The 41862-nt window shown below is 62.6% G+C and carries 36 protein-coding genes and 3 pseudogenes (1 of these 39 cut by a window edge); 22 read left to right on the forward strand and 17 right to left on the reverse strand.

What is annotated here, in order from left to right; all coding sequences use genetic code 11:
* On the forward strand, window positions 1-503 hold the 3' portion of the coding sequence (locus NKI39_RS09735) for a carbohydrate ABC transporter permease (protein ID WP_352613810.1). It extends 346 nt beyond the left edge of the window; 503 of the gene's 849 nt are visible here — the last part of the coding sequence; the start codon falls outside the window, past its left edge; it ends in the stop codon at window positions 501-503.
* 4 nt (window positions 504-507) lie between these two features.
* Window positions 508-1575: an ABC transporter ATP-binding protein gene (locus NKI39_RS09740; RefSeq protein WP_352831592.1), complete on the forward strand. Its 1068-nt coding sequence runs from the start codon at window positions 508-510 to the stop codon at window positions 1573-1575.
* 68 nt (window positions 1576-1643) lie between these two features.
* Here NKI39_RS09740 and rpmG read toward each other — a convergent pair whose 3' ends face one another.
* The 9 genes and pseudogenes from rpmG to NKI39_RS09785 form a co-directional block, all read right to left on the reverse strand.
* Complete coding sequence (gene rpmG, locus NKI39_RS09745; RefSeq protein ID WP_006201775.1) at window positions 1644-1811, reverse strand: 50S ribosomal protein L33; 168 nt, start codon at window positions 1809-1811, stop codon at window positions 1644-1646.
* 318 nt (window positions 1812-2129) lie between these two features.
* Entirely contained in the window at window positions 2130-2498 is a 369-nt protein-coding gene (locus tag NKI39_RS09750; RefSeq protein WP_352471772.1) for a YybH family protein, read from the reverse strand.
* A gap of 51 nt (window positions 2499-2549) precedes the next feature.
* Window positions 2550-3011: a YqfO family protein gene (locus NKI39_RS09755; protein WP_352471771.1), complete on the reverse strand. Its 462-nt coding sequence runs from the start codon at window positions 3009-3011 to the stop codon at window positions 2550-2552.
* Window positions 3012-3121: 110 nt separating this feature from the next.
* Entirely contained in the window at window positions 3122-4297 is a 1176-nt protein-coding gene (locus tag NKI39_RS09760) for an MFS transporter (protein WP_352770286.1), read from the reverse strand.
* A gap of 16 nt (window positions 4298-4313) precedes the next feature.
* Window positions 4314-5049 (reverse strand): annotated as a pseudogene (locus NKI39_RS09765) (NUDIX hydrolase).
* 72 nt (window positions 5050-5121) lie between these two features.
* Window positions 5122-5574, reverse strand: a complete 453-nt coding sequence (locus NKI39_RS09770; RefSeq protein ID WP_023679976.1) for a DUF983 domain-containing protein — start codon at window positions 5572-5574, stop codon at window positions 5122-5124.
* A complete protein-coding gene (rnr, locus tag NKI39_RS09775) occupies window positions 5574-7880 on the reverse strand; it encodes a ribonuclease R (protein WP_502898554.1) in 2307 nt (768 codons plus the stop codon). Before rnr ends, NKI39_RS09770 begins: the two co-directional genes overlap by 1 nt.
* Window positions 7881-7886: 6 nt before the next feature.
* Entirely contained in the window at window positions 7887-10502 is a 2616-nt protein-coding gene (gene topA / locus NKI39_RS09780) for a type I DNA topoisomerase (RefSeq protein WP_352831594.1), read from the reverse strand.
* Window positions 10503-10949: 447 nt separating this feature from the next.
* Window positions 10950-11327 (reverse strand): COG4315 family predicted lipoprotein, encoded by a 378-nt coding sequence (locus tag NKI39_RS09785; RefSeq protein ID WP_352831596.1) that lies wholly within the window; start codon window positions 11325-11327, stop codon window positions 10950-10952.
* 188 nt (window positions 11328-11515) lie between these two features.
* On the opposite strand from NKI39_RS09785, the gene NKI39_RS09790 reads away from it, so the two are divergent.
* The gene (locus tag NKI39_RS09790; protein ID WP_352471765.1) at window positions 11516-12262 is read left to right on the forward strand and encodes a cytochrome c biogenesis CcdA family protein; all 747 of its coding nucleotides are present in this window, start codon (window positions 11516-11518) and stop codon (window positions 12260-12262) included.
* 24 nt (window positions 12263-12286) lie between these two features.
* Here NKI39_RS09790 and NKI39_RS09795 read toward each other — a convergent pair whose 3' ends face one another.
* Window positions 12287-13180: an SDR family oxidoreductase gene (locus NKI39_RS09795; protein WP_352831597.1), complete on the reverse strand. Its 894-nt coding sequence runs from the start codon at window positions 13178-13180 to the stop codon at window positions 12287-12289.
* 129 nt (window positions 13181-13309) lie between these two features.
* Here NKI39_RS09795 and NKI39_RS09800 point away from each other — a divergent pair, with 129 nt between their 5' ends.
* Entirely contained in the window at window positions 13310-14257 is a 948-nt protein-coding gene (locus NKI39_RS09800; protein WP_352831599.1) for an AraC family transcriptional regulator, read from the forward strand.
* A gap of 130 nt (window positions 14258-14387) precedes the next feature.
* Window positions 14388-15749 carry a bifunctional UDP-N-acetylglucosamine diphosphorylase/glucosamine-1-phosphate N-acetyltransferase GlmU gene (glmU, locus tag NKI39_RS09805; RefSeq protein WP_352831601.1) on the forward strand — a complete coding sequence of 454 codons (1362 nt, stop codon included), beginning with the start codon at window positions 14388-14390 and terminating at the stop codon, window positions 15747-15749.
* A gap of 1 nt (window position 15750) precedes the next feature.
* Here the strand turns inward: glmU and NKI39_RS09810 are convergent, their stop codons facing one another.
* On the reverse strand, window positions 15751-16104 hold the full coding sequence (locus NKI39_RS09810; protein ID WP_352502466.1) for an ADP-ribosylation/crystallin J1: 354 nt from the start codon (window positions 16102-16104) through the stop codon (window positions 15751-15753).
* 227 nt (window positions 16105-16331) lie between these two features.
* Between NKI39_RS09810 and glmS the strand changes: the two genes are divergently transcribed.
* The 4 genes and pseudogenes from glmS to NKI39_RS09830 all read left to right on the forward strand — a co-directional run bounded on the left by glmS (window position 16332) and on the right by NKI39_RS09830 (window position 19627).
* Window positions 16332-18155 (forward strand): glutamine--fructose-6-phosphate transaminase (isomerizing), encoded by a 1824-nt coding sequence (glmS, locus tag NKI39_RS09815; protein ID WP_352831602.1) that lies wholly within the window; start codon window positions 16332-16334, stop codon window positions 18153-18155.
* Window positions 18156-18187: 32 nt separating this feature from the next.
* Window positions 18188-18456: pseudogene (locus NKI39_RS09820) on the forward strand (type II toxin-antitoxin system RelE/ParE family toxin).
* Window positions 18457-18493: 37 nt separating this feature from the next.
* Complete coding sequence (locus NKI39_RS09825; RefSeq protein WP_031212869.1) at window positions 18494-18793, forward strand: HigA family addiction module antitoxin; 300 nt, start codon at window positions 18494-18496, stop codon at window positions 18791-18793.
* Window positions 18794-18874: 81 nt separating this feature from the next.
* The gene (locus NKI39_RS09830; RefSeq protein WP_352471756.1) at window positions 18875-19627 is read left to right on the forward strand and encodes a DUF502 domain-containing protein; all 753 of its coding nucleotides are present in this window, start codon (window positions 18875-18877) and stop codon (window positions 19625-19627) included.
* Here NKI39_RS09830 and recG read toward each other — a convergent pair.
* Window positions 19579-21687, reverse strand: coding sequence for an ATP-dependent DNA helicase RecG (recG, locus tag NKI39_RS09835; RefSeq protein WP_352502469.1), 2109 nt, complete (start codon window positions 21685-21687; stop codon window positions 19579-19581). The genes NKI39_RS09830 and recG overlap by 49 nt on opposite strands.
* A gap of 91 nt (window positions 21688-21778) precedes the next feature.
* On the opposite strand from recG, the gene NKI39_RS09840 reads away from it, so the two are divergent.
* The 6 genes from NKI39_RS09840 (at window position 21779) to NKI39_RS09865 (ending at window position 28764) form a co-directional block, all read left to right on the forward strand.
* Window positions 21779-22066: an FAD assembly factor SdhE gene (locus NKI39_RS09840; RefSeq protein ID WP_352471754.1), complete on the forward strand. Its 288-nt coding sequence runs from the start codon at window positions 21779-21781 to the stop codon at window positions 22064-22066.
* Between the two features lie 13 nt (window positions 22067-22079).
* Entirely contained in the window at window positions 22080-25577 is a 3498-nt protein-coding gene (gene mfd / locus NKI39_RS09845) for a transcription-repair coupling factor (protein WP_352502470.1), read from the forward strand.
* A 179-nt stretch (window positions 25578-25756) separates the two neighbouring features.
* Window positions 25757-27130: a class II 3-deoxy-7-phosphoheptulonate synthase gene (locus NKI39_RS09850; protein ID WP_352471752.1), complete on the forward strand. Its 1374-nt coding sequence runs from the start codon at window positions 25757-25759 to the stop codon at window positions 27128-27130.
* Between the two features lie 149 nt (window positions 27131-27279).
* Complete coding sequence (locus tag NKI39_RS09855) at window positions 27280-27699, forward strand: GFA family protein (protein ID WP_352502471.1); 420 nt, start codon at window positions 27280-27282, stop codon at window positions 27697-27699.
* A gap of 77 nt (window positions 27700-27776) precedes the next feature.
* Window positions 27777-28136 (forward strand): diacylglycerol kinase, encoded by a 360-nt coding sequence (locus NKI39_RS09860; RefSeq protein WP_352471749.1) that lies wholly within the window; start codon window positions 27777-27779, stop codon window positions 28134-28136.
* A 40-nt stretch (window positions 28137-28176) separates the two neighbouring features.
* Window positions 28177-28764: a hemerythrin domain-containing protein gene (locus NKI39_RS09865; protein ID WP_352502472.1), complete on the forward strand. Its 588-nt coding sequence runs from the start codon at window positions 28177-28179 to the stop codon at window positions 28762-28764.
* 3 nt (window positions 28765-28767) lie between these two features.
* Here NKI39_RS09865 and NKI39_RS09870 read toward each other — a convergent pair whose 3' ends face one another.
* Together NKI39_RS09870 and NKI39_RS09875 are read right to left on the reverse strand one after the other, a co-directional pair.
* On the reverse strand, window positions 28768-29355 hold the full coding sequence (locus NKI39_RS09870) for a DedA family protein (protein WP_352502473.1): 588 nt from the start codon (window positions 29353-29355) through the stop codon (window positions 28768-28770).
* On the reverse strand, window positions 29352-29915 hold the full coding sequence (locus NKI39_RS09875; RefSeq protein WP_023680015.1) for a DUF1003 domain-containing protein: 564 nt from the start codon (window positions 29913-29915) through the stop codon (window positions 29352-29354). The genes NKI39_RS09870 and NKI39_RS09875 overlap by 4 nt, the downstream gene beginning before the upstream one ends.
* 83 nt (window positions 29916-29998) lie before the next feature.
* Between NKI39_RS09875 and NKI39_RS09880 the strand changes: the two genes are divergently transcribed.
* The 5 genes from NKI39_RS09880 to gltX all read left to right on the forward strand — a co-directional run bounded on the left by NKI39_RS09880 (window position 29999) and on the right by gltX (window position 36594).
* Window positions 29999-30712: a DNA-3-methyladenine glycosylase I gene (locus NKI39_RS09880; RefSeq protein ID WP_352502474.1), complete on the forward strand. Its 714-nt coding sequence runs from the start codon at window positions 29999-30001 to the stop codon at window positions 30710-30712.
* 65 nt (window positions 30713-30777) lie between these two features.
* The gene (locus NKI39_RS09885; RefSeq protein ID WP_352502475.1) at window positions 30778-32460 is read left to right on the forward strand and encodes an NAD+ synthase; all 1683 of its coding nucleotides are present in this window, start codon (window positions 30778-30780) and stop codon (window positions 32458-32460) included.
* A 26-nt stretch (window positions 32461-32486) separates the two neighbouring features.
* Window positions 32487-32900 (forward strand): GNAT family N-acetyltransferase, encoded by a 414-nt coding sequence (locus tag NKI39_RS09890; protein ID WP_352831606.1) that lies wholly within the window; start codon window positions 32487-32489, stop codon window positions 32898-32900.
* 382 nt (window positions 32901-33282) lie between these two features.
* Window positions 33283-35088: an ABC transporter ATP-binding protein gene (locus NKI39_RS09895; protein ID WP_352613797.1), complete on the forward strand. Its 1806-nt coding sequence runs from the start codon at window positions 33283-33285 to the stop codon at window positions 35086-35088.
* Between the two features lie 132 nt (window positions 35089-35220).
* The gene (gltX, locus tag NKI39_RS09900) at window positions 35221-36594 is read left to right on the forward strand and encodes a glutamate--tRNA ligase (protein WP_352471740.1); all 1374 of its coding nucleotides are present in this window, start codon (window positions 35221-35223) and stop codon (window positions 36592-36594) included.
* On the opposite strand, the gene NKI39_RS09905 is transcribed toward gltX, so the two are convergent.
* Both NKI39_RS09905 and NKI39_RS09910 read right to left on the reverse strand, forming a co-directional pair.
* The gene (locus tag NKI39_RS09905; protein ID WP_352831607.1) at window positions 36512-37696 is read right to left on the reverse strand and encodes a DUF2865 domain-containing protein; all 1185 of its coding nucleotides are present in this window, start codon (window positions 37694-37696) and stop codon (window positions 36512-36514) included. The genes gltX and NKI39_RS09905 overlap by 83 nt on opposite strands.
* A 25-nt stretch (window positions 37697-37721) precedes the next feature.
* Window positions 37722-37961, reverse strand: a complete 240-nt coding sequence (locus tag NKI39_RS09910; RefSeq protein WP_352831609.1) for a hypothetical protein — start codon at window positions 37959-37961, stop codon at window positions 37722-37724.
* On the opposite strand from NKI39_RS09910, the gene NKI39_RS09915 reads away from it, so the two are divergent.
* Window positions 37960-38580, forward strand: a complete 621-nt coding sequence (locus NKI39_RS09915) for a DUF1287 domain-containing protein (RefSeq protein ID WP_352831610.1) — start codon at window positions 37960-37962, stop codon at window positions 38578-38580. The two genes, NKI39_RS09910 and NKI39_RS09915, sit on opposite strands and share 2 nt — an antisense overlap.
* Before the next feature lie 12 nt (window positions 38581-38592).
* Here NKI39_RS09915 and NKI39_RS09920 read toward each other — a convergent pair whose 3' ends face one another.
* Window positions 38593-40917 carry an NADP-dependent malic enzyme gene (locus NKI39_RS09920; protein ID WP_352831612.1) on the reverse strand — a complete coding sequence of 775 codons (2325 nt, stop codon included), beginning with the start codon at window positions 40915-40917 and terminating at the stop codon, window positions 38593-38595.
* Between the two features lie 274 nt (window positions 40918-41191).
* Between NKI39_RS09920 and NKI39_RS09925 the strand changes: the two are divergent.
* Window positions 41192-41716, forward strand: a pseudogene (locus NKI39_RS09925) (GrpB family protein).
* Window positions 41717-41862 lie beyond the last annotated feature (146 nt).

The following is a 41862-nucleotide window of genomic DNA, read 5'->3' on the forward strand; positions in this document are numbered from 1 at the left end:
TTTTGCTCACCCAGACTTTTCCGCTGGTGATGGTCATTCCGCCGATCTACCGCATCATGGGACAGATCGGCCTCATCAACAGCCTGACCGGCCTCGTCATCATCTACACCGCGTTCAATACGGCCTTTGCGACCTTCCTGATGCAATCTTTCTTCGACGGCATCCCGAGAGACCTGGAAGAGGCAGCGATGATCGACGGCTGCACGCGCCTGCAGGCGATGCGCAAGGTGATCGTGCCGCTGACGCTGCCCGGCATGGGCGCGACGCTCGGCTTCGTCTTTACCGCCGCCTGGAGCGAGTTGCTGTTTGCGCTGATGCTGATTTCCAGCGACGACCAGAAGACCTTCGCGGTCGGCCTGCTCACCTATATCGGCAAATTCGCGGTCGACTGGGGACAGATGATGGCGGCTTCCATCCTGGCGCTGATCCCGGTCTGCGTCTTCTTTGCCTTCCTGCAACGCTACCTCGTCACCGGCCTTACCGCCGGCGCTGTCAAGGGATAGATCGATGGCCTCCGTTACACTTGACAAAGTCCGCAAAGACTATGGAGCGGTGCGCGTTCTGCACGCAGTCGATCTCGAAATCGCCGTCGGCGAGTTCGTCGTTCTGGTCGGCCCGTCCGGCTGCGGGAAGTCGACACTGCTGCGTATGATCGCCGGGCTGGAGGAGGTCTCCGACGGCGAAATCCATATTGGTGAGCGCCTGGTCAACGATATGGCGCCAAAGGACCGCGACATTGCCATGGTATTCCAGTCCTACGCGCTCTATCCGCACATGGACGTGTCGAAGAACATGGGCTTCAGCCTGATGCTGAGAAAGGCCGGGAAGCCGGCGATCGATGCAAGGGTGGACAGTGCCGCCAAGCGGCTCGGGCTCGATGCGCTTCTGCAGCGCCTGCCTCGGCAATTGTCCGGCGGCCAGCGTCAGCGCGTCGCCATGGGCCGTGCCATCGTACGCGACCCGAAGGTCTTTCTCTTCGACGAGCCGCTTTCGAACCTCGATGCCAAGCTGCGCGTTCACATGCGTGCCGAGATCAAGGCGCTGCACCAGCAATTGAAGACCACTTCGGTCTATGTCACCCACGACCAGACCGAAGCGATGACAATGGCCGACCGCATCGTCGTCATGCATGACGGCCTCGTCCAGCAGGTCGGTGTGCCGCTCGATCTGTACGACCGGCCGGTCAACATGTTCGTCGCCGGGTTCATCGGCTCGCCCGGCATGAATTTTCTGTCTGCCGTGGTTGAAAAGGGCGCCAAGCCGGATGCCATCCTGGCCGACGGCCAGAAGCTGAGGCTGCCGGACGGCCTGCCGCTCAGGGATGGCGATGCGATCACCGTCGGCTTGCGGCCCGAGCATATCCGGCTCGCCGACAATGGCGCGCTGAAGGGCGAGGTGGGTGTCGTGGAGCCGCTCGGCCTGTCCACCCAGTTCTATGCCAGGCTTGCCGGCCAGCAGGTCTGCGTGTTTGCCATGGGCCGGGCCAGCGTGAAGCCGGGTGAGGCCGTGCGCCTGTCGGCTGATCCGGCATCGCTCCATCTGTTCGATCCGGCAAGCGGCGATCGCATCGGCTAGCCCTGTATCCCCGAAATGAAAAACGCCGCCCGGAAGGCGGCGTTTCGGTACTGCGAGAGAAAACCCGATTACTTGATCTTGGTTTCCTTGAATTCGACGTGCTTCTTGGCGACCGGGTCGTATTTGCGGAACGACAGCTTGTCCGTCTTGGTGCGGCTGTTTTTGCTGGTCACGTAGAAGAAACCGGTGTCGGCGGTCGACAGAAGCTTGATTTTGATGTTTGCGGCTTTGGCCATGATGTTCGTCCGTTGAATGTTCGTGGAGTTTTGGCCGCTGGAGCACGGGAAACACCCGGACGCGGGAAACTTGCCGCGACACATAAAGAACGCGCCCGGAAAGTCAACCCTTGTCCAGGTTCTGTGTCGTAAGCAGATGAGTTGTCCGGATTAGGTAGCACATGAGTTGTCCGGGTTTATGCCAGCCGATGGAGGCTGGGGACGAAGCGGACATTGAGTGCTACCAAAACCCGACAAGTTGATTGGGTGCCGACAGCCGCGGGAGGCTCCTGTGTGCCTCCGGCCGTCCTCTGGGTGGCGTCTCAGTTTGAATGCTGGCTATGAATATCGAGCGATGGACGGCTGATCGATCACCCAAAGCCAGTTCCCGTCACCTTGCCGGCGAGCGATTTCCGCAGTAACGGTGCCGTCGGCAAGGCGCGTGGAAGTGAGCGCCAAATCCCTGTTGATGATAGCCGGACGCTGATCTCCGAGATCAAACTTTCGTCCCGCTGCCACCAACTTGGCGTAAAATCGGCGGATGGCATCTCTGCCGCAGGCCAACTGTCCGTTGCCGGTATCGAGGATGGCACCGGGTTCGTAAAGAGCAGCCATTCCTTCCGCGTCTCCCGCTTGCTCGCGAGAAACCAATAGCCGCGCCAGGTCCTGGGGATCGCTTGCCGGTTTGCGGTTTGCTTCATCATTCATCGGCAGGCTTCCTGACAGCCAGATTCAAACCGAGATACGACCAGGTTCCGGTCACTCCGCCGCGACGGTTTCCGGTTGTAACGCCTTCTTCCAGTCTCCCGTCGTGTTCCACCAGCGGTTCGGGTTGGTGCGGTCGTCGAGACCCTTGGAGCGGCTGGCAAGCAGTGGCTGAATGCGGATCACCGGTTCCTGATAGCTGTGAACCTGATAAATCGCCTCGACGACGCGTGCGGCGAGCTTCTGGTCATCAGGCAGTTCGAACGACACCTCGACAGTCCCCGACCGCCTGCGCAATTCCGTCTCGGCGCCGGCGGCGGCACCTTCAAGCGGCCGGTAACGTTCGATGCCGTCCGCCGACTGAAAGGCATTGCTGTCATATTTGCCCATTTCGAGCGGCGCGATCGCGACCACCGCCTCCATGATGCGGTCGACATCGGCTGCCGGTGCCTGAAAGGTCACCAGCAGCAGCAATTCCATCCGCAGCGATTTCGTTTCAAAGCCACTATCGATCATCCGAGGTCTCCCTGCTTATGCACTTTGGGGGAGCATATACTCGAGCCCTCCTGACATGGTTGTGTCAGGAGTTGGTCAGCAGTGGGAGCGATGTCGGCAGCTGGGCCGAGTCAGAGGATTTTGTGGAGCAGCCTGGTGCCGACCAGCACGATATAGCAGGCGAAGAACAGGCCGAGCGCCCAACCGAAGCCCGACGGCCCGAAAGCGTCCATGCCGATGCCGATCGCCTGCGGGCCAAGCACCATGCCGACGCCGTAGCAGAGCACGAAGGCGGCGTTGGCGGAGGCCAATTCGTGGCCGGAAAGCTGCGAGCCGAGATGCGCCAGGCCGATTGTGTACATGGCAGCGACCACACCGCCCCAGACGAACAGAAGCGCTGCCATCAAATGCCAGTTCTGCGCGAAGTACGGCATGAAGACCGTACCGGCAAGCCCGACGGTGGCACAGGCCATCAGCAGATAGCGACGGTCGCTTACGCGGTCGCTGATCATGCCGATCGGGATCTGCAACAGCACGTTGCCAAGCCCGATCATGGTGAGCAAAAGGGCGGCGTCCGCCTCTGAGTAGCCGATGCGGCTACCGTAGACCGGGAACAGTGCAAAGCCGCCGGTCTCGACCGCGCCGAACACCAGCACGGCCGCGGTCGCCGTCGGCACCAGCCAGATGTAACGCAGGAAATTGCTGGTTTCGCCGTCCGAGACGATCGTCGGGCTCTCGTTGCGTGCCGCCAGGACCGGTATGGCAGCGAGCGTAACCAAGGCGATGGTAACGCCGAAGGGCAGGAAGCCGCTGCTGCCGAGATGGGCGAACAGCCAAGGCCCGGCGGCAAAGCCGAGAGACAGCACGGTGGCATAGATGCCGAGGACCAGTCCGCGCCGGTGTGGCGGCGCCGAGGTGCTGATCCAGAATTCCGACAGGATGAACAGCACCGTTAGCGCGATATGCAGCAGCACGCGCAGCGGAAACCACATCCAGAAAGCTGGCGCGAAATGGAAACCGACAAAGGCCAGCGCCCCGGCGGCGATCATGGCAAGCATCGTCCAGGCGACCCCGAACCGCATGGCAAGCGGGGTGGCGAGCGGCGCGCCGGCGATAGAGGCGAGGCCGGCGACCGCGGTGTTGAGACCGATCATCGACGCGGAATGGCCACGCGTTTCCAGGATCACGCTGAGCAGCGGCATGCCAAGGCCGATGGCAATGCCGACGACGCTGATCGACGAGATCGCCGCGACCATCGGCAGCCAGTGTACGCGTTCCTTGCCCTGCGGCTGGGTATCGACTGTCATGGAATGCCTGGCTGCTCTAGAGAATTTCGCGGACGAAGCGATTGTGGACAAGCCGGTAGAACGGCACGGGACTGCCGGGGCTCAGCAGCGGATCCCAGGCGAGCCGCGTTTCCAGTTCCTCCAGGACCGTGCGCGTGATGTCTGGAATATCGGCTTGCCTGGCCCTTGGCCAGCGGCAGCCAAACGACGTCCTCCAACTCGTTGGTCGGACCGCCACCCGGCAGTTCAACGGCGACATCGTCGCGCCATGCGGCGAGAAAGCGCGTATCGAAGCGGCGCACCCGGTTGGGCGGGGTGATGGCGCGTGCGACGAAGCGCAGCGCTTGCAGTGATGGGATGACGCCGTGTTCGACAAAGCCCTGCCAGTCGCGCCTGGCGGTTGCGAACGCGCCTTTTTGACCGATCAGCAGGCCGGCCTCCTCATAGGTTTCGCGGATTGCCGACAGGGCAATCGCGCGGGCGCGAGCCGGGCTGGTGCGACCGATACCAGCGGTCAATCTCGCTTCTTCCTCGGGATGAAGTGCGGTGGCTATTGAGATGCGGCTGTCGGCCGGATCTGTGCGGCCGCCAGGAAACACGAATTTTCCCGGCATGAAGGCATGACCGGCGTGGCGCCGGCCCATCAGCACCAGGAATTCGTCGCCTTTGCGGTCGAGCAGGATCAGCGTCGCGGCGTCGCGTGGGCGTATAGGCTTGGCCTCGAGCGCGATCCGCTCAACCTTGTCGACTTCCGCCTTGGTCATAACGTCCATGCGGTCGACCTAGCGGAATCTTCTCCGATGCGAAAGTGGCGTCCAGCCATGCCGATTGCGCCAGCCTCGGTTTCAAGCCTCGGGATGCGACTCGATCAGATCTTCTTCACCGCCAAAGCCGTGCATATAAAACGCCCATTGCAGGCCGATGACAGCGCCCTTGACCGGTTGCAGCAGGACGACGGCCAGAATGATGGTCAATGGCACCCAGATGGCGATGTGCTGCCAGGTAGACAGCGTCGAGGTCGCCTCGACACCCATGAAGGCCCCGAGCACGATGTGGCCGACAATGACGACCACGAGATAGGCCGGCAGGTCGTCGGCGCGATGGTGGTGGAGCTCCTCGCCGCAATGATCGCATTTGTCGACGGTCTTGACGAAGGCGCGAAACAGCTTGCCCTCGCCGCAATGCGGGCAGCGGCCGAGCATACCGCGCTTCATTGCCGTCCATAGCGGCCGGGCGGTCCGGCCCGAGTGATGTTCGCCACCGAAAATCCGTTCTTCCACCTGCAGTTCTGTTGGCATTACCGTCTCCTGCCGCGCGAGCCTGGACGCGATTGCGACGCCCGGGCGCGGCCTTTGGCCTTGTGGAACGACCGTTTGGAGCCGGGCAGCGGCTTTGGCTCGGTCAGCATCTCGAAACGCATCGCGCCGGCCATCGGCGCCACCTCGATCAGGCGAACCTCGACGCGATCAGCAAGCTGATAGCCCTTGCCGGTGCGTTCTCCGAAAAGCGATCGAGCAGTTTCGTCGTATATATAGTAGTCGCCGCCCAGGGTTGAAACCGGAATGAAGCCATCCGCGCCGTACTGCGGCAATTGGACAAACAGGCCCGATTTGGTGACGCCCGAGATGCGGGCGTCGAAACGGTCGTCGATGCGCTCGGCGAGAAAGGCGGCGATCAGCCGGTCGACCGTGTCGCGCTCGGCGGCCATCGCGCGCCGCTCGGTCGCCGAAATCAGCGCCGAGACCTCTTCCAGCCGCTCCGCCTCGTCCTGCGTCAGGCCCCCCGGACCAAGGCCGAGTGCGGCAATCAGCCCACGATGCACGATCAGGTCGGCATAGCGACGGATCGGCGAGGTGAAATGCGCGTAGCGCTTCAGGTTGAGGCCGAAATGGCCGATATTGGCGGGCGAATATTCGGCCTGGCTCTGCGAGCGCAGCACCACTTCGTTGACCAGCCCCTCATTATCGGCGCCGCGCACGCGAGCGAGGATGCCGTTGAACTGGTTCGGCAGCATTTGCGCGCCGCGCGCCAGCGACAGGCCGAGCGTCTGCAGGAATTCACGCAGCGATTCCTGCTTGGCGAGCGAGGGCGCATCGTGGATGCGGTAGACCAGCGCCTGGCGCTTCGCCTCGAGTGTCTCGGCGGCGGCGACATTGGCCTGGATCATGAACTCTTCGATCAGTTTGTGCGCGTCGAGCCGCTCCGGCACGACGACCTTGTCGACGGTGCCGTCCTGCTTGAGCAGGATCTTGCGCTCGGGCAGATCGAGTTCGAGCGGCTGGCGGGTGTCGCGGCCGCGCTTCAGGATCGCGTAGGCGTCCCATAGCGGCTTCAGCACCGTATCGAGGATCGGGCCAGTCGTGTCGTCCGGTGCGCCGTCGATCGCCGCTTGCGCCTGCTGATAGGCGAGTTTCGCCGCCGACTTCATCATGACGCGATGGAAGGAATGTCTGAGTTTGTGGCCATCGGCCGAGAAAGTCATACGCACCGCTATCGCCGGACGATCCTGGCCCTCGCGCAGTGAACAGAGGTCGTTCGAGATGCGCTCCGGCAGCATCGGTACGACTCGGTCGGGAAAATAGACCGAATTGCCGCGCTTCAGCGCTTCGCGATCGAGCGCCGTGGCATAGCGCACGTATGCAGCGACATCGGCAATGGCGACGGTGACAATCACGCCGCCGGCGTTCTTCTCGTCGGTGTCAGGCATGGCGAACACCGCGTCGTCATGATCCTTGGCATCGGCCGGATCGATGGTGAGCAGCGGCAGCTCGCGCCAATCCTCGCGGCCGGCAAGCGTCGCCGGCTTGACCGCCTCCGCCTGGGCGATGACGTCGGCTGGGAAAATATGCGGAATGTCGTGTGCGTGGATGGCGATCATCGAGACCGCCTTTTCGCTGGTCAGCGACCCCAACACCGCCAGAACCTTGGCTCGCGGCAGCCCGTAGCGCGAGGCCCGTGCCGGCTCGACCTCGACCAGGTCGCCGTTCTTGGCGCCGTTCTGGAATTCCTTGTCGACGACCAGCTCCGGCTGACGCCTTTCCACCGGTTCGATGCGGAACGTGCCGTCCTTCAGCACACGGAAAACGCCGAGAACCGCATCGGTGCGCTTCTCGAATATCTTCATCACCCGGCCCGTATAGGCCGGGCCTGCCGGATCGTCGGTCGGAAAGGTCTTGGCCAGCACGCGGTCGCCGATGCCCGGCGTCGGGCCATTGCCGCCGCGCGACACGCGGATCGCTATGACCGGAGGTTCGCCATTGCCAATCGCTTCGGTCGGGTGCGCCAGCAGCACACCGTCGGCGTCACGGCCGAAGATGTCGAGCACCGCGACGTGGGGCAGGGCGCCGATACGGGCAAGCCGCTTGCGCTCCTTGGTGAGCAGGCCTTCATCCTGCAGGTCGCGCAAGACGTCCTTCAGCCAGATACGGTCTTCGCCGCGCAGCGCAAACGCCTTGGCGATGTCGCGTTTACCGGCGCGGTCCGGATTTTCGGCGATGTAACGCAGTATCTCGTCGCGTGAAGGCCGGTAATTGTCCCTGACCTTGGCACGGGTATCGGCGGTGCGCAGATCGCCGTGGCTTCTTCCGGAGACTTTGCGCGCCAACCCGTCCTATCCCTTTTTCCTGGCCGCCGGTTTTTTGGCCGCAGCCGGTTTCTTGGCAGGCGCGGCCGCTTTGCGGAAGGGCTTCCTGGCGCCGTTGCCGCCCTTGGCTTCCTTTTCCGCAATGAGCGCCACCGCATCCTCGATCGTCACCGATTGCGGATCCTTGCCCTTCGGCAGCGTCGCATTGACCTTGCCGAAATTCACATAAGGCCCGTATTTGCCGTCGCGCACGACTATGTTGCCGCCGCCGGCAGGATGCTCGCCTAGTTCCTTGAGCGCAGCGGCTGTGCCGCCATTGCGGCCGCCTTTGCCCTTCAATTGCTTCTCGGCGATCACCGAGACGGCGCGATTGAGGCCGATCGAGAACACGTCCTCGATGCTGTCGAGATTGGCGTAGGTGCCGTCATGCAGCACGAACGGCCCGTAGCGCCCCAGCCCGGCCGAAATCATCTTGCCGGATTCCGGATGCTTGCCGACGTCGCGCGGCAGCGACAACAAGGCGAGCGCCTTTTCGTGATCGATCGAATCGACCGTCCAGCCCTTGGGCAGGCTGGAGCGCTTGGCATCCTTGCCGTCGCCGCGCTGGATATAGGGGCCGAACCGGCCATTGCGCAGCGTGATCTCCTCGGCGGTATAGGGGTCCTTGCCGAGCACTTTGGTGCCGTCTTCACCACCGCCGTTCTCGCCATTGGGATTGGCGGCGTCGCCGAGCTGGCGGGTGAAGGAGCATTCGGGATAGTTCGAACAGCCGACGAAGGCGCCGAACTTGCCGAGCTTCAGCGACAGGTTGCCGGTGCCGCATTTCGGACAGATGCGCGGGTTCGAACCGTCTTCCCGCGCGGGAAAGACCAGCGGCGCCAGTTCCTCGTTCAATGCATCGAGGACGTCGGTGACGCGCAACTCCTTGATGTCGGCGACGGCGCCGGAAAAATCCTTCCAGAAATCGCGCAGCACGTCCTTCCATGCGAGCTTGCCGTCGGAAATCTCATCGAGCTTTTCCTCCAGCGAAGCGGTGAAGTCGTACTCGACATAACGCTCGAAGAAGCTTTCGAGGAAGGCCGACAATAGCCGGCCCTTGGCCTGCGGCACCAGCTTGCGCTTGTCGATGGTGACATAGTCACGATCCTCGAGCGTCTTCAGGATCGCCGTATAAGTCGACGGCCGGCCGATGCCCAACTCTTCCAGCTTCTTGATCAGCGAAGCTTCCGAATAACGCGGCGGCGGCTCGGTGGTGTGCTGGGTGGCGTTGATCGCCTCGCGTGTGAGCTGCTCGCCGGCACGGATCTCGGGCAGGCGGCGGCTTTCCTCGTCTTCCGAATCTTCTTCCTTCTGCTCGATGTAAGCGGCAAGGAAGCCGTCGAAGCGAACAACCGAGCCTACAGCACGAAGCTCGGCGGTGCGCGGGCCGTTGATGGCCTCGACCTCGACCGTGGTGCGCTCTATCTCGGCCGGCTGCATCTGGCTGGCGATGGCGCGTTTCCAGATCATCTCGTAAAGCCGCGCCTGGTCAGCGTCGAGATACTGCCTGACGGAAGCCGGCGTGCGCATGAAATCGGTCGGACGGATCGCTTCGTGCGCCTCCTGGGCATTCTTGGCCTTGGCGGAATAGTAGCGCGGCTTTTCAGGCAGGTATTTAGGGCCGAATTCCTTGGCAATCGCATCGCGCGCGGCAGAGATCGCCTCCGGCGCCATCTGCACGCCGTCGGTTCGCATGTAGGTGATCAGGCCGGTGGTCTCACCGCCGATCTCCATGCCCTCATAGAGCCGCTGAGCCACCTGCATGGTGCGGTTGGCCGAAAAGCCGAGGCCCGATGAGGCTGCCTGCTGCAGCGTCGAGGTGGTGAAGGGCGGCCCGGGATTGCGCTTGGTCGGCTTGGCTTCGACCGACGCCGCCTTGAAGCTGGCGCCTTCGAGCATCGCTTTGATGTCGTCGGCCTGCGCCTTGTTGGAAATGTCGAGCTTTTGCAGCTTCTTGCGCTCGAAGGCGGTCAGCCGCGCCTCGAAATTATCCTTGCGCGGCGTACCGAGAATGGCGGCGACCTGCCAGTATTCCTCGCGGATGAAGCGCTCGATCTCGGATTCGCGGTCGCAGACCAGACGCAGCGCCACCGACTGGACGCGGCCGGCGGAGCGGGCGCCGGGCAGCTTGCGCCACAGCACGGGCGACAGCGTGAAGCCGACCAGATAGTCGAGCGCACGGCGAGCGAGATAGGCATCGACCAGCGGCGCGTCGATCTGGCGCGGATTGGCCATCGCCTCCAGCACGGACGCCTTGGTGATGGCGTTGAAGACGACGCGGCTGACCGGCTTGTCCTTCAACGCGCGCTTTTGCTTCAGCACTTCCAGGACATGCCAGGAGATCGCTTCGCCCTCGCGGTCCGGATCGGTGGCGAGGATCAGCCCGTCGGCGTCCTTGACCGCCTTGGCGATATCGGCGAGACGCTTTCCAGACGCGGTGTCGACGGCCCAGGACATGGCAAAGTCCTCATCCGGACGCACCGAGCCATCCTTGGCCGGCAGATCGCGGACATGGCCGAACGAGGCCAGAACCTTGTAGTTCTTGCCGAGGTACTTGTTGATTGTCTTCGCCTTGGCCGGCGATTCGACGACGACGACGTCCATACGGTCTCATATCAGTTGTGATGCGGCAGAAGAATTCCGCTGCGCGCGACGAAATCTCGTTCAATGTGTCGCTCACATGGCCGCGCTTTTGCATCCGGTCAAGGCCAAGCAGTCAAAATGCGGCCCTGTAGCGAATGCGCAACCCAACGGCGCGCCATGCGATTTCCGCAATCCTGGACAAGGGAAATGAGCAGCCTATCGCTGGACAAACCCGACAATTGATCCTGGAGAACGGGACAAACTCTCCCGCGGATATAAGAGAAACATCGAGCACGCGCCAGCCCTGCTTGAACAGATGCTGTGAAGCGCGCAATCGCTTGCCCGGCATTTTGCTCGGACAGTCGCAAGGAAGTACCGTGCTGAAAAGCTGGCCGCCGGGGCGGTTGGGTCGAGTTCCCAGCGACCAGCCGTGTTGCTGCCTGTTACAGCCGATCAGAAGCTCAAGGCCTAGTCGGCCTTGGCGATATGCCAGACGCCGCCGACACCCTCGCCGGTCACGTCGCCGGCCTTCTTGTCCTTGATGAACGTGTAGAGCGGCTTACCTTCGTAGGCCCACATCCTGGTGCCGTCGGTGCGGTCGACGATCGTCCACTCGCCCTCGGCCTTGGCGTTGGCGTCAGCCTTCAGCGGCGGCCAATTGGCGGCGCATTTGTCGTAGCAGTTCGACTTGCCCGCCTCGTCCTTGTCGTAGGTGTAGAGCGTCATGCCGCTGGCGTCGGTGTAGATCTTGGTGCCGCCGACCTCCGCTTCCTTCCACGCCTCGGCAGCGAAGGATGCGGCAGTGCCGAGCAAAAGCGCGGCTATGCCAATTGCGATCGTTTTCATGGACTTCTCCCTGGGTCATTTCGAAAAGCGTGCGGAACAACGCAGTTTCGTTTGATCAACGCTGCCTGGCTGCCCTTTCTTCCCGGGCGGGCGCCGACTTGCTACCCAATGTGATGGGGCCACGCGATGGTGATTGGCGGACGGCTGTTGTCGCGGCTATATGGCTGCGCAGTCATCGGGAGACGGAAATGGCATTGGACGTCGGCTATGTCAGTGCGATCGGGGCGGGAGCAATTTCCTTCCTGTCCCCCTGCGTGCTGCCGCTGGTGCCGCCTTACCTGTGCTATATGGCCGGCGTGTCGGTCGACGATTTCCGCGGCGAGGCCGGCATTACGGCAAAGGCCGGCGCGCGAGGCGCGCTGATTAATTCCTCAATCGCCTTCGTGCTCGGCTTCTCGACCGTCTTCGTCGCGCTCGGCGCCGGCGCCTCGACCATCGGCCATTTGCTGCGAGTCTGGCAGGAGCCGCTGGCAATGGCGGCAGGCGTGCTGATCATCCTGATGGGGCTGAATTTCCTCGGCGTACTGCGCATCCCTTTGCTTTCACGCGAGGCGCGCTTCCAGTCACAAGGCAAGCCGGCCAGCCTGATCGCCGCTTACGTCATGGGCCTGGCCTTCGCCTTTGGCTGGACGCCCTGTATCGGCCCGGTGCTGGGGCCGATCCTGACGCTTGCCGGCGGCCGCGAGACGGTGGGCGAGGGCGCGCTGCTGCTCGCCGCCTATTCGCTCGGCCTCGGTATTCCCTTCCTCGTTGCGGCGCTGTTTTCAGGCGCCTTCATGCGCTTTCTCGGGAAATTCCGCGTCCATCTCGGCCGCGTCGAAAAGGCCATCGGCGCGTTGCTGGTGGTCGCCGGCGTGTTTTTCCTGACCGGCGGCGTGCAGGCGGTGTCCTATTGGTTGCTCGAGAATTTTCCGGTGCTGGGGCAATTGGGATAGGTTTGCCGCCCGACATGGGTCTGTTCAGCCTTCGAAATAGCCCGGCTGGTCGATATCAGCGATCAGCCCGGGTCCGCTCGGCTGCCACCCCAGCAGCGCCTGGGTTCGTTCGCTCGAGGTCGGGACATCCATCGCCGCGAACATCGCGAACCAGCCAAAATGATCGGCGGCTTCTTCCGCGGACTTGGCGACGACCGGCACGTCCAGGCGCCGGCCGATCACGCCGGCGACGTCCTTGAACGGCACGCCTTCTTCGGCGATCGCGTGATATCGCCCGCCACCGGCTCCATGCTCGAGCGCAAGCCGGTAGACGCGGGCGGCATCGAACCGATGCACGGCAGGCCAGCGATTGAGCCCTTCGCCGATATAGGCCGACACGCCCTTCTCGCGAGCGAGGTCGATGAGAATAGGAACGAAGGCATGGTCGCCTTGGCCATGGACCGACGGAGGAAGGCGCACAACCGACGCGCGCACGCCGCGTGCCGCCAGCGCGGCGGCTGTCGCTTCGGAGGCGCGGGGATACGAAGCGGAAGATGGGACAGGCGCATCTTCCTCGGTCGCGATACGGCCCCGCGCCTGGAGCGCGGTCCCGGAGGTGACGAGCAGGGGCCGCTCGGAGCCTTCGAGTGCACCGCCCAAGGCCTCGATGGCGCGCCGGTCCATCTCGCAATTTTGCGCGAATTTCGAGAAGTCGTGGTTGAAGCCGGTATGGATCACTCCATCAGCTGCCGCTGCGCCCCTGCTGAGGCTTTCGAGGGCTTCGAGGTCACCTCGATGCACCTCGGCTCCGGTGGCCGCAAGCGACTTGGCCGACGCCGCCGAGCGGGCGAGGCCGAGCACCTGATGGCCGGCGCCGATGAGTTCTTGAACGACGGCAGAACCGACGAATCCGGTCGCTCCGGTAACGAAAACACGCACCACGACTTCTCCTTGTTCGTTTCTGGCCACGACCATTTTCGCGGCTCAGTTGTGTCGTGATAGGCGCTTGAGAAAATACGATCTATGCGGTAAAGTCCGTATTATCTTCGCAATCGTCCGGAATGACCTGTGGATCCCCTTTCAGATGTGCTCTCGCTGCTGAAGCCGCGAAACTATATGTCGGCCGGTTTCGATGCTGGTGGTGAATGGTCGATCCAGTTCCCCGACCAGCAGCAAAGCATCAAGACCGGAGCGGTGGTCTCCGGCCGGTGCTGGCTGTCTGTGGAGGGTGTTGCTGACGCAGTGCGCCTTGAGACGGGAGACAGCTTCCTGCTGCCGAGTGGACGGCCTTTCCGCCTTGCAAGCGACATGAGCTTGACGCCTGTTGAAGCCGTCAAGATTTTTCCGCCTGCGCGAGCCGGCGGGGTCGTGACCCACAATGGCGGTGGTGATTTCTTTCTGGTCAGCAGCCGCTTCGCGCTTGGCGGCAATCATGCCGGCATGCTGTTGCGGATGCTGCCAGCCATTGTGCATATCCGCAAAGAGTCGGACCAGTCGGCGCTGCGCTGGTCTGTGGAGCGGATGATGCAGGAGCTGCGCGAGCCGCAGCCGGGCGGCTTTCTGATGATCCAGCACCTCGCCCACATGATGCTGGTTCAGGCGCTGCGGCTGCATCTTTCGGAAGGATTGAAAGGTGGCATCGGCTGGCTCTTTGCCCTCGCGGACAAACAGATCGGCGCGGCGATCAGGGCCATGCATGACGATCCGGCGCATGGCTGGACGCTACAGGAACTGGCGGAACGGGCCGGCATGTCGCGATCGACCTTTGCGCTCAGATTCAAGGAGACGGTTGGCGCGTCGCCGATGGACTATTTGACGCGCTGGCGAATGCTGCTGGCTGGCGACCGGCTGACGAATTCCAGCGATCCCGTCGCCGTCATAGCGCTTTCGCTCGGCTACGAATCCGAAAGCGCCTTCAGCACAGCCTTCAAGCGGGTCATGAACTGTTCGCCACGGCAATACGGCCGTGGCCGAGCCCCCAGCTTCGCATCACGCAACGAGGCGGAAGCCGCCTGAGCCGATCGGCTTGAGCGTGTCGCGGGTTGGAGGTTCCACCGTCTCACCGGAATTTAACCGCATTGGTGCAGCATGGCGCCGGTGCTACTAACGCTTCGATTCCAGACCCCTTTCAACGGTTGCTGTCCCCATGAGCCAGAGATCCTGCCTGTCCATCATCCTCGCCGCCGGTGAAGGCACGCGCATGAAGAGTGCAGTGCCGAAAGTGCTGCACACAATCGCGGGCCTGCCGATGGTTGCCCATGTCGTCAAGGCGGCCGAAGCCGCCGGCAGCGGCGAATTGGCGCTGGTGATCGGCCATGGCGCCGATGAGATGCGCAAGGCTGCACTCAAGTTTGCGCCGAGGGCCGAGGCTTTCGTTCAGGAAAAACGTCTCGGCACCGCGCACGCCGTGCTTGCCGCACGTGCAGCAATATCAAAAGGTTATGACGATATCTTGGTGATGTTTGGCGACACGCCGTTGATCGATCCGGAAGCGCTCGCGGCGGCGAGGCTGAAGCTGGCGGAAGGTGCGGCCGTCGTCGTGGTCGGCTTCCGTACGGAAAATCCTTCGGGCTACGGCCGGCTTATCGAAAAGGCCGGCAAGCTCGTGGCCATCCGCGAGGAGAAGGACTGCTCGGACGAGGAGAAAAAGATCACCTTCTGCAATGGCGGGCTGATGGCGGTCGCCGGCAGGCACGCGCTGAAGCTGCTCGATCAAGTCGGCAGCAAGAACGCCAAGGGCGAGTATTATCTCACCGACATCGTCGAGATCGCCGCTGCCCAGGGACTTGATGTCGTCGCCACCGAAGCCAGTTTCGAGAACGCGCTCGGCATCAACAACCGTGCCGAGCTTGCCCAGGCGGAAGGTATCTGGCAGCAGCGCCGGCGGCGCGAGGCGATGCTTTCTGGCGTTACGCTGATCGCGCCCGAAACTGTGTTCTTCTCGCACGACACCGAGATCGGCGCCGATACGGTCGTCGAACCCAATGTCTGGTTCGGGCCGGGCGTGAAAATCGCGACGGGGGCCAAGATCCATGCCTTCAGCCATATCGAAGGCGCCACCATCGCGTCGAATTGCGATGTCGGGCCGTTCGCGCGGCTGCGGCCCGGGGCCGATCTGAGAACCAAGGCCAAGGTCGGCAATTTCTGCGAGGTCAAGCAGGCGATCGTCGAGGAGGGCGCGAAGGTCAACCATCTGACCTATATCGGCGATGCCCGCATCGGTGCCGGCGCCAATATCGGCGCCGGCACCATCACCTGCAATTATGACGGCTATTCGAAATTCTTCACCGATATCGGCGAGGGCGCCTTCATAGGCTCGAACTCCTCGCTGGTGGCGCCGGTGTCCATCGGCAAGGGCGGCTACATCGCCTCGGGCAGCGTCATTACCGAAAGCGTACCCGACGATGCGCTGGCTTTCGGCCGCGCCCGCCAGCGGACTCTACCCGGCAAGGGCAAGGAGTTGCGAGAGCGTTTTTCTCAGGCCGCGGCGGCCCGCAAAAAAGGGTAGACTAGCGGAACTCGGCGACAAGCTGGATTTCGCCAACGATTGCATCGTTGAAGGCCGACAGGTCTTCGGCCGGAATCCAGTATTCCAGATGCGCCCGGCTGCCGGCATGCTGGACGCTGTAACGGTCCAGAAAGCTGCGACTCACCTCGAAACGCGTCACGAAACCTGATCCGCTCGCGGGCACGTTCCAGTCTCGGGCGATCTGGGTGGCATAGGCCTCGCTGGTAACCGGATAGAAGATCGGCTGATCGGCAAGTCGAGGAGGAAAGGCGCGCATCCCTGCCCTCTGGATCAACTCCAGTTCGCGGGGACCAACCGGACGCCAAAGCGTCACCGTGTCAATTCGTTCGTTCATAGCCGCATCATGTCTTTGACTGATTTCTGGAGCCGTTGAGCCGAGATAGGATACATAAGCGGAGAAACTGAGCAATTGCAGTAACCGGATTGCAAGTGCGCCCTGTCATGGTGCATCTGTGCAGGATAGTCCGGCTGATACCGGACGAAATGGAATGTGATTTTTCGCGGCAGCCCGGCAGTCTCTAAATAGTGCCGGGTTTGAGGTCGGAATCGGGGGCAGGCGCCATGTGCGGTATCGTTGGAATTGTCGGTGACTCGCCGGTCGCGCCGCTTATCGTCGATGCGCTGAAAAGGCTCGAATATCGCGGCTATGACTCGGCCGGCGTCGCCACGATCGAGCACGGCAGGCTTGACCGCCGCCGCGCCGAGGGCAAGCTGGTCAATCTCGAGCGCCTGCTGAAGGACGAACCGCTCGACGGCATGATCGGCATCGGCCACACGCGCTGGGCCACGCATGGCGTTCCGAACGAGAGCAATGCGCATCCGCATTTTTCCGACGGCGTCGCCATCGTCCATAACGGCATCATCGAGAATTTCGCCGAATTGCGCGACGAGCTGATGCGCGACGGCTACAGCTTCGCCTCACAGACCGATACCGAAGTCGTCGCGCATCTGGTGGCGCGCGAACTGGCCAGGGGGCTGAAGCCGGTTGAGGCGGCGCACAAGGCGCTGAAGCGGCTGGAAGGCGCCTTTGCGCTCGCCATCATGTTCAAGGGCGACGAGGATCTGATCGTCGGCGCGCGCAATGGCCCGCCGCTCGCGGTCGGTCATGGCGACGGCCAGATGTTCCTTGGCTCCGACGCCATTGCGCTTGCCCCTTTCACCAATTCGATCACCTATCTGGAAGACGGCGACTGGGCGGTGGTGCGCCGCAACGAGGTCGATATCTTCGACATGGGCGGCAACAAGGTCGACCGCAAACGCCAACAGTCGCTCAGCACGAGCTTCATGGTCGACAAAGGCAACCGCCGCCATTTCATGGAAAAGGAAATCCATGAGCAGCCGGAAGTGATCTCGCACACGCTGGCGCATTATGTTGATTTCATCAGCGGCGTCTCGAAGCCGCTCGACCTGCCGTTCGATTTCGCCAAGATCGACCGGCTGGCGATCTCGGCCTGCGGCACCGCCTATCTCGCCGGGCTGATCAGCAAATACTGGTTCGAGCGCTATGCGCGGCTGCCGGTCGACATCGATGTCGCTTCGGAGTTCCGCTATCGCGAGATGCCGCTGTCGAAGAACGATGCCGCTTTCTTCATCTCGCAATCGGGTGAGACCGCCGACACGCTGGCGTCGCTGCGCTACTGCCGCAAGGCCGGCATGAAGATCGGCGCGGTCGTCAATGTGCGCGAATCGACCATGGCGCGCGAATCCGACGTCATCCTGCCGACGTTGGCCGGCCCGGAGATCGGCGTCGCTTCGACTAAGGCGTTCACCTGCCAGCTTTCCGTGCTGGCCTCGCTGGCGGTGCGGGCGGGCGTGGCGCGCGGAACGATTTCGCAGGAGCAGGAGAAAACGCTGATACGCGAGCTGTCGGAAGCGCCGCGTTATGCGAACCAGGTGCTAAAGCTCGACGGGCAGATCGAAAAGGTCGCGCGCGACCTCTCGCACTACAAGAATGTGCTTTATCTCGGCCGCGACACCAATTTTCCGCTGGCCCTGGAAGGCGCGCTGAAGCTCAAGGAAATTTCCTATATCCACGCCGAAGGCTATGCCGCCGGCGAGTTGAAACACGGCCCGATCGCGCTGATCGACGAGAACATGCCCGTCATCGTCATCGCCCCGCATGACCGTATCTTCGAAAAGACCGTCTCGAACATGCAGGAGGTGGCGGCGCGCGGCGGCAAGATCATCCTGATCACCGACAGCAAGGGCGCCGCGCACGCCACGGTGAAGACGATGGAGACGATCGTTTTGCCGGACGTACCGGAAATCATCTCGCCGATCATCTACGCACTGCCGATCCAGATGCTCGCCTATTTCACCGCCGTGTTCATGGGCACGGATGTCGACCAGCCGCGCAATCTGGCGAAATCGGTAACGGTGGAATGATCGGTTCCAAACGGCTACCGATAGGGTCCAAGTTGATCGTTTCGTTCAAAGGCAAAGCGGTGGAAGCGGTTGCCGAGGGGAAGGCACCGAAAGGTTTTCCACCGGATCTGGTTGCCCGTGGCGAACGTCGTCTTCGAGCGATCGAAAACGCCGGACAATTGAACGATCGCCACCCGGAAATCGCCTTGAAGCCCTGAAGGGAGCAGAGCTGGGCAGCATTCAATTCGTATCAACGACCAATGCCTGCTTCAAATGGACCAACGCTGGCGCCGAAGAGGTGGAGATCGTCGACTACCATTGAGCGGGCACTTGCCCTAAACCCTTGAGGTCTCTGAACCATGCTCAAGTTCGTACGTCCAATTCACCCCGGAGAGTTCCTGCGCGAGGAATATCTCGTCCCGCTCGGTATGAGTGCCGGTGCGCTGGCGAAGAAGCTCAATCTTCCTCGTACCCGTATCGAACGCATTGCCAAGGAAGAGATCGGCCTGACTCCTGATACCGCGCTTCGCCTCGCCAGGTTCTTCAACACCACGCCGGAATTCTGGATGAATTTTCAGCAGGCTTATGAACTTGAAACCGAGGCGAAGAAACTCGCACCGGAGCTCGAGAAGATCGAACCGCTGGAAGCCGCGGCATAGTTGATCTTTTAAAAACTTCGCCATTCCAAAGCGCCTTGGGGTTCAGTAGTGTCGCGCTGCAAACACACGCTGCGGTGAACCATGTCGGATGCTCTCAAGACCTCAGGCATGACCCGGCTGAGAAACTATTTCCTGACCGGCTTCGTCGTTTGCGCGCCGCTGGCGATTACCGCCTACATTGCCTGGTCGCTGATCGGCTGGGTCGATTCCTGGGTGAAACCCTACATTCCGGTACGCTACAATCCGGACACGTACCTGCCGTTTCCAGTGCCGGGTTTTGGGCTGATCGTTGCCCTGATCCTCATCACCTTCATCGGCTTTATGACCGCCAATATCGTTGGCCGCGCCATCGTCAACTTCGGCGAGCGCCTGCTTGGCCGCATGCCGCTGGTGCGCGGCATCTACCGTTCGCTGAAGCAGATTTTCGAGACAGTGCTGTCGAACAAGGGCGACATGTTCCGGCAGGTCGGATTGGTCGAATATCCGCGCAAAGGGGTCTGGTCGCTTGTCTTCGTCGCCAGCGAGAAGGAAACCGAGATCAACCAGAAGCTCGACCGGGAAGGCGATCCGCTGATTGCCGTGTTCATGCCGTGTACGCCCAACCCGACGACCGGCTTTCTGATGTATGTGCCGAAATCCGACATTGTGCTGCTCGACATGACGATCGAGGACGGAGCCAAGCTGATCGTGTCGGCCGGCCTGGTGGCGCCAGCTGTCAAAATGGTGACGGTGAACGGCGAGCATATCCACGGCGCGCTTGCCAATCCTCCGCTCGACACGATGCCTCAGCCGGCACGCAGGAGCCGCACGGCCTCGTCGCGGCCGAACAGATAGAGCAACAGGCGCAGCGCCGTGCCGCGTTCGGACTGCAGTTCCGGATCGCGCGACAGGATCAGCCGCGCATCGTCGCGTGCGGCCTCGAGCAGGTCGGCATGCGCCTCGATGCGCGCCACCTGGAAGCCCGGCGTGCCGGACTGGCGGGTGCCGAGCAACTCGCCTTCGCCGCGCAGCTTCAGATCCTCTTCGGCGATACGGAAACCGTCCTCGGTCTCGCGCATCACCGACAAACGGCGTTTTGCCGTCTCGCCGAGCGGGTCCTTGTAGAGCAGCACACAGGATGAAGGCTTGTCGCCACGCCCGACCCGGCCACGCAATTGGTGCAACTGGGCGAGGCCAAAACGCTCGGCATGCTCGATGACCATGATCGTCGCATCAGGCACATCGACGCCGACCTCGATGACGGTGGTGGCGATCAGGATACGGGTGTCGCCCTGCTTGAAGGCGCGCATCGCCTCGTCTTTGTCGGTGCCTTTCATGCGGCCGTGCACCAGGCCGATGCGGTCGCCGAACAGCGGCTTCAGCGAGGCAAAACGGTCCTCGGCCGACATCAGCTTGATCTCCTCGGATTCCTCGATCAGCGGACAGATCCAGTAGATTTTCTGGCCATCGGCGACGGCGTCGAGCATGCGTCCGATCAGTTCGTCGAGCCGTTCAAGCGGCAAGGTGACGGTGCGGATCGGCTGGCGGCCGGCCGGCTTTTCCGTCAGCTTCGACACATCCATGTCGCCGAATGCAGTCAGCACCAGCGTCCGCGGTATCGGCGTTGCTGTCATCACCAGCATGTCGGGCGCATCGCCCTTGGCGGTAATGGCAAGGCGCTGATGGACGCCGAAACGGTGCTGCTCGTCGACGACGGCGAACACGAGGTCACGGAACGTCACCGTTTCCTGGAACAGCGCATGGGTGCCGACGACGATGTCGATGTCACCATTGGCCAGCCCGGTCAGCGTGTCGGCACGCTCGCGGCCCTTTTCGCGACCTGTGAGGACGGCGACACGCAGGCCGGCCCGTTCCGCCAACGGCGCAATTGTTGCCAGATGCTGGCGCGCCAGGATTTCGGTCGGCGCCATCAATGCCGCCTGGCCGCCGGCCTCGACGGCACGCGCCATGGCAAGCAGCGCGACCACCGTCTTGCCGGAGCCGACATCGCCCTGCAAAAGGCGCAGCATGCGTTCGGGGTCACCGAGATCGGCGTTGATTTCGGCAAGCGCCATTTCCTGCGACATGGTCAGCGAATAGGGGAGTGCCACGCGCAGTTGTTCGACTATGCGGCCGTCGCCGACCAATGGCCGGCCAGATAATCGGCGGACCTTGGCCCGCACCAGCGCCAGCGATACCTGGCCGGCCAAGAACTCGTCATAGGCAAGGCGCCGCCACGCTGCGCCGTCGACGGAGACGTCGATCGGGTCGGCAGGATTGTGGATGCGGTTGAGCGCATCGCTGAAAGCAGGAAAGGCATGGCGGCGCCGGAACTCACCGTCCTGCCATTCGGGCAGCACCGGCAGGCGGGCCAGCGCCTGGCCGATGGCCCGGCGCAGTACCTTGCCCGAGAGCCCGGCGGTCAGCGGATAGACCGGCTCGACCAGCGGCAGGTTTTCCGCGTCGTCGGCAAGTGCGATATGGTCGGGGTGAACCATGGTCGGGCGGCCGTTGAACCATTCCATGCGGCCGGAGACGACGACATGCTCGCCTACGGGCATTGCTTTTTCGAGATAGGCGGCATGGGCATGGAAGAAGGTCAGCGCGATCTCGCCGGTGTCGTCATGGGCGTAGACCCGGTACGGGACCGACCTGTTGCCGCGTGGCGGCGGCTGGTGGCGGTCGATGCGGACGTCGAGCGTAACGATGGCGCCTTCCGCCGAGCCGGCGATGCCAGGCCGGTTGCGGCGGTCGATGACAGTATGCGGCAGCACGAACAAGAGATCCCCGGCGCGCGCGGCCCGGTCGCCGAGGTCGGCTGCTACGACTTTTTCGATCAGGGCGCCAACTTTTGGCCCGACCCCGGCAAGCGAGGTGATCGGGACAAACAGCGGATCGAGGAGGGAGGGACGCATGATGTCAGCTTATGTTGCGGCGACTGTAGCGCAAGGCTGACACCGCCTTCTATCCACGCTATATGCGCCGCCTGGGCAAGGATGTTGCAAGATGACCGGAACGAAACGATCAAGCGAGGGGCTCGATGCCCGCCGCCGCAAGCTTCTGTTTCGTTCGTGGCACCGCGGCATGCGCGAGATGGACCTTATACTCGGCAGCTTCGCCGATGCCGAGATCGGCGCCTTGACCGGCGACGAAATCGACCAATATGAGAGGCTCCTCGACATTCCCGACACCGAATTCCTGCCTCTCGTCACTGGCGAACGCCCGGTTCCGGCGGATATCGACTGTACCGTCCTGCAAAAAATCCTGGCTTCGCGCCGGGAGATGACCTTCTGAACAACGTGTAGCCATGAGCCTTATCCCTACGATCGGTCTGCCGAAAGGCCGCGCCGGCCAGTTCATCGTCGATGGCGTCGCCGACGGCTACGAAGCCTTTGCGCTGGTGCAGGCTGCGCACGAGATCGCCCCTGACAAGCCGGTGCTGTTCGTGGCGCGCGACGGCCAGCGTCTGCCGGCGATCGTCGAGGCGCTTGCCTTTGCCGCGCCGGGCCTGCCGGTGCTGGAACTGCCGGCCTGGGACTGCCTGCCTTACGACCGCGTCTCGCCCGGCGCCGACGCCGCCGCAAGGCGGCTCGATGCGCTGGCAGCGATGATCGCGCTGGCGAAGAAGCCGCACCGCGCCGTCATTCTCACCACCGCGAACGCCTTGCTTCAACGCATTCCGCCGGCGGAACTCGTCGAGGCGCAGACCTTTCACGCCAAGCCCGGCAACCAGATCGACATGAACGCGCTGGTGTCACGGCTGGAGACTTCCGGCTTCGAGCGGGTGCCGACGGTGCGCGGCATCGGCGAATTTGCCGTGCGCGGCGGCATTCTCGATCTCTTCGCGCCCGGCTGGACGGAGGCACTGCGCCTCGATTTCTTCGGCGATACGCTGGAATCGATCCGCGTCTTCGACACCGCAACCCAGCGCACCATCGGCCAACGCAAGTCGATGGCGCTGCAGGCGATGAGCGAGGTGGCGCTGACGCCGGAAACCATCAGCCGCTTCCGCCGCGCCTACATCGAAGCCTTTGGCGCGCCCTCGCGCGACGATGGGCTCTATGCGGCGGTCAGCGAGGGCAGGCGGTTTGCCGGCATGGAGCACTGGCTGCCGTTCTTCTATGAGCGGCTGGAAACCGTGTTCGATTACCTGCCGGATGCGCCCGTGGTGTTTGATCATCTGGCGCATGAGGCACTGGCCGAGCGCCACACTCTGATCCTCGATCATTACGAGGCGCGAAAAAAACAGGCCGACGGCGCCTTGAAGGATGCCGTGCCCTACAAGCCGGTGTCGCCGGATCAGCTTTATCTGTCGCCCGAGAACCTGATTGCCTCGCTTGGTCCGCGCGAAGCGATCGACTTCACCTCCTTCGACGCGCCCGATGCCGGTGCGAAAAAGGTGTTCCATGCCGGCTCGCGCCATGGCCGCAGCTTCGTCGAGGAACGCGCCGACCCTAACGCCAACGTCTTCGACGTCGTCGTCAAACACATTTCCGACGAGCGCGCTGCACGCCGCCGTGTCGTCGTCGCCGGCTGGACTGAAGGTTCGCTCGACCGGCTCGGCCAGATCCTGGTCGAGCATCACCTTGGCAATCTGGAGCCGGTGGCGACGCTTGCCGAAGCCGAAAGGCTTGAGCCAGGGCAGGCGGCCCTGGCCGTGCTGCCGCTCGAATCCGGCTTCGAGACCGAGAAACTGGTCGTCGTCGCCGAGCAGGACATTCTCGGCGACCGGCTGATCCGGCGCTCGAAGCGCAAGAAGCGCGCGTCCGACTTCATCGCCGAGGCTTCGGCATTGTCTTCAGGCGATATCGTCGTGCATGCCGACCATGGCATTGGCCGCTTCATCGGGCTGCGCACCATCGAGGCAGTCGGTGCGCCGCACGATTGCCTTGAAATCCACTATGCCGGCGACGATCGGCTGTTCTTGCCGGTGGAAAACATCGAGCTGCTGTCGCGCTATGGCTCGGATTCGGCCGAGGCGACGCTCGACAAGCTTGGCGGCGGCGCCTGGCAATCGCGCAAGGCACGGCTGAAGAAACGTCTGCTCGACATGGCCGGGCAGCTGATCCGCATCGCCGCCGAGCGACAAATGCGGGCCGCACCGGCGCTGGTGCCGGCGGAAGGCCTCTATGGCGAGTTTGCGGCGCGTTTCCCCTATGAAGAAACCGACGACCAGCAAACGGCAATCGATTCGGTCATGGGTGATCTGGGCGCTGGAAAGCCGATGGATCGGCTGATCTGCGGCGATGTCGGCTTCGGCAAGACCGAAGTCGCGCTTCGTGCCGCCTTCATCGCGGCGATGGAAGGCTTTCAGGTCGCGGTGGTGGTGCCGACGACATTGTTGTCGCGCCAGCATTTCAAGACCTTCTCGCAGCGCTTCTCCGGCCTGCCGATCCGCGTCGCCCAGGCCTCGCGGCTGGTCGGCGCCAAGGAACTGGCCGAGACCAAGAAGGGCGTCGCCGAAGGCCAAGTCGACATTGTCATCGGCACGCACGCACTGCTCGGCTCCTCGATCTCGTTCAAGAATCTCGGCCTGCTGATCATCGACGAGGAGCAGCATTTCGGCGTCAAGCACAAGGAGCGGCTGAAGGATCTCAAGACCGACGTCCACGTTCTGACGCTGTCGGCGACGCCGATCCCGCGAACGCTTCAGCTTGCCTTGACCGGGGTGCGTGAGCTGTCGCTGATCGCCACGCCGCCGGTCGATCGCATGGCCGTGCGTACCTTCATCTCCCCTTTCGATCCGCTGGTCATCCGCGAGACGCTGCTGCGCGAGCGCTACCGTGGCGGCCATTCCTTCTACGTCGTACCGCGTATCAGCGATCTCACGGAAATCCATGATTTCCTGCGCGAATCCGTGCCTGAGCTGAAAGTGGCGGTGGCCCACGGCCAGATGCCGCCCGGCGAGCTCGACGATATCATGAATGCCTTTTATGACGGCCAGTACGATGTGCTTTTGTCGACCACCATCGTCGAATCCGGCCTCGATATACCGACCGCCAATACGCTGATCGTACACCGCGCCGACATGTTCGGCCTGTCTCAGCTCTATCAGTTGCGTGGCCGCGTCGGCCGTTCGAAGGTGCGCGCCTATGCGCTGTTCACTCTGCCCGCCAACCGCAAGCTAACCGATACAGCCGAGCGTCGGCTGAAAGTGCTGCAATCGCTCGATACGCTAGGCGCCGGTTTCCAGCTGGCCAGCCACGACCTCGACATCCGCGGCGCCGGCAATCTGCTTGGCGAAGAGCAGTCGGGCCACATCAAGGAGGTCGGCTTCGAGCTCTACCAGCAGATGCTGGAGGAGGCGGTGGCCGAAGTGAAGGATTCCGGCGAGGTGCAGGACGGCGGCTGGTCGCCGCAGATCGCCGTCGGCACGGCGGTGATGATCCCGGAAAGCTACGTCCCGGATCTGCAGCTCAGGCTGGCGCTCTATCGCCGTCTTGGCGATCTCGAAAATACGGAAGAGATCGATGCTTTCGGCGCCGAGCTGATCGACCGGTTCGGACCGTTGCCGGAAGAGGTAAAGCATCTGTTGAAGATCGTCTTCATCAAGGCGCTTTGCCGCAAGGCCAACGTGGAGAAGCTCGACGCCGGGCCGAAAGGTGTCGTCGTCCATTTCCGCAAGCGGGAATTCCCCAATCCGGTCGGGCTGGTCAAGCTCATCGGCGAACAGGGCTCGCTGGCCAAGATCCGACCCGACCAGAGCGTCGTCTTCAGCCGTGACTGGGCGACGCCCGAGAAGCGGCTGGCTGGCTCAGCGGTTGTCATGACGCAGCTGGCGCGGCTGGTGGAGAAGGCGGCGTAGCAGCGCGTCGCTGGTGCTCTGGGCACAGCCGCACCGGCACTTTCGCAGTGCCGTGCTCATTCGCCACGCGCCCAATTCCGGTCTAGAATAGGAAATCGGCTTCGTGTATGGAGCCGCGACCCCATATGGGGCGGATTGGCGGGCGATGGCGTCCGTGTGAAAGAGCGTTAGGTGCTTCGATGACGAAATGGTCGCCGAATTCGTGGAGAGCTAAGCCGATCCAGCAGGTTCCTGCCTATCCGGATCTTGCCGCGCTGAGGAACACGGAAGCCCAGCTTGCCACGTTTCCGCCGTTGGTTTTTGCAGGTGAGGCACGCAAACTGAAGAAGCAGCTTGCAGCCGTCGCTGCCGGTGACGCATTCCTTCTGCAGGGCGGCGATTGCGCCGAGAGCTTCGCCGAGCATGGCGCCGACAATATCCGCGACTTCTTCCGCGTCTTCCTGCAGATGTCGGTGGTGCTGACCTTCGCCGGCGCCCAGCCGGTGGTGAAGGTCGGCCGTGTCGCCGGCCAGTTCGCCAAGCCGCGCTCGTCCGACAATGAGACCAAGGGCGGTGTAACGCTGCCGAGCTATCGCGGCGACATCATCAATGGCATCGAGTTCGACGCCAAGTCGCGCATTCCCGATCCTGCAAGACAGGAGATGGCGTACCGCCAGTCGGCGGCGACGCTCAACCTTTTGCGTGCCTTCGCCCAGGGCGGCTACGCCAGCCTGGAGAACGTGCATCAATGGATGCTCGGCTTCGTGTCCGACAGCCCGCAGGGCGAGAAATACGAGTCGCTCGCCAACCGCATCACCGAGACGATGGACTTCATGAAGGCCGTCGGCATCACCTCGGAGACCAATTACGCGCTGCGCGAGACGGATTTCTACACCAGCCACGAAGCGTTGCTGCTCGGCTACGAGGAGGCGCTGACCCGCGTCGATTCGACCTCCGGCGACTGGTACGCCACCTCTGGCCACATGATCTGGATCGGTGATCGCACGCGCCAACCCGACCATGCCCATGTCGAATACTGCCGCGGCATCAAGAACCCGCTCGGGCTGAAATGCGGTCCGTCGCTGACGCCGGATGGCCTGTTGCAGCTCATCGACCTGCTCAATCCGGAGAACGAGCCCGGCCGGCTGACGCTGATCGCCCGCTTCGGCTCCGACAAGGTTGCCGACCATCTGCCCAAACTGGTGCGCGCGGTGCAGAAGGAAGGCCGCAGCGTGGTGTGGTCGTCCGACCCGATGCATGGCAATACGATCGAGGCCGCCGGCTACAAGACACGGCCGTTCGACCGCATCCTGAAGGAAGTGCAGACCTTCTTCGAGGTGCACCGCGCCGAAGGCACGCATCCGGGCGGCATCCACATCGAGATGACCGGCAAAAACGTCACCGAGTGCACCGGTGGTGCCCGCGCCATCACCGCCGAAGAACTGCAGGACCGCTACCACACCCATTGCGATCCGCGCCTCAATGCCGATCAGGCGATCGAGTTGGCGTTCCTGGTCTCCGATCTGCTCAAGAAGACCCATCCGGTCCAGCACAAGCAGGCCGTTAACGGCTGATATGATCTGAACTTTGATGTCATTGAAGAAGCGCCGGGCGAAAACCGGCGCTTTTTGTATTCAATCCCGCCGGTGTCGCATTTGCTCGTGCCTAACGCGCGCAAAACTGGAATGCTGCCAGGCGATGGCAATTGCATCGGGAGGCCGACATGGCTGACAGTCACACCGGATCATGCTTGTGCGGGGCAGTGCGGTTCAAGACACGAGGACCGCTACGCGGTGTCGTCTACTGCCATTGCTCGCAGTGCCGGAAGCAGAGCGGGCATTTTTATGCGGCGACCAACGTTGCCGACCGCGACATTACAATCACCGGCGCGAAGAGCATCACCTGGTACGAGGCCTCTTCGTTCGCCAGGCGCGGCTTCTGCAAGACATGCGGCTCTCTGTTGTTCTGGAAGCCGAGCGATGACGGCTATGTTTCGGTCATGGCAGGGCTGTTCGACGCGCCAACTAGGCTCCAAGGCGAATGTCATATCTTCGTCGGCGACAAGGGCGATTATTACGCGATCGATGACGGGCTGCCGCAGTTCGAGAAGTCGACGCCGTCGATCAAGGTGGCAGCCGGCTGATTCTTTGCAGAGGCCGCCTTATTCCCTTGGTCCAGCCATTGCGCTATCCCCTGCCGGTGATTCCGAAGGGTTTTGGCATGCAGCGACTGATCGACGCTTTTTACAATTCGGTGCGGGCGTTTCGCAAACTGGCCGCCGGCGAGGAGGCCTTCCAGCTGGAGCTGACGCTGCTCGTGCTTGCCTTGCCGCTCGGCTGGTTCCTTTCGGAATCGTGGCGCGGCTATGCGTTGCTGATCGGCGCGGTGCTGCTCATGATCATGATCGAGGTGCTGAACACCGGCATCGAGGCGGCATGCGACGCGTTCAGCCGCGAATTCAACGTCGATATCCAACTGGCCAAGGATTGCGGTTCGCTGGCGGTGCTGATTTCGGTGGTGATCGCTGCCGGGGTATGGGGCGTCGCCGTCATCGAGCGGATCCTCGGGGTACCGATCTGACGTTTCAGACACTACATGCAGGTCAACTGAGGGGCCCGACATGGCCGATACCACCGGATTTCTGTTGCTTGAACGTGAGGGCCTGCCGGACGATCTGCGCTGGCTGGTCGAAAAATATCCGCGCGAGGACTGGCAGGCGCATGCCAATATCCACGGCATAGCCAATATGTGGCTGCAGCGGCACGACATGTTCCGCGAGCTTGGCGGCATGCTCACCAATGGTATCGGCGATTATCGAGAAAGTAGGCTGAACGCGCCGGAATTCGCGCGCTGGTTCGCGCCGCGCCTCAACCATTTCCTCGGCAATCTCGACGGCCATCACAATGTCGAGGACCATCATTATTTCCCGGTCTTCGCCAGGGCCGAGACCCGTCTGAAGCGCGGCTTCGAGATTCTCGATGCCGATCACCACACAATCCATGAGGGACTGGAGCGCAATGCCGAGGCGGCAAATGCCTTCATCCGCACGCTTCAGAAGAGCGAAGACAAACAGCGTTTCGCCGCCGATGCCTATGCCGACGAGAACGGCCGGCTGATCGCCATGTTGACCCGGCATCTTGCCGACGAGGAAGACCTGATCATTCCGCTGATCCTCGAGAAGGGTGATCGCGCGCTCGGCATTGATTGACGATCAGCTTCCCTTGTGGAGTTCCTTCTTGGCGACGATATGGGCCGCGAGCCAGCCGAGGATGGCCACAACGAGGCCGATTGCCAGAGCGATCAGTAATCGCTCGTGACGAGCCAGCGCTTGGCCGACGATGTGCTCCGCGCCCAGCCCGAAGACATAACCGACAGTGCAGAACAGTGCCGCCCAGACCACCGATGAGATGGCGTTGAGGATGACGAAGCGCGCCGCCGCAATGCCCGACAGCCCGGCGGCGATGCCGCCGACCAGGCGGAGGCCATAGATGTAGCGGTTCGACAGCACGAAAATGTTGGGATGAGAGGTGACAAGGCGGTAGGCGTGGCTGAAGCCCGGCCGGGCTCGGAGCCTGATCACGAATTTATGGTCGGCGAAGCTCCGTCCCAAGATGAAGAAGAACGTGTCGCCACCGAAGGCGCCGAGCGCGGCTGCGAGAAACGCCTGCCACGGGATGAAGACATGCTGATGCGCAAAAAAACCGCCAAGAATTGCGGCGCTTTCGCCCTCTGCGACGCAGCCCAGAAAAACCGCGACCAATCCATATTGCTCAATGAGACGATGGATGACTTCCGTCATGAAGACGTTCGCTGCTTCGACAGAATGTCGTCGATGCGCTTCACCTGCTCGGCCAGCCGGGCGATCTCGTCTCGCATGCCGATGATCTGGCTGTGGCGCAGTTCGTCGAGCTTTTCGTGTAACGCCATGATCTCGATCTCGGCCTTGAGATTAACCTCATAGTCGTGGGCGGCGTCGATTCGATCGCGCTCCGTCTGGCGGTTTTGCGCCATCATGATCACTGGCGCCTGCAGGGCGGCAACCATGGAAAGCACGAGATTGAGGAAGATGAAGGGATAGGGATCGAAGGCGGCGCGCGACAAGAGCCAGACATTGCCTGCCGTCCACAGGATCAGGAAGCCAATGAATGCCAGGATGAAGGACCAAGAGCCGCCGATCCGGGCGATGGTGTCGGCCAGGCGATCTCCAAACGTCTGGTGAAAGGCGACGGCCTTGTTGGTGTCCTTGGAGATCGTGGTGCGCTCGAGCGTAGATTGCAGTACCCGGCTTTCGAGCGCGCTGAGGCCGTCCGGCTTTCGCTTCAGCCAGCGGCTTGCCAGGTCCTCGATCGTTTTGTTCATCGTCGCCTCCGTCGTCCGCGATGAGGTAGACGCTGCCGGTTCCTACGGGAAGTGGTAGATTGACGCGATGGGGTCAGGAAACAATGGTGGATTTTCAGAAAATTCGCGCCCGTGCAGCGAAGCGCAAAGGCGGTGAGGCAGCGCTGACGTCGCTGCTGGGTCCTATGCCCGACAATGCCGCGGTGGCAAAGATTACGGACGACCGGATCCTGTCGACCATGGCCGAGCGGGTTTTTGCCGCCGGCTTTGTCTGGCGCGTCATCGAGCAGAAATGGCCGGGTTTCGAGGAAGCATTTCTTGGCTTCGAGCCGAAGCGGCTGCTGTTCCAGCCTGACGATTTCTGGCACGATCTCACATTCGACAAGCGCATCGTCCGCAATCCGCAGAAGATCAAATCCGTACGCGACAACGCAGCCTTCGTCGAGCGCGTGTCGAAGGAGCATGGCAGCTTCGGCAAGTTCCTGGCCAATTGGCCGGCGGATGACCAGGTCGGATTGATGGCCTATCTCGGCAAGCATGGCAGCCGGCTCGGCGGCAATACCGGCCAGTATTTTCTGCGCTGGCTGGAGTGGGACGCCTTCATCGTCTCGGCCGACATGGCGGCAGCGCTGCGCGACGCTGGGCTCGACCTCGCGCAGAGCCCGACGTCGAAGAAGGACCTGGACAAGATCCAAGTGCAGATAAACGCCTGGGCGGCGGAAACCGGGCTGCCGCGCCGGCACATTTCGCGCATTCTGGCAATGTCGATCGGCGAGAACCATCCGCCGGAAGCCTTGCGCGAATATATGGGCGAATAGGATCGACTGTTTGGTCCAAACGAACGCCATTGCTCGACGAATTTTGCCGCGCTAAACCCACGGGCATGACAGACAAGACCGCTCCAGACATATTGCGCATCGCCGTCGCCCAGCTCAATCCGACGGTCGGCGACGTCGCCGGCAATCTTGCCAAGGCACGCGAGGCGAGGGCGGATGCCGCCCGCCAAGGCGCCGACCTCGTGCTGTTTACCGAGCTTTTCCTTGCCGGCTATCCGCCTGAGGATCTGGTGCTGAAGCCCGCCTTCCTGAAGGCCTGCGAGCGGGCGGCGGAGGATTTCGCCGGCGATACCGCCGACGGCGGCCCGGGTTTCGTCATCGGCACGCCGTTGAAGCGCAAGACCGGCACGCACAATTCGATCATCTTTGCCGATGGCGGCAAGATCCTTGCCGAACGCTACAAGCTCGATCTGCCGAATTACGGTGAGTTCGACGAGAAGCGCGTCTTCCAGGCCGGCCCCGAGATCCAGGGGCCGGTCAATTTCCGCGGCGTGCGCGTGGGAGTGCCGATCTGCGAAGATATCTGGGGCGAGGTTGCCGTCTGCGAGACGCTGGCCGAAAGCGGCGCGGAAATCCTGCTGGTCCCGAACGGCTCGCCCTATTACCGCGGCAAGGTCGACGTCCGCCACCAGATCGTCATCCGTCAGGTCATCGAATGCGGACTGCCGATTATCTATGCCAACCAGCTTGGCGGCCAGGACGAGCTGGTTTTCGATGGCGCATCGTTTGCCATAGGTTCTGACAAGACGCTGGCCTTCCAGATGAGCCAGTTCGAGGAGACGGTCAACGTCACCACCTGGAAGCGAAAGAATGACATCTGGGTCTGCTCTGACGGACCGATGTCGAAAATCCCGGAAAAGGAGGAGGCCGACTATCGCGCCTGCATGTTGGGCCTGCGCGATTACGTCAACAAGAACGGCTTCAAGAATGTCGTGCTCGGCCTCTCCGGCGGCATCGATTCGGCGATCTGCGCGGCACTTGCCGTCGATGCGCTCGGCGAGGAACGGCTGCGCGCCGTGATGATGCCTTACCGCTACACTTCGAAGGACTCGCTCAAGGATGCCGAGGACTGCGCCCGCGCGCTCGGCTGCCGCTACGACATCGTGCCGATCTTCGAGCCAGTCGAGGGTTTCCTGCACACGTTGACACAGCTTTTCGAGGGCACCAAGGAAGGCATCACCGAGGAAAACCTGCAGAGCCGGGCCCGCGGCACCATCCTGATGGCGATTTCCAACAAGTTCGGCTCGATGGTCGTTACCACCGGCAACAAGAGCGAGATGTCGGTAGGCTACGCCACGCTCTATGGCGACATGAATGGCGGCTTCAACCCGATCAAGGATCTTTATAAGATGCAGGTCTATGCGTTGTCGCGCTGGCGCAACGCGCATGTGCCGCCGGGTGCGCTCGGTCCGTCCGGCGAGGTGATCCCGGCCAACATCATCGACAAGGCGCCCTCGGCCGAACTGCGAGAGAACCAGACCGACCAGGATTCGCTGCCGCCCTATCCAGTGCTCGATGACATATTGGAGTGTCTGGTCGAGAACGAGATGGGCGTCGACGAGATCGTTGCGCGCGGCCATGACCGGGCGACGGTGGCGCGTGTCGAGCACCTGCTTTACGTCGCCGAATACAAGCGCCGGCAGGCGGCGCCTGGCGTGAAGATCACCAGGAAGAACTTTGGCCGCGATCGCCGTTATCCCATCACCAACCGGTTCAGGGATGGCGGGTAGGCGATTGGCTGCATAACGGTTTAGCCATGGCCAACTTTGAGATCAGCTTCGACCTGTCGCGAATCGACTTCCGGGCGACATCCGACATTTTGAAGGAGAGCTATTGGGGCAGCGGCCGCAGCGACGAATTGCACCGCCGCGCCTTTGCCAACTCACTGTGCGTCGGCGCCTATGTCCGCGGCAATCAGGTCGGCTTCGGCCGGGCGATCACCGACCGTACGGTATTTGCCTATCTCGCCGACATCATTGTCTGGCCCGGGTATCGCCGGCAAGGCATCGGAACCCGGCTTGTCCAGACGCTTATCGGTCATCCGGATTGCAAGACTGTCACGCATTGGAGCCTGTCGACCAACGACGCACACTCCATGTACGAGAAGCTCGGCTTCAGGCCTTCCACCGACGGCCGCTATATGCGCCTCGACCGTATCCCGGCAACCTGAACAGAGGCAGCGCACAACCCGCGATTGTTGCAAAATCGTCTCACTGCTTGGACCAGATGCGCTTTTGGCTATCTACTGACTTGGCGCGGCGTTGAGGCGTCTCTATAAACACCTCTCCGCGATTCCCCTTCAGGAGGAACCGAATGCCAGGATTTGACATCGTTATGCGAGGCTGCGAAGCCTAGGTCTTGGTCAGTGCGCCGCGAGATAGCCTCGCGGCAAGGCTGAACCGAGGCAGGTATTTCGCCGCTGCCGGTCGCCGCCCCTCTACAGGGCCGCCAAATACGCCAAACCTCCGCATCTCCGGGCGCCAAACGGCGCCGACGCGGTTTTTCAATTTCTACTTTCGTGGGATCGGGCTCGTTTGCGCCCGAATGACATCATGACTCGTTTTCGAATAGATTTGCGCGCGGGCGCCTTTCGCAGCGTTCTTGGCTTCACGCTCAGCCATTGGCGGTGTCAGCCGTGGCGGCTTGCCGGCATTATGGGCACATTCCTGCTGTCGACCTTGGCCGACGTGCTGACGCCGCTCTATTCCGGCCGGCTGGTGGATGCCGTCGCCAGCAGTGCTGCGGCCGACGATGTTGCGTGGAACGCGGCGACAGCGGCCTTTTCGATGCTGGTGGCCCTGGCGCTCACCGGTGTCGTGCTGCGCAATCTCGCCTTCATGGCCATTGTCGAGCTGACGTTGAAGATGATGGCGGATATCGCCGCCGACGCCTTCCACCGCGTCCAGCGCTTCTCCACCGACTGGCACGCCAACAGCTTCGCCGGATCGACGGTGCGCAAGATAACGCGCGGCATGTGGGCGCTCGACCTGCTCAACGACACGATCCTGATCGCGCTGCTGCCATCGGTCGTCATGCTCGTCGGCTCGACGCTGCTGCTTGGCTGGTTCTGGCCGCTGATGGGTGCTGTCGTCGCCACCGGTTCGGTTCTGTTCATCGCGGTGACGACGATGCTGTCGCTTGGCTATGTCGCGCCCGCGGCAAGGCTTGCCAATGCGTGGGATACACGGCTCGGCGGCTCGCTGGCCGACGCGGTAAGCTGCAACGCCGTGGTCAAGGGTTTTGGCGCCGAGGAACGCGAGGAGACGCGGCTCGCCGAGGTCGTCGCCAAATGGCGCGGTCGCACGCGCCGCACCTGGATGCGCGGCACCGTCAACGGCACCACGCAAGGGACGATGCTGCTGCTTTTGAGGGCAGCGGTCATCGGGTTCTCCCTGCTGTTGTGGTCGTGGGGGCAGGCGAGCGCCGGCGATGTCGCCTTCGTGCTGACCTCATTCTTCGTGCTGCAAGGCTATCTGCGCGACATCGGCACACATATCCGCAATCTGCAGCGCTCGATCAACGACATGGAGGAACTGGTCGACTTCCAGTCCGAACCACTCGGCATCGAGGATCGGCCCGGAGCCAAACCGATCCGGATCACCGATGGCCGTATCACCTTCGACAATGTCACGTTCCACTATGGCAGCCACCGCCTGCCGCTCTATCGCGATTTTTCGGTGGACATCGCGCCGGGCGAACGGGTTGGGCTGGTTGGCCATTCGGGCTCCGGCAAGACGACATTCGTCAAGCTGATCCAGCGCCTCTACGACGTGACTGCGGGCAATATCCTGATCGACGGCCAGGATATTGCGAATGTGGCGCAGGCGTCGCTGCGCGCACAGATCGCAATCGTCCAGCAGGAGCCGATCCTGTTTCACCGGTCGCTGGCCGAAAACATCGCCTATGCTCGGCCGGCCGCCACGCAGGCCGAGATCGAGCACGCGGCGCGATTGGCCAGCGCGCATGACTTCATTGCCAATTTGCCGAAAGGCTATGGCACGCTGGTCGGCGAGCGTGGCGTAAAGCTATCGGGTGGTGAGCGTCAGCGCGTTGCAATCGCACGCGCCTTTCTTGCCGATGCGCGCATTCTCATCCTGGATGAGGCAACGTCGAGCCTCGATTCGGAATCGGAGGTGCTGATCCAGCAGGCGATGGAGCGGTTGATGGTCGGCCGCACGACGCTGGTCATTGCCCACCGGCTGTCGACGGTGCGGGCGCTGGACAGGCTTTTGGTGTTCGATCGCGGCCGCATCGTCGAAGAGGGCTCGCATGACCAACTGATCCGGCTGCAAGGCGGCATCTACCGCCGGCTGTTCGAACGCCAGGCGCTTGAACTGACCAAAGGCCTGGTGATCTGACGGTTGCGGTGCCGCGCGTCTTGATAGACGTGCGGCGCTGCAGTCTTTTCTTCGCCTTTGTCATGTTCTATGTCTGCCGCCGAGCGCGGGGGCGCGTCTTGTCAACAGCAAAACCATCCGGTACGCCCGCTCATGACAGTTACCGTCCGTTTCGCCCCGTCACCGACCGGCCGCATCCATATCGGCAATGCGCGCACCGCTTTGTTCAATTGGCTGTTCGCCATCAAGAACAAAGGCCGCTTCATCCAGCGCTTCGACGACACCGACGTCGCCCGTTCGACGCAGGAGTTTTCCGACGCTATCCTATATGACCTGCATTGGCTGGGCATCTTCCCCGATGCCACGGAGTACCAGTCGCGGCGGGTCGAAATCTACGATGCCGCACTGGAGAGGCTGAAGGAGGCGCGCCTCGTCTATGCTTGCTATGAGACGCCTGAAGAGCTCGACCTGAGGCGCAAGGTGCGCCGCACGCGTGGCCTGCCGCCAGTCTATGGCCGCGAGGCGCTGACGCTGGCACCCGAGCAGGTGGCGGAATATGAGGCCGATGGCCGGCGGCCGCACTGGCGCTTTCTGCTGCCCAACTTCAGCAGCGATCCGCTACAGCCGGAGCGCACCGAAATCCACTGGAACGACCTGGTGCGCGGCGAAGAGACCGTCGACCTCGCCTCGCTTTCAGACCCGGTTCTGCGGCGTGAGGACGGCACCTACCTCTACACATTGCCTTCGGTTGTCGACGACATCGACATGGGCGTCAGCCATGTCATTCGCGGCGACGACCACGTCACCAATACCGGCGTCCAGATAGCCCTGTTCCGAGCACTTGGCGCGGAGCCGCCGGTGTTCGGCCACCACAATCTCCTGACAACGGCATCAGGCGAGGGACTTTCGAAGCGCACCGGCGCGCTGTCCATCCAGAGCCTGCGTGAGAGCGGCATCGAGCCGATGGCGATCGCTTCGCTGGCGGTGCTCGTCGGCACCTCGGAAAACGTCGTGGCGGTGCCAACGATGGCCGAGCTAGTCGAGCGCTTCGATCCGGCTGCAACATCGAAATCCGCCGCCAAATTCGACCCGGACGAACTCTTCGTGCTCAACCGCACGCTGCTGCATCACATGCCGTTTTCCGAGGCGCGCGACCGGCTGATCGTGCTCGGCATCTCCGGCGAACAGGCCGAGTCTTTCTGGCTGGCCGTGCGCGGCAATCTCGACAGGCTGGCCGATGCGGCGATCTGGTGGCGTACGCTTCGAGACGGTCCAGAGGAGCCGGCGGAGTTTTCCGACGAGGACCGCGACTTTCTTCGCCAGGCATTCGAGTTGCTGCCGGAAGAGCCTTGGAACGGCACCGTCTGGAAGGACTGGACGGGCAAGATCCGAGCGGCGAGCGGCCGTAAGGGCAAGGCGCTGTTCATGCCGCTCAGGCTGGCGCTTACGGGACAGCCTTCGGGTCCGGAGCTTGCAGATCTGTTGCCGCTGCTGGGTCGGGAAGGAACGTTGGCCCGACGACCCTGACCTTGCGCTGCTCCGGCGGCGGCAGCGATGTCGGCGAGGGCACAGGTTTGACAGCAAGGCGTCTGATCGCCCCACGGTCGAGGCCGTCTTGCGCATTGGCCAAGAACTCCGGGTCGGCGCCCGGATCAGGCCTGGCAACCGGCAGCGGAATGAACGGGGTACTCTCTACATTCGCCTCGGATTGTTCCCGGGTTGGCGGGTTGCCGGCGATGATCTCGAAATTCTGCGCGGCGTTGCAGCCGCAGGTCGGCGGCCGCGGCATGTCGGATTGCTTGTAGAGGTAGGCCGTCGGCAGTTCGATATAAGGCCTGCCCGTCACCGAAGACGTCATCGACGCCGAATCGCTGTTCACGCCGCGCGTGTAGAAAACCTGCATCTCGGTGCCGGGGCAGCTCGATTCGCAATTCTTCTGATCGCGCTCGAAATCGCCCAGCGAGGCAGCATTCGACATCGGGAAGAAATAGCCGTCGCAGGTCCGCACACACATGGTGCGGAATTCGCCTTGGGGCTGGCCCATGTCGGCGCTGTTGAGCACGGTGCGGATGTTGCCCGGCTGGCTCAGTTCTTCAGCCTGGTCGGCCTCTTCGGGCTGACTGCCCAAAAGCTGGTCGAGCAGGTTTCGCTTGCCGTTTTCACGGTTGGCTTCGCGGACCGGCGCGGGCGTCGGCGCCGCCGCATCATCGCGGCAGCCATTGGCGTCAAGCAACGTCAATATGCGCGCACGATCACGTCGCGAACCACCGCCGGCAAGGTCGCCGCGCTTGGCCTGCAGGGCGTCGAGATTGGCTGCCATGCGATCGATGGTGGCGTCGAGTGCTGCGCATGCGTTGGCGTTGCGGCGAGACAGCGAAAAGCCGCAGCCGGCGCTGCTGGCCTGCCTGACGGCCTTTGAAATCTGCTGGCGCTGCCGGACGATTGCGTCGTCATATTTCCTGAGCAATGCCGGTTTGCCGCCGCCACCACGAGAAGCGGCGGCAAGATCGGCTTCAAGCTGGCGGCAGAGGCGGGAAGCGGCCTGTGCCTGAGTGGCGGCAATGCCGCACAGCACCACGGCGCCGAGCAGCGCGGCGGTACGCGTCAGCTTCCAACGTGCGCCCGTCATCCCTCCGACTCCGCCTGCCTGTTGTTCAGAAAGCTACCGCGCTTGCGGTTAATCGTTTGTTTAGCATGCCGCCGATTCCGGCTTCAGCCCAAATCGGATGGCTTGCGCCTTGTGCGCGGCTTCGATCACGACCGGTGCTGTCATTTCGACCACGCCACACTGCGTATTCGGACAGAGCCAGAACCGCGACGTCCTGGCGCTGCACGAAAAAGGCGTATTCGCCCAGAAGAATGCCTGGATTCAGCAATGCCCGGAGGCTTGGCATGACCGCGATTACCCGTCGAGCCGCGCTGCAGTTTGGTCTTTTGTGCCTGGCGATGCCGGATGCCATGGCGCAGCAAAAGCCCATCGCGCCGGATTGGGGTACCAGATTGGTCGAAGCTGCCCGTGAGCAGATCGGCGTCACCACACTCTACGATCCGACCTATACACGCCTGGCCTATCCGGGCGGGGACGTTGGGCCCGAGCGGGGTGTTTGCACGGATGTCGTGATCCGTGCCTATCGCCGCGCCTTCGATGTCGATCTGCAAAGATTGGTACATGAGGATATGCGGGCCAATTTTGCCGCCTATCCGAAGGCTTGGGGCCTGAAAGCGCCGGACCGCAACATCGACCACCGCCGTGTGCCCAATCTTGCGGCCTATTTCGAGCGGCGCGGTGCTGCCTTGCCCGTCAGCCAAGACCCCGCCGACTATCGGCCAGGGGATCTCGTCGCCCAGATGCTGCCCGGCAATCTGTCGCATATTGCCATCGTGTCGTCCAATCGCTCCACTTTGGTACCGACAAGAAGGCTGGTTATTCACAATATCGGCGGCGGCGCCAGGGAAGAGGACACTTTGTTTGCCTTCAGGCAGACAGGGCATTTCCGGTTCAGGCCAATCTGAGAAAGCCCGCGGCTACCCCAGATCGACGATGGCTTGCGCCTTGTGCGCGGCTTCGACCACTGCCAGTGCCGTCATGTTGACGACGCCGCGCGACGTCACCGACGGCGTCAATATGTGCGCCGGGCTGTCGGTGCCGAGCAGGATCGGGCCGACATGCAGCGCCTCCATCATTGTGCGCAGCGCCGTCAGTGTGATGTTCGCCGAATCGAGATTGGGGAACACCAGCAGATTGGCTTCGCCTTTCAGCCGCGAATGCGGATAGACGCGTTGGCGCAGCTGCTCCGACAATGCCGAGTCGGCATGCATCTCGCCGTCGCATTGCAGGTCGGGCGCGATGCGCGCCAGGATCGCCGCCGCCTGCCGCATCTTCATGGCGCTTGGCGAATCGCGGGAGCCGAAATCCGAATGCGAAAGCAGGGCTGCCTTGGGCTCGATGCCAAAACGCTGAATCTCCTCGGCCGCCAGAACGGTCATCTCCGCAATCTCCTCGGCGGTCGGATCGACGGAGACATGGGTATCGGTGAGGAAGATGATGCCGCGCTGCGAAATCAGCATGGAAAGCGTCGACAGGTCGCGATCCCTAATGCCGGCGCGTGGCCCGATGATCAGCGTGACGTTGCGCAAATGGCGCTCGAAACGGCCCTCAAGGCCGCAGACCATGGCGTCGGCGTCGCCGCGCTTCAGGGCAAGGGCGGCGATCACCGTATTGTCGGTGCGCACCATGGTGCGTGCCGCTTCCGTAGTCACCCCACGGCGGCCGGCAAGCTCGATCAAAAGGTCGACGTAGTGGCGGTAACGCGGATCGTCTTCCGGGTTGATCAGGCCGAAATCGACGCCCGGCTTGATGCGCAGCCCATAGCGTTTCAACCGCACGTCGATGACGTGCGGGCGGCCGATCAGGATCGGTTCGGCAATGCCTTCCTCGAGCACGACCTGCGCGGCGCGAAGCACGCGCTCGTCCTCGCCGTCGGCATAGATGACGCGCTTGGCGCTCGACGTCTTGGCCATCGAGAACACGGGCTTCATGACCAGGCCGGAGCGGAAGACGAAGCGGTTCAGCTTGTCGATATAGGCGGCGAAATCGGTGATCGGCCGGGTCGCGACGCCGGTCTCGCAAGCTGCCTTGGCGACGGCAGGGGCAATGCGCAGGATCAGCCGCGGATCGAAAGGCGAGGGGATCAGGAACTCCGGGCCGAAGATCGGCGTCTCGCCGGAATAGGCACGCGCGGCAACGTCGGACGGCTCTTCGCGGGCAAGCGCCGCGATGGCCCGAACGGCGGCCATTTTCATCTCTTCGTTGATGGCCCTTGCGCCGCAATCCAGCGCGCCACGGAAGATGTAAGGAAAACAGAGTACGTTGTTGACTTGATTGGGGAAATCGGAGCGGCCGGTGCAGATCATCGCATCGGGTCGCGCCGCCCTTGCCGCTTCCGGCATGATCTCGGGATTGGGGTTGGCCAGCGCCAGGATCAGCGGCTTGGGCGCCATGTGGTGGAGCAGTTCCGGTTTCAGTACGCCGGCGGCAGACAGGCCGAGAAACACGTCGGCGCCGGGCAGAACGTCAGCCAGCGCGCGCGCCCCGGTATCCTTCACATAGGGGTCTTTCCAGCGGTCCATCTCCTCGACGCGGCCCTTATGGGCGACCCCGAACCGGTCGGTGACCCAGATGTTTTCAACCCGCGCGCCGAGCGAGACCAGAAGGTTGAGGCAGGCGAGCGCCGCAGCACCAGCGCCCGACGTGACGATCTTGATGTCCGAGATGGACTTGCCGGCGAATTCCAGCCCATTGAGCACAGCGGCGGCGACGATGATGGCGGTGCCGTGCTGGTCATCATGGAAGACCGGTATGCCCATGCGGGCTTTCAGCTGCTCCTCGACCTCGAAGCATTCGGGCGCCTTGATGTCTTCCAGGTTGATGCCGCCGAAGGTTGGTTCCAGCGCCGAGATCGTCTCGACCATGCGCTCGATGCCCGGTGCGTCGATCTCGATGTCGAAGACATCGATGCCGGCGAACTTCTTGAACAGCACCGCCTTGCCCTCCATCACCGGCTTGGAGGCGAGCGGACCGATATTGCCGAGGCCGAGCACCGCCGAACCGTTAGTGACGACGCCAACAAGATTGGCGCGGGCTGTATAGTCGGCAGCGGTTGCCGGATCGTCGCGGATTTCAAGGCAGGGGGCGGCGACACCCGGCGAATAGGCAAGCGCCAGGTCGCGCTGGTTGCCCAGCGGTTTCGTCGCCTGGATTTCAAGTTTTCCGGGACGGGGGTGCTTGTGGAAGTAGAGCGCTGCTTCGTCGAGGTCGGATCGCGCCGCCTTTTTGCTTTCGCTTGTCATGACGGCCGCCTCCTCAGTTCAGTCCGTTTGGGGTTTTGAGTCTCTTAGCATGCAGCCGAGCCTTTTCGAGGGGTGATATGTCGCAAGCGCGAGCTTATGGCTTTGCACCGCCGGCCAGTGCGGCCTGCCATTGAAATCTCGAACAACGGGCGGCGAGCTGCGCCGCCGCCAGTTGAATGTCTGCTAAGGTGGTTTGCAGGCGGTCCGCTTTCTGGCAGATATTGAATGGACCGGACGTTTGCAGACCTGTCCGCAATTCATGAGGAGTCGGAGTTTGCCCCCACCGATCCCCGTTCGCCTGGCACCCCATAATGCGAGCTGGGCCACCCGTGCTGCCAGCGAAGCAGATCGGCTGCAACAGCAGGCGGCTTCGATCCTTCAGGTCCACCACATCGGCTCAACCTCCATCCCCGGCATTGCCGCCAAGCCTGTCCTTGACCTGATGCCCGTTGTTTCGAATCTGGCGGCGCTGGATGCCGAACAGGCAGCCATTGAAGCCCTTGGCTATGAATGGCATGGCGCCTACGGCATGGAAGGACGACGCTATTGCACCCTACACGATTAGGTAACGGGCGAGCGGGTCGTTCAAATTCACTGCTTCGTGGACGGCGACCCCGCCATCCGCAGACATCTTGCCTTTCGCGACCTTCTGCGCAGTTCGCCTAGCATTGCAGAGGAGTATGAGCGAGAGAAGCGGCGATGTGCTGCGCTGCATCCCGAAGACAGCCACGCCTATTCCGACTGCAAAGACGCCTGGATAAAACGTGTCGAAGCAATGGCGCTCAGCCGCTATCCCTGAAAACACGTCTATCGTCCGCATCAGAGCTCGCCAGAGACACGAACGAACGTCTTAGCAGGGTCGATAGTGTTGAAAAAGTCCGGGTTGCAGCAGTCCTGAAGCACTTCTCTATTCGGCATGTTGAGGTCAAGCGCTTTCGAGCTTGC

Source organism: Mesorhizobium sp. M0664 (genome assembly GCF_040320565.1).
Lineage (GTDB): Bacteria > Pseudomonadota > Alphaproteobacteria > Rhizobiales > Rhizobiaceae > Mesorhizobium.

Bases quoted from the DNA above. Each gene is read 5' to 3' on its own strand.
- NKI39_RS09860 (WP_352471749.1), top strand. From the start codon at position 27,777: ATGCAGCGACTGATCGACGCTTTTTACAATTCGGTGCGGGCGTTTCGC.
- NKI39_RS09875 (WP_023680015.1), bottom strand. From the start codon at position 29,915: ATGAACAAAACGATCGAGGACCTGGCAAGCCGCTGGCTGAAGCGAAAG.
- NKI39_RS09910 (WP_352831609.1), bottom strand. From the start codon at position 37,961: ATGCCAAGCCTCCGGGCATTGCTGAATCCAGGCATTCTTCTGGGCGAA.
- NKI39_RS09810 (WP_352502466.1), bottom strand. From the start codon at position 16,104: ATGAACGAACGAATTGACACGGTGACGCTTTGGCGTCCGGTTGGTCCC.
- NKI39_RS09740 (WP_352831592.1), top strand. From the start codon at position 508: ATGGCCTCCGTTACACTTGACAAAGTCCGCAAAGACTATGGAGCGGTG.
- mfd (WP_352502470.1), top strand. From the start codon at position 22,080: ATGAGCCTTATCCCTACGATCGGTCTGCCGAAAGGCCGCGCCGGCCAG.
- NKI39_RS09755 (WP_352471771.1), bottom strand. From the start codon at position 3,011: ATGATCGATAGTGGCTTTGAAACGAAATCGCTGCGGATGGAATTGCTG.
- NKI39_RS09880 (WP_352502474.1), top strand. From the start codon at position 29,999: ATGGTGGATTTTCAGAAAATTCGCGCCCGTGCAGCGAAGCGCAAAGGC.
- NKI39_RS09865 (WP_352502472.1), top strand. From the start codon at position 28,177: ATGGCCGATACCACCGGATTTCTGTTGCTTGAACGTGAGGGCCTGCCG.
- NKI39_RS09770 (WP_023679976.1), bottom strand. From the start codon at position 5,574: ATGCCAACAGAACTGCAGGTGGAAGAACGGATTTTCGGTGGCGAACAT.
- NKI39_RS09905 (WP_352831607.1), bottom strand. From the start codon at position 37,696: ATGACGGGCGCACGTTGGAAGCTGACGCGTACCGCCGCGCTGCTCGGC.
- NKI39_RS09870 (WP_352502473.1), bottom strand. From the start codon at position 29,355: ATGACGGAAGTCATCCATCGTCTCATTGAGCAATATGGATTGGTCGCG.
- NKI39_RS09895 (WP_352613797.1), top strand. From the start codon at position 33,283: ATGACTCGTTTTCGAATAGATTTGCGCGCGGGCGCCTTTCGCAGCGTT.
- glmS (WP_352831602.1), top strand. From the start codon at position 16,332: ATGTGCGGTATCGTTGGAATTGTCGGTGACTCGCCGGTCGCGCCGCTT.
- gltX (WP_352471740.1), top strand. From the start codon at position 35,221: ATGACAGTTACCGTCCGTTTCGCCCCGTCACCGACCGGCCGCATCCAT.
- recG (WP_352502469.1), bottom strand. From the start codon at position 21,687: ATGCGTCCCTCCCTCCTCGATCCGCTGTTTGTCCCGATCACCTCGCTT.
- rpmG (WP_006201775.1), bottom strand. From the start codon at position 1,811: ATGGCCAAAGCCGCAAACATCAAAATCAAGCTTCTGTCGACCGCCGAC.
- NKI39_RS09790 (WP_352471765.1), top strand. From the start codon at position 11,516: ATGGCATTGGACGTCGGCTATGTCAGTGCGATCGGGGCGGGAGCAATT.
- NKI39_RS09760 (WP_352770286.1), bottom strand. From the start codon at position 4,297: ATGACAGTCGATACCCAGCCGCAGGGCAAGGAACGCGTACACTGGCTG.
- NKI39_RS09840 (WP_352471754.1), top strand. From the start codon at position 21,779: ATGACCGGAACGAAACGATCAAGCGAGGGGCTCGATGCCCGCCGCCGC.
- NKI39_RS09785 (WP_352831596.1), bottom strand. From the start codon at position 11,327: ATGAAAACGATCGCAATTGGCATAGCCGCGCTTTTGCTCGGCACTGCC.
- NKI39_RS09855 (WP_352502471.1), top strand. From the start codon at position 27,280: ATGGCTGACAGTCACACCGGATCATGCTTGTGCGGGGCAGTGCGGTTC.
- topA (WP_352831594.1), bottom strand. From the start codon at position 10,502: ATGGACGTCGTCGTCGTCGAATCGCCGGCCAAGGCGAAGACAATCAAC.
- NKI39_RS09885 (WP_352502475.1), top strand. From the start codon at position 30,778: ATGACAGACAAGACCGCTCCAGACATATTGCGCATCGCCGTCGCCCAG.
- NKI39_RS09920 (WP_352831612.1), bottom strand. From the start codon at position 40,917: ATGACAAGCGAAAGCAAAAAGGCGGCGCGATCCGACCTCGACGAAGCA.
- NKI39_RS09750 (WP_352471772.1), bottom strand. From the start codon at position 2,498: ATGAATGATGAAGCAAACCGCAAACCGGCAAGCGATCCCCAGGACCTG.
- NKI39_RS09915 (WP_352831610.1), top strand. From the start codon at position 37,960: ATGACCGCGATTACCCGTCGAGCCGCGCTGCAGTTTGGTCTTTTGTGC.
- NKI39_RS09830 (WP_352471756.1), top strand. From the start codon at position 18,875: ATGTCGGATGCTCTCAAGACCTCAGGCATGACCCGGCTGAGAAACTAT.
- NKI39_RS09850 (WP_352471752.1), top strand. From the start codon at position 25,757: ATGACGAAATGGTCGCCGAATTCGTGGAGAGCTAAGCCGATCCAGCAG.
- NKI39_RS09825 (WP_031212869.1), top strand. From the start codon at position 18,494: ATGCTCAAGTTCGTACGTCCAATTCACCCCGGAGAGTTCCTGCGCGAG.
- NKI39_RS09890 (WP_352831606.1), top strand. From the start codon at position 32,487: ATGGCCAACTTTGAGATCAGCTTCGACCTGTCGCGAATCGACTTCCGG.
- glmU (WP_352831601.1), top strand. From the start codon at position 14,388: ATGAGCCAGAGATCCTGCCTGTCCATCATCCTCGCCGCCGGTGAAGGC.